This window comes from Mesorhizobium sp. AA23 (genome assembly GCF_001672435.1).
Taxonomy (GTDB): domain Bacteria; phylum Pseudomonadota; class Alphaproteobacteria; order Rhizobiales; family Rhizobiaceae; genus Mesorhizobium.
This window is the reverse complement of the sequence record NZ_LYTP01000008.1, coordinates 1-56,207: the sequence shown is the minus strand read 5'-3', so window position 1 is coordinate 56,207 and position 56,207 is coordinate 1. Positions and strand designations below refer to the sequence as shown.

Here is a 56,207-nt window from a genome sequence, read left to right as displayed (position 1 = left end):
TCCTGCCGGGCACCTGAAGCAAGGGTGGCCGCGTCGGGATCTTCCGGGGCACGGAAGGACCACGCGGCCACCACCACTCCACCGCATCTTGCGAGGAATTCGCGCCCATGGCCGTGCCATCCGTTGCCGTTCAGCGGCGTCCGTCGATGCTTTCGCGACTTGCCGAGAGCCGGAACACTCTTGGTCTCGGCTTCATGCTGCCGGCGGCGGCGCTGCTCCTGGTCTTTCTCACCTATCCGCTGGGACTCGGGGTCTGGCTTGGCTTCACCGACACACGCATCGGCCGGCCCGGCATCTATATCGGTGTCGAGAACTATGAATATCTCTGGAGCGACAGCGTGTTCTGGCTGTCGGTCTTCAACACCGTGCTCTACACGGTCAGCGCTTCGATCCTGAAATTCGTGCTCGGCCTCTGGCTGGCTCTCATCCTCAACGAGAAGCTGCCCTTCAAGTCGTTCTTCCGCGCGGTGGTGCTGCTGCCCTGGGTGGTGCCGACGGTGCTGTCGGCCATCGCCTTCTGGTGGATCTACGATTCGCAGTTCTCGATCCTGTCCTGGGCGCTGCAGCAGATGGGCCTGATCGACCACCGCATCAACTTCCTCGGCGATCCGACCAACGCGCGCGCTTCCGTCATCGCGGCCAATGTCTGGCGCGGCATCCCGTTCGTCGCCATCACGCTGCTTGCCGGCCTGCAGACCATCCCACAGTCGCTCTATGAAGCCGCCACGCTGGACGGCGCCAGCCGCTGGCAGTTGTTTCGCCATGTGACGCTGCCGCTTTTGACGCCCATCATCGCCATCACCATGACCTTCTCGGTGCTCTTCACCTTCACCGATTTCCAGCTGATCTATGTGCTGACCCGCGGCGGGCCGGTGAACGCCACCCACCTGATGGCGACCTTGTCCTTCCAGCGCGGCATTGCCGGCGGCCAGCTCGGCGAAGGCGCGGCAATCGCGGTCGCCATGATCCCCTTCCTGCTGGCGGCGATCCTGTTCAGCTATTTCGGCCTGCAACGGCGCAGGTGGCAGCAAGGCGGCGGAGACTGATATGGCCGCGATCAGAGAAGTCGAGCGCCTGGACACCGACGAAGGCGGCATGGGCTACCTGCAGAGCCTGCCGCGCCGGGTGGTCACGGTCTATCTGCCGCTGCTGGTGTTTCTCATCGTGCTGCTGTTTCCATTCTATTGGATGACGATCACGGCGGTTAAGCCCAATGTCGAGATGACCGATTATGTGAACTACAATCCGTTCTGGGTCGTGCATCCGACGCTGGAGCACATACGCTATTTGCTCCTGGAGACCTCCTACCCCGGCTGGCTGCTCAACACGGTGATCATATCGACGGCGGCCACCTTCCTGTCGCTGGCGGCTGCGGTGCTCGCCGCCTACGCGATCGAGCGGCTGCGGTTTTCCGGCGCCCGGCAGGTCGGCCTTGCCGTCTTCCTCGCCTATCTGGTGCCGCCCTCGATCCTGTTCATCCCGCTGTCGGTGATGGTGTTCAACCTCGGTCTCTACGACACGCCCTTCGCGCTGATCCTCACCTACCCGACCTTCCTGATCCCGTTCTGCACCTGGCTGTTGATGGGCTACTTCCGTTCGATCCCCTTCGAATTGGAGGAATGCGCGCTGATCGACGGCGCCACCCGCTGGCAGATCCTGACCAAGATCGTGCTGCCGCTTTCGGTGCCCGGTCTGATCTCGGCCGGCATATTCGCCTTCACGCTGTCCTGGAACGAATTCATCTACGCGCTGACCTTCATCCAGTCGTCGGAGAAGAAGACGGTTCCGGTCGGCGTGCTCACCGAGCTCGTCCGCTCGGACGTCTATGAATGGGGAGCGCTGATGGCAGGCGCGCTGATCGGCTCGCTGCCGGTGGTGGTGCTTTATTCGTTCTTCGTCGAGCACTACGTCTCCTCGATGACGGGCGCGGTGAAGGAATAGCTTCCGCTTGGTGGCCATTGCACGAGGCACCCGCCAAGCGATGGATTTTAGCGGATCGGCACCAGCATGGCAGCCTCGCGGATGACGCGGATGGCGTCCGGATTGGTGACGGGATAGCACCGGCCGCGATCGACAGCGGCGCCAAGCGGCATTTCGAGAAAACGAAGCTGCAACTCATCGCCGCCGGTTTCGAACTCATGCCCGTCGATGCCCAGCCCCGATGCTCCGACGGGGTGGCGAGCAAGTAGCCTAGGGGGTGGTGCGTCGCGCTTTCTCCCCCGCCAGCTAGGGGCCGCTAGGGGGGAGATAACGGCGCCCGCCGCCGCGCTAAAAACTCACCTCCACCGCACTACGCTTCGCCTCGCCATGAAACACCGCCTCGATGTTGCTGCCGTCGGGGTCGAGCAGGAAGGCGGCGTAGTAGCCGGGGTGGTAGGGACGCTCGCCCGGCGCGCCGTTGTCCTTGCCGCCGGCGGCGAGGCCCGCTTGGTAGAAGGCGTCGACCATGGCGCGGTCCTTGGCCTGGAAGGCGAGATGGTGACGGCCGGTCAGCACGCCCTGGGCCGCACGGCTATCGGCGCTGGAAACGAACAGTTCGTCCGCCCAGAAGTAATCCTCGGCCTCGCCGCCGATCGGGACGCCCAGCACCTCGAGCACCGCGCCGTAGAAACGCCGGCTCGCCTTGACGTCGCGCACCACCAGATGAAGGTGGTCGATGAGCCGGCCGCGATAGAGTTGCATGGCGTGTTGCCTTCTCCCGATTGCTGCGGCTCAATCTAGAAGGGCCTGGTACATGGTCAATGTGGGTGCGGAAGACTGCTGACAGTTAAAGAGGGTCGGCGCGAGGCACCCCCCTCTGTCCTGTCGGACAGTCCCGCAGGACAGAGGGGGTGTGAAGGAACGCCAGCATAAGGCGATCGGCCAACATCCCCAAAAATCCGGATAAAAAATGCAACCAGATTGTAGGATCGGTGTCCGCAGCGGCGTCCTTCGGACGCAAGCGGCGCGATGGACCTGGAAAAACCGTGCCGCATCAAACAGGATGCCTTAGGGCACGGGAGAAAATCATGAATCCTTCCTATCGTTGGGTCATCGTCGCGGCCGGCGCGCTGATGACCTGTGTGGCGCTCGGCGCGATGTTCTCGCTGGCGATCTTTCTCGAGCCGATGTCGATCGACACCGGCTGGTCGCGCGCCGGCATTTCCAGCGCCATGACGCTGAATTTTCTGGTGATGGGCGTCGGCGGCTTCGCCTGGGGCGCGATCTATGACCGCGTCGGTGCCCGCCCCGTCGTGCTTGCCGGCGCGGTGCTGCTCGGGCTGGCGCTGGTGGTGGCGAGCCGCGCCAATTCGCTGCTGATCTTCCAGCTCAGCTACGGCGTGATCGTCGGGCTGGCGGCCAGCGCGTTCTTCGCGCCTATGATCGCGCTCACCACCGCCTGGTTCGACACCAACCGAAGCCTTGCCGTGTCGCTGGTTTCGGCCGGCATGGGAGTGGCGCCGATGACCATCTCGCCCTTCGCCCGCTGGCTGATCTCGGCCTATGACTGGCGGACCGCCATGTTCGACATCGGCGTCATGGCCTGGGTGCTCCTGCTGCCCGCCGTCTTCCTGGTACGCCAGCCGCCGGCGGCCGGCGCGGCGGCCGACGGCGGCATGCCGGCGCGTGCCGCCGACGACCCCGGCATGAGCGTCGGCCAGGCGCTGCGCTCGCCGCAGTTCCTGGTTCTGGGCATGACCTTCTTCGCCTGCTGCGCGGCGCATTCGGGGCCGATCTTCCACATGGTCAGCTATGCGATGGCCTGCGGCGTTGCGCCGATGGCTGCCGTCTCGATCTATAGCGTCGAGGGCCTTGCCGGCCTTGGCGGACGCCTGCTCTACGGCGTGCTCGGCGACCGGCTGGGGGTCAAGCCGGTGCTGATCACCGGCCTTGCCATCCAGGCCGCCGTGATCGCCGCCTATCTCGCGGTCGGCCGGCTCGAGCAGTTCTACGTGCTGGCTGTCATCTTCGGCGCCACCTACGGCGGCGTCATGCCGCTCTATGCGGTGCTGGCACGTGAATATTTCGGGCCGCGCATCATCGGCACGGTGTTCGGCGCCGCCACCATGCTCTCCAGCCTCGGCATGTCGTTCGGCCCGCTCGCCGGCGGCATGATCTACGACGCCTATGCCAGCTATTCCTGGCTGTTCATCGGCTCGGCGCTGGTCGGCCTGGGCGCCGCCGGCATCGCGATCGCCTTCCCGCCGCAGCCGAGCCGGCAGCGGCTGCAGATGGCATAGCGAGATGAATCTCCCTCCTCGAGGGGGAGATGTCGCCGAAGGCGACAGAGGGGGTCGCGGCGCGTCAAGCGCCGACGCCCCTCTCCGTCGCATGGGGCGCCGGCGATCCACGCTCGGACCTGCCCTGCCGGCATCTCCCCGCGAGTTGCCGCACCGCCGACGCGAAATCCATTGCCCGACGACGGCGAGTGTGAAACTCTCCGCGCGAGAAGACGCTGCATCTGAATGCCGGCCGGGCCGGCGCCATCCGCGGTCGGGGATATTGCAGTGGACACAGGTCTGGAAGCCGCAGAAGCAAGGAATTGGTCCCGCCTGCTGGTCGCGGCCGAGAGCGGCGATGCCGAAGCCTCGCGCGCGGAGCTCGCGGCGGGCGCGGATATCAACCAGACCGATGAAGACGGCTGGTCAAGCCTGCACCTTGCCGCGCATAACGGCCGCACCGCCGTGCTCGAAACCTTGATCGGCCACCCGGCGGTCGACGTGAACTCCAGAAACAAATGGAAGAGCACGCCATTGAGCCTGGCCGCGGCCAGGGGTCACCTCGCCTGCATCCAGTCGCTGCTGAAGCATCCACAGATCGATATCGACGCCCGCGCCGACTATTACGGCAGGACGCCGCTCATCGAAGCCGCAAGGAACGGGCATCTCGATATCGTCAAGCTGCTGGTCGAGCATGGCGCCGACGTCAATCTCGCCGACAAGACGGGACGCAACAGCGCGCTCATCGAGGCGATCAAGGGACGCCACTTCGAAGTCGCGCAATATCTGCTGGAATCCCGCAAGGTGAACTTCCTCAACAAGGACATGCGGCTCAATGCGCTGATCTGGGCCGGCAGCACGCGCAACGCCGAGCTCATCGGCAAGCTGGACGCCGCGATCCATCGCTTTTTCGAAGGCAAGTGAAGTGCGGCCGTCAGCCATTGGAACCGTCAGGCCGAAGCTGCCCTCAGCCCGTGCCCGTACCTGACCTCAGCGCCTCCCTGCCCTCGTCGTCGCGGCGCAGCCGCGCGTCGGAGATCAGCATCACCGGGCATGGGCAGCGCTGCAGCACGCCGCTCGTCGTCTCGCCGAAGATGAGTTCCTCGCCCGGCCGCCGCGCCACGCCCATGACGATCAGCGCCACGTTCCTGCCCGCCTGACGGGCAATGGCATCGGCGGCGGCGGCCCTCGAGCGGATGGCAGTCTCGATCTCGACGCCATAACGGTCGGCAAGCGCGACAATGTCCTTCAGCACAGCCTCCCTGCGGCGATGCGAGACGGTGTCGCGCGGTTCGTCGCGACCCGGACGCGCGACATAGAGGACCTTGACCGGCGCGCCGGTGACGGAGGCGACGGCAAGCGCGAGTTCCGCGCCGCGGCGCGCATTCGCCGTGCCGTTGACCGGCACCAGGATCCTGCCGGATCCCGGCCCAAGACGCGGCATCTGCCGGCCGACGCCGGCCGGCTTAAGCACTAGGCAGAGCGGGCCCTCGAAGGCGCCCGCGACCTCGTTGAGCCGGCGCGAGAAGCCGCCCTTCGCGGTCATCGCCCGGCCGAGGCCGATGAGCAGCATGCCGTAGCCCTTGCGCGCCTCCTTGGCGACCGCCTCGGCGGAGAGCGGAGCGTCATGCGTGCGACGCGTGAGGGGGGCTTCATGCGCGGGCTCCTCGTCGGCTTCCTTCGCCGCCTCGCGGCCCTGCTCAGCGCCTTTCTCGATCTCGTCCAGATGCGCCGCCTCGACGGGGTCGGCTTCGCTTTCGCCGCTTGTATGGAGCACGGTCGTCGGCTTGCCGGCGCTGATGACACCGGCGAGGTAGGCGGCGAAGCGGCCGACGACGCCCTCGTCGACCACCACCAGCAGCCGCTCCAGATTGGTGATGAAGCCGCGCTGGTCGACCTCCTCGCGCTCCAGCCTTTTCTTCTCCGCCTCGCCCATCGGCAGCCGTCCCAGCGCCCAGCGCAATGTCGGCGGCATGGCCAAGGTGGTGATGACGGCCATGGTGACGATCATGGTGAAAAGCGTATGCGAGATCACGCCGATCGACAGACCGATCGAGGCGACGATGACCTCGGTTGAGCCCCGCGCATTCATGCCGCAGCCGACGGCGATGCCCTCGCTGCGGCTCATGCCCGCGGCCTCCGCGCCGATGAAGGCGCCGCCGAACTTGCCGAGGCTGGCGATCGCCACCAGCGCCACGGTGAGCAGTGCAAGCTCGGGATCGACGAGCACTGTCAGGTCGGCCGAGAGACCGGCGACGCCGAAGAAGACCGGCATGAAGAGTGCCGTGATCACGCCGCGCAATTGCCCCTCGATGTGACGCGACAGGATCGGCGACTCGCCGACCAATATGCCGGCGACGAAGGCGCCAAGCACCGTATGCACGCCGATCAAGTCGGTAACCAGCGCCATACCGCCCATGATGGCGAGGATGACGGTGACCACCGCGTATTCCGAGCGGAAGGTGTCGTTGGTCCAGCGGATGGCGTCGAAGACGATGCGGCGGCCGAGCGTGAAGGAAAAGGCCATGAAGGCGGCGACCCCTGCGAGCGTGAAGGCGAGGCTGGCGAGCTCGATTCGACCATGCGTGGCGATGCCGATGGTGATGGCGATGATCACCCAGCCGATCGTGTCTTCGATGATGGCCGAGGAGACGATGATTTGGCCGAGGTCGCGGCGCATGAAGTTCATCTCGCGCACCACCATGGCGACGATCTTGACCGAAGAGATCGAAAGCGCGGTGCCCAGAAACAGGCCGGAGACGATGCGCTCGCTGCCGGCGGCAAGCAGCGAGGCCGGCATGAACTGCGCGGCCACGAAGCCGAGCGCGAAAGGCACGGCGACGCCGGTGGCGGAGATGGAAAAGCAGGCGCGGCCGACGCGGCGCACCAGCCTCAGGTCCGTCTCCATGCCGGTCAGCAGCAGAAGCATCAGCACGCCGAACTGGGCGATGGCGTTGATCATCGACTTCTGTGCGGCATCGCCGGCAAAGACCAGCCGCTCGGCCGCGGGCCATAGCCAGCCGAGCAGCGAGGGCCCGAGCAGGATGCCGCCGATCAGCTGTCCCATCACCGCCGGCTGGCCGAGGCGCTCCAGCAATTCGCCGATGCCTCGGCCGACGACGAGCAGCAAAATGACTTCGAGAACGAAGATGCCTTCGCTCGACATGCCGGTTTTTTCGGCGGCGAAGGCGGCGGCCGGCATCGATGCAAGCGCCGCCGCCGCAAGCGCGAGAGAAACCGGCCGGCGCCGGTTGGGCATGAAGGACAATTGCCGCACCCCTCGATTATCCTCGCCATAACGGTTTCGCACATGCATCGGTTGCACGGCGGTGGAACTGCCACTCTCTCCCGTTGTGGGGGCGATGTCCGGCAGGACGGGGGGGGCGCCGTGGAGGACCAACGTCGATTCAACCTATCTCCAAAGCAGGCCACTTTTAACCGTGATGGAGGTGCCTGCAAGGGCTGGGATGCCGGCGGGACCGCGCCTCCTCTACCCTGCCGGACAACTTCCTCACAGGCGCGGAGGGATCGGGCAGTTCCGGCTCCGCCCGCCTCTCTCAAGCAGCTTCGACGTCGCGTACAATTCGATTCAAATGCCGCCGCCCATCTTTGCTTGTCGGTAAAGCGACTCACGCATGGTCGCGGCACGGCGGGGCAATAAGGAGAAGCTAATGAAAAGCGACTTTGCCGCCGCCCACCTGCACCTCGACAGGGCCTGCCATTATCTGCGCGGCGACGACGAGACAAGCCGCACGGCGCTTGCGGCGCTCGACCTTGTGATCGAGGCGGTCGCGACCGCCCTCTATGCCCGGCCCGAGGCCGAAGTGGTGCCGTTTCCGATATCAGCCGCTCAGCGATAGGAAGCATCCATGACCGGCGGCCGGCAATGCTGATTAACGGCCGATCAGATCGGTCATCGCCTCGATGACCTTGCCGGCCGCCGCCCCCGTCGCCGACCGATCATTGACAATGATCGAGATGCGAAACGGAATGTCGAACTGGATTGGCCTGAGTGCCAGTCCGAACTCGGAATAGAAGCCCGCAGTGAACGGATCGACCACAGCCAGCGAGCGGCCGCCCCTGACCAGCGCGCAAGCCAAGAATGACTGGAAAATGTCGGCGACGGTGTTGGCCGCGGTCACTTCGAGCAGCCTCGCGCCGTCGCGGCTGCGGCGGAAATAGAGCTCGCCCAGCGATACGAAAGGATAACGCGAAAAATCTTCCAGCCGGACCCGCTCGCTCTCGGCAAGCGGATGCGTCTGGTCCATGACACAGACGCTATTGCGCTCGAAAGTGGCGACGCATTTGGCATCCAGGAAGGAAACGCCCGCGTCCACCAGGCCGACGTCGGTCAGGCGCGAGGCGACGGAGGAGACGATCTCCGTCGAGCTGCGCACCGCGATGGTGGTCCTGGCCTCCGGAAAGCGCGTCCGAAGCTGCTGGATCGCTTCCGGCACGATGTTGAAGGACATCGCCGCCAGCGTGCCGATGCGCACGACGCCGCGCTTCAGTTCCCTGATCTCCTGCGCCGCCATGATCAGATTGCGTGCGCCATGAAACGTCTTGCCGACCTCGCCGTAGAACAGCAGGCCCTGCTCGGTCGGAACCAGCCGACCGTGCGATCGATCGAACAGGCTGAGGCCGGTGTCGATCTCCAGCTCCTGCAACAGCCGGCTGACGCTCGGCTGCGAGACGTTGAGCGCGATCGCAGCGCCCGACACGGAGCCGGCCACCATCGTTGCCTCGAAGGCCTCCAGTTGACGAACGCTGAGCCCGGAAAAACGCATCTCTTCCTCCCGGTATAGGATTAGCACATACCGGACCAAAATCTTGATCTTTGATTTCGCTGCGTTTCGGGCCCTAGCTGCAAGCTTGGCAGAAACGGACGGAGCCGTCGTGAAGCGAGCCAATGTCATCTTCATCTGTGCCGACCAGATGCGCTACGACGCGCTCTCGGTCACCGGCAACCGCGTCGCCCATACCGCAAACATCGACCGCATCGCCGCGCGCGGCGCAACCTTCCATCGGCACTTCACGCCTAACCAGATTTGCTCGCCAAGCCGAGCGACCATGGCAACAGGGCTCTATCCACGCCATCACGGATTGTGGCGCAACGGCGTGGCGCTCGACGATCGGCTCCCTAATCTGTGGCAGGCGCTCTCGCTTGCCGGATACGCCACGAAAGGCGTCGGAAAGCTGCACTTTCAGCCACTGCTCGCGCCCGTCGAACGCGGCATGCCGGAATCGCTTGCCTATTGGGAAAAGCCGGGCTGCGAGGACTGGCACGGTCCCTATTTCGGCTTCGATGCCGTCGACCTCGTGATGGGCGAAGCCAACGAAGCCACTCGCGCCGGCCACTACGCCGCCTGGCTCAAGCGCAACCACCCCGAAGTGGTGGACCTCTACGAGCCCGACGCCAACCCCGACAGCCGGGCACAGGATCTGAACGAAGTCTGGAAAAGCGCGGTGCCGCCCGAGTTGCACTACACCAGTTGGATCGCGGATCGGGCGATCGACTTCATCGAGCGCCAGGGCAAGCAGGCAGAGCCGTTCGGCTTGTTCGTCTCGTTTCCGGACCCGCACCACCCCTTCGCCCCGCCCCGGCCCTATTGCGACCTGTTCCGACCGGAGCAAATGCCCACGCCGACCATCCGGGCGGGCGAACTGGAGCGGATGCCGGCCTATCTCGGCGAAGGCGACGATCCGACCAAAGTGCCCTACATCGCCTCCGGCGAGCAGCCGCGCGAGCAGGGCTTCCTCCTGCGCACCGACGATATCTCCGACGAAACGCTGGCCACCGCAATCGCCCACACGCATGGCATGATCCAGATGATCGACGATGCCGTCGGGCGGCTGCTCGTCGCACTGGACGACGTTGGCGTGCTCGACGACAGCTTCGTGCTGTTTACCGCCGATCATGGCGAGTTGCTCGGCGACCACGGGCTGCTGCGGAAGGGGCCACCGCCCTACCGACAACTGCTGCAGGTCCCGCTGGTTCTTAGCGGTCCAGGCATCCGCGCCGGAACAAGCCTCGATGCGCTGACCAGCCACCTCGACCTGTTCGCGACCATCGCATCGCTGCTCGGCCTGCCGGCGCCCGCGACCGACGGCACCGATCTCAAGCCGCTGATCGACGGCCGGGTCGCCGAGGTCCGCGACTTCCTGTTCGGTGAATATCATCCGCGACGTGACCCCTGCCTCTACAACCAGTCGATCATCTCCAAGGAGTGGCGGTTCACCCGCTATCCCAACCAGCCGGCCTGGGGGGAGCTGTTCGATCTTCGCGAAGACCCCTGGGAGCACTGGAACCTGTTTCCCGAGCGAGCACTCGGCGCGCAGGCGCGCGCGCTGAGCGCGGTTCTCGACCGGCGCCTGCCGCCACAGCCGCTGATGGTCAACGAAGTCCTTGGCGCCTATTGAACCAATGGGAGAATGACATGAACGACAGAAGCGTCTTCTCTAGCCTGGACAGCATGAACCGCCGCAGCTTCATCAAGACGGCCGCTGCGGCTGCCTTCGCCACGGCGGCGTTTCCACATAGCGGCCTTGCCGAGGCGCCGCGCAAGGGCGGCGCGCTGCGCCTTGGCCTCAACGGCGGCAGCTCCGCCGACACGCTGGACCCGACGCAGCTGATCGGCACTTTTTCCATCAACGTGTCGCGCCAGGTCTACAACACGCTGGTGGAGATCGGCGATGACGGCAAGCCGGCGCCGGAGCTCGCGGCAAGCTGGGAAGCCAGCGACGGCAACAAGCGCTGGATCCTCAATCTCAGGCCGGGCGTGCAGTTTCACAACGGCAAGACCTTCGACGCCGACGACGTCAAATACTCGCTTGGCCTGCATATCGGCGACAAGACCAAGTCGAAGGCCAAAGGGCTGGTCGCCGACGTCGCGGAAGTGCGGGCCATCTCGCCGACGCAAGTCGAGATCCTGCTCAAATCACCAAATCCCGACATGGATTATGTGCTGTCGGATCTGCATTTTGCCATGGTGCCGGCGAGCTTCGCCGACTGGTCGAAAGCGATCGGCACCGGTCCGTTCAAGCTCACCGCCTTCCAGCCCGGCGTGCACGCCACGGCCGCCCGCAACGAGACCTACTGGCGCAGCGATCGCGGCCATGTCGATACGGTCGAGTCGGTGGTGATCAACGACGCCGCGGCGCGCGTCTCGGCTCTTCAAGGCGGCTCGGTGCACATCGTCAACGGCATCGACTACAAGATCGCACCGCTGCTCAAGAAGGACCCGCGCGCCTATCTGCTGGTCACCGAAGGCAAGCAGCATTTCTCGCTGCCGATGGACGCCACGAAGGAGCCGTTCAACAGCCCCGATGTCGTGCTGGCGCTGAAGCACGCGCTCGACCGTGAGCAGATGGTGAAGCTGCTGATGGCCGGCTTCGGACGGGTCGGCAACGACCATCCGATCGCTGCCAGCGATCCGAGCTTCAATCCTAACATCGCGCAGCGCGCCTACGATCCGGACAAGGCCCGTTTTCACCTCAAGAAAGCCGGCAAGAGCGATCTTACCCTCAAGCTGCACGCCGCCCCCGTGGCGTTCGAGCAGGCGGTCAACACGGCCGAGCTTTTCGCGCAATCGGCCAAGCCCGCCGGCATCACCATCAATGTCAAGCGCGAGCCCGATGACGGCTACTGGAGCGACGTGTGGCTGAAGAAGCCATGGGTGGCTTCCTTCTGGGCCGGGCGGCCATCGGCGAGCATGATGTTTTCCTCCGTCTACGCCTCGGGCGCGCCGTGGAACGAAACGCATTGGAAGAACGACAGCTTCGACAGACGGCTGACGGAGTCGCGCTCATTGGCCGATCCGGCGAAACGCCGCGACGTCTATTTCGAGCTGCAGCAGATGATCCATGACGAGTGCCCGACCATCGTCCCGGCCTTCGCCAGCTGGATCGACGCGGCGCGCAAGGAGGTAAGGGGTTTCGTTCCCAACCCCAACTTCCTGCTCAGCGATCATCGCGCGGCCGAACGGGTCTGGCTGAGCGCATAAAAGCTTCCGTCGGAGAGCGTCAGCAGGAACATTTCTGCCGGCCCCACATTGTGCTATAGGGGGTGTGGCCGGCTCAACGGCCGGCCACGGCGGGAGGCACGTGGCAAGGGGATGTCGCAGGTCCAGACCGTAAAGCCAGCCGAAGCAGCGGCGCCGCCTAGAGGCTCCGATGCGTTCGCGCTGAAGCTCACTTCCTCCGAATTCGCAACCACCATGTCGCATTTCCACCGCGCGGAGATCGGGCGCATGGCGGGCTGGCGCGACCGGCTCGACCGCACCAGCAATTGGGCGATCACCGTGGTGGCGGCGATGCTGTCCGTATCGCTGTCGACGCCCTCGGCGCATCACGGCGTGCTGCTCTTCGCCATGCTGCTCATCACGCTGCTTCTATGGATCGAAGCGCGGCGCTACCGGTTCTTCGACGTCTATCGGGCGCGGGTGCGTCAGTTCGAGCGCTATTACTTCGCGCAGATTTTTTCGCCGCAGCCGGACTTCGCCTCCAACTGGCTGGCCATCCTCGGCGAAGGCCTGCGCTCGCCGCGCTTCCTCATCTCGCAGCGCGCGGCACTGGTCCGGAGGCTGCGCCGAAACTACGTCTTCATGTATACGATCTTGATGCTTGCCTGGGTCTTGAAGATCACCACGCCCAGCCTGCAGCGCGAAGGCTCGCCGATCGGCTTCAGCGCCTCGCTGCTCGACACCTTTCGCGTGGCGACGCTCGGTCCCATCCCCGGCGTCGTGGTGGTCTGCGGCGTCATCGTGTTCTATCTCGCGATGCTTGCCGCCGCCTTCCTGATACGCGCAGACGACGGCGAACTGTCGTTCGGCGATGTGCATGTTTGACCCTGGGCCGGCGGCCCTTGGTCTTTCAGGCAGCCCGCCGTTTCCACGCGCTCACAATCCCGGTGGCCTGACGAAACCGTCGGTGAGACGCGCCAGCGCTTTCGCCACAGCCAGCAGCTTCATGTCCGAATGGCGGCGGCCGACCAGTTGGGCGCCGATCGGCAGGCCCTCCCGGTCGACACCGATCGGAATGACGGCGGCCGGATGCCCGGTCAGGTTGAAGCGGCAGGCGTGGCTGAGCCCGCTCCAGTAGGGCGTCTCGACGCCGTCGACGGGGATCGGCGCCCCCATCTCGCGGTGGCGGAAGGCCGTGCACATCATCGCCGGGCAGACCAGCACGTCCCACCCGTCGAAGAAGCGCTCCCAGGCAGCGATGAATTCGTCGCGCCGGTTGAGCGCCTCGAGATAGGCGGCCAGCGAGGGCGAGGTTTCGCGCGGCTGCCGGAAGACCTGCGAATACCAGGTGATGAGATCGGAAAACAGCGCCCGCTCCGCCGCGAAATCGTGCTGCGGCAATGCCTGCCCTACCCGCGCGCCGCCGACCTCGATGGCGCCCGCGAAGCCTGCGATCGCGTCGGCGATGTCGAGCGCGGTCGGCACTCCGGGAAATTCGGGCGCGAAGGCAACCCTGAGCGTCCCCAGCGGCGGCTCCGGCGCCTCGTCCGTCGCCACCGGCGGCACTTCGGTGTCGAGACCGTCGGCTCCGGCGATGATGCGGTGGGCCAGGATGAGATCGTCGACATCGCGGGCCAGAGGCCCGATGTCGAACAGCAGGCGGAAGCTGCGCGGCAGGTCGGGCGGATCGGCGTAGCTGCCGGTGATCGGCACCGTCGCCTGCGTCGGCTTGAAGCCATAGACGCCGCACAGATGCGCCGGCATCCGGATCGAGCCGCCGGCATCGCTGCCGATCTCGAGCGGCACCAGCCCGGCGGCGACCGCGGCCGCCGCGCCGCCGCTGGAGCCGCCGGATGTGCGGGTAACGTCCCACGGATTGACGGTGCGGCCGAAGATCGGATTGTCGGTCTGCAGGTCGCGCAGCCGGGGCGGCACGTTGGTCTTGCCGATGATGATAGCGCCGGCCTTGCGCAGCCGCGCGGCAATCGTGCTGTCCATCGGCGGGACATGATCGGCAAAGGCTTCCAAACCGACGGTGGTGCGCATGCCGGCTGTGGCATGGCCGTCCTTCAGCGTGACCGGCACACCGTTGAGCGGACCGACGGCCTCGCCGCGCGCGACCGCCATATCCGCGGCCTTCGCTCCGGCGCGGGCCGCCTCCTCGTCGAGGGTGACGATGGCGTTGAGCAGCGGGTTGACGACAGCGATGCGGGCAAGCTGCGCCTCCATCGCCTCGACAGCGCCGACCTTCTCCTCGCGGATCGCCGCCGCCAGTTGCGAGGCGGTCAGGAAGGTGGTGTCCAAATGGCTCGTCATGGTGGTGTTCCTTCCTGCGGAACGGAAATAGGGGAGTAGGGGAGTAGGGAAGATCAGACTTCGTGAACTCCGCACATCGGATGCCAATACCTTTTTCCCCTATTCCCCTCCCTTCCCTTCAATTCAACGAAAGCGCCGTCCGGAACTCCTTCGTGGTGTTGCGGTTGGGATAGGGCTCGTCCGGCACCGGAACGCCGAGATGGGCGCAGAGCGGCGCCCAGCCGTCGCCCAGCTTGTGAACCAGCAGGCGCTCGGCCGGCACCGTCTTCAGCACCGCTTCGATATTGGCCTCATAGACGGCAATCGCATGCGTGCGGTCCTGCGGACGGCCGCCGAAAACCTGCTTCGTGACAAGGGCGACGCCCAACGACTCCTGATCCTGGCTGTCAATGACGGCCGGCAGGATGGTTTTTGCGAAACTCTCCCACCAGCTTTCCGGCGAGCGCCAGGTGAGGATGACGCGCGCCTCGGGGTAGGCCTCGATCAGCTCGCGCCAGTAATGCACCGAGGGCCAGTCGACGCAGGATTTATAACCGGCAAACAGCCGATCCCAATCCGGCGCGGCGCCTTGGGCGAGCGCTCGCCAGAGCCGCTTCTGCTCCGCATGCGCCATGACCTCCGACATGTGATGGCACGGGCCGAAGCCGAGCATGGTCAGCGCCTCGCGCATCGAATCCGTGCCGGTGCGGCCGAAGCCGGTTCCTATCACCCTGATGGTCATTCTCCCCTCCTCCCACTTGTCTTCCCCAATCGTCCGCTGCGGCGCGATCAACCTTCCCGAAGCACGAACCGCAAGCGATTGCCTTCCGGGTCCGCGGTCTCCACGGCACCGCCGATCTTTTTCGGCGGCAGGTTGGCGGCATCGAGCCTGCGTTCCAGCGCAGCCAGCTCCTCGACCGATGCAAGCTCAACCGTGAAATGGTCGAGGCCGGCGGCACCCGGCGGCGGCTCGCGCAGCTCGTCACGCGCCCAGATGTTGAAGGCGACCATATGCGGCCGGCTCCCGGTGCCGCAGTCGAACATGCCGAAACTTCTCGACTGGATGTGCGGGCGGAAGCCGAGCACACCGACATAGAATTCCATCAGTTCTTCCGGCGCGCGGGCGCGCATATGGATGTGGCCGATGAAGGCGTTCTTCGCCATCCTCTGCTCGACATGGCCGGAATTGCCGAGGTCGCGCAAAAGGCCCGGGAGATGGAGCGGCTCGAGCCCGGAATGCGCGCTGCCGTCGGTGCCGATCAGCGCCACGCGGCCATCGGCCGACACCTCGCGGCGCAGACAGCGTTCCGGCGTGTCGAAGCAGATCTCGATGCCGTTGCCGGACGGGTCGGAAACGTAGAGCGATTCCGAAACCAGGTGGTCCTGGGCGCTGTAGCGCAAGCCGGACGCCTTAAGCCGGGCGGCGGTGTGGGCGAGGTCGCGGCGGCTCGTCACGTGGATGGCGACATGGAAGAGATCGCGCGATTTCTGCGGCAAGGCGATCCGCGCTCCGGCGTGAAGCACGATAAGCTTCCGCCCACCGGCGCCGAGCTCCGCCGTGGCGGCATCCTCGCCGAGGACCGCCAATCCGAGCGTGTCGCGCCAGACGATCAAGGCAGCCGGGATGTCGGTCACCCTGAGATGGACCGGCCCGAGACGGGTGGCTTGAGGCAACCCTTCGTCCATGGTCGTCCGTCCGATTGCGGTCGGCGAACATATTAGCCGTGAACGATATTTCTGTCTCGCGCCAAGTTCGGGTTGACCCCTCCCCGGCGGGCGGCGACTATTGCCACGAAGCTTCTTGGGAGGAGACCACATGGACGAGACCGACCACTGGCGCAACATGGCGAGCGCGCCGCGGGACGGCAGTCGCATCCTGGTGACGGTGCGCTCGTCCGAACAGGGACCGGCCGAGGTCGACATGGCCTACTGGTCGCGCGCCGACCAGTTCGGCGAGGAAGGCTGGCGGGCGTCGGATTCATCGCCCGGACGCGTCGTCGAGTATGCCGAGCCGGAGCTCAGATGCTGGATGCCGCTGCCCACGGCGGGGCGAGGTTCGTTGCCGAGCCCCTGGGAAGGCGAGGACGTGCCGCTGGTGGATGGCGAGGGGATTTAGCGCCTCTTTCCTTCTCCCCTTGTGGGAGAAGGTGTCGCCGAAGGCGACGGATGAGGGGTGCTGGACGGAGTGAGGCGCTGGGGAATGTCGCTGCGCTGTCGTCGTGGCCGCCAAGCTGGAACACCCCTCATCCGTCTCGGCGCTGCGCGCCGATCCACCTTCTCCCACAAGGGGAGAAGGGGGAGCTTTTCAGCCCACCGCCACCATCACCGCTCCCGCCTCGACCTTCGCCGGATAGGTCCTGAGATTGATGCATGGCGGCAGGCGCTTGGCGGCTCCGGTGCGGTAGTCGAAGGCGCCGGCGTGCTTTGGGCATTCGACCTCGTAGTCCATGACCAGCCCGTCGGCGATGTGCACCGCCTCATGCGTGCAAAGCCCGTCGGTGCAGAAGACCTCGTCGTCGGGCGAGCGAAAGACGGCATAGGTCTTGCCGCCATGGTCGAAGCGGCGGGCGCCTTCCTGTTCGATGTCGTCGAGCCCGCAGGCCCTGATCCAACCGGTCATTTTTCTTCCCTTCAGATCTGTCTTGCCTTCAGATCGAGGCGAACCCATCGGGGCTGCGAAGCCGGCCGCCCCGATGATCCGGGTCTAGTTCTTGTTCAGGTATTCCGCCGCGTTGGCGGGCGTCACCAGTTCGAACGGCACATAGACGACGCGGTCGACCTTCTCGCCTTTGGCAAGCGCGAGCGCCGCATCGACACCGCCGCCGCCCTGGCCCTTGGCGTTCTGGAACACCGTGACCGAGAGCTCGCCGGCCTTCATCGCCTGGAGCCCGTCCTGCGTGGCATCGATGCCGCCGACCACGACATTCTTCAGGTCGACGCCGTTGGCCTTGAGCGCCAGGATGGCGCCGATGGCGGATTCGTCGTTGTTGGCGATGACGGCGTCGGGCGCCGGGCCGGCGGTCAGCCAGTTGGTCATCAGGTTCTGCGCATTGTCGCGCGACCATTCGGACGACTGCTTGTCGGTGACCTTGATGAAATTGCACATGTCGGTCGAAAAGATCTGCTCGACATCCTTGGTGCGCTGGAGCGCCGCCTGATGCACCAAGCTGCCCATGATGATGTAGGCGGTAGCGCCGGCCGACTTGCCCTTGGCGCGCAGCATCTTGCAGACCTCGAAGGCTTCCAGCGTGCCGGACTCGACCTCGTTCGAGCCGACATAGACCTGTTTCTCCGGCAGGTTCTTCATGTCCGATGGCTCGAGGTTGACGAAGACCAGCGGAATGCCGGCCTTGGCGGCTTCCTCGCTGATGGTCTTCGAGGCATTGGTGTCGACCAGCGTGACGATGATGGCGTCGACGCCGCTGGCGATGAAATTCTTGACCTGGTCCAGCTGTTTGGCGACGTCGTTCTGGGCGTCCTCGACCTGGATCTCGGCGCCCTTCTCTTTGGCGCGCGCCTGCATGCCATGCATCAGCAGCGTCTGGAAATTGTTGTCGAAGTTGACGATCGAGACGCCGAGCTTGGCGGCGAAGGCGCCGGTCGAGACAGTCGCGAACGCGGTCGCCATGAAAGCGGCGAGCGCCGTCGAGATGAGAAGTTTCTGCACGGGTTTCCTCCCTCTGGATTTGGAGTGCCGGCTCACTCCTGTCTTGTTCGCCGGCCCTTTCGGGATCGTTGAAGCGGGCGGCTCAGGCCGGCCACGTGGCTTTCTCTGCAGCTGTCATTTCGCGGCAGCGTTGGCGCGCGCCTTCTTCTTCTCGTAGCGGGCCTGCATGCGCGCCTCGCCGTCCTTGCTGCCGTCGTGGAAAGTGCCGAACCAGCGGTCGAACGGGATCAGGCCGTCGCCGTAGTTCACCTCGAAATATTTGTGGTGCAGGTAGTGGATATAGGCGTGGCTATCGACCGATCTGTCCTCGGTCAGTTCCACCTTGTCGAAGCCGACATGGCCCGGGATCGCGCCGAAGCCGGCATAGTGGAGCTGGTAGAGCGCCAGCAGCGGGTTGGACGGAATGATCAGGTGCCAGAAGGCGACGCCGAGATAGCCGAGCTGCTCCACCGGATGCATCGACAGCGACGACCAGGGCGACGGGTTGACCGAATTGTGGTGCACCGAATGCACCCATTTGTAGAGCGGCCCCAAATGGATCGTCCGGTGCAGCAGGAAGAAATGCGTCTCGTGGATGATCGGCACCACCAGCGCCAGGCAGAACAGGTAGACGGGATTCTCCGCGAAGGTCAGCCACGGCACGTAGCCGTTGGCGTAGGCGTAGAGGATTGCCACCTCGATCGCCGTCCAGATCGGCATGCCGGTGCCGAAGGTGCGCAGCATGTTGTCGATGTTCTGGTTCTCGAAGAAGAAGGCTTTGCTCTTCTGCTCCGAGGGCCATTTGCCGTTGTATTTGAAGCGGTTGCCCTGGGCTCTCAAAATGTAGAGTCGAAGCTCGAAAGCGCCGAAGAAGACAAGCAGCGCCGCGCAGTTGACGATGAAAAGGCGCAGGATCCAGCCGATGGCGAGCGTCTTCATCGTCTCGACGTCCGGCAGCACGTAGCGCCACCACACCACTGCCGAGAGGGCGAAGAGCAGGTTGTAAGGCAGGAAATAATGCGGCAGCCACTTCAGCAACGCCAGCGGTCGCGGCGGAAACGCAAAGAGCGGCGCGGTGCCGGCCGGTTCGTTCGGGGCCCAATCGCCCCTCTTGTTGCGCGTGCCGTATTGCAGGTCGTCCATGGCTGGTCTCACAGCGATTGAGAGAGCGTGAGGAAGCGGTCGTAGGCGGCATCGTCCATGTCCACCTGGTGCTTCGCTTCCGGGTAGCTGCCTTCGGCGACGTCGCGGCCGAAGGCGCGGAAGGCACTGATGCGCTTTTCCTGCAGCTCGGCCTCCAGCGTGACGAAGTCGGCATAGCGCTTGGCATGGCGCGGATAGTGGCCGGTGTGGGTGCCCAGCACGTCGCAGGAGAACAGATACTGCGTGTCGCAGGCAGTGCCGCAGCCCATGCCCATGGTGATCAGCGGCGTCGAGCGGGTGATGTGGTCGGCGAGCCTGACCGGCACCACCTCGACCTCGATGCAGGCCGCACCCGCATTCTCCAGGTCCTTGGCCGCGCGCAGCACCTTGAAGGCCTCTTCCGCCGTGCGGCCGACGGCTCGGAAATTCGTCCAGGTGGCGCGGTTCGGCACCAGGCCGACATGGCCGGTGACGGGAATGCCTTCCGCGGCCATCGCCTCGATGAAGCGCGGCGAGTGCGATGAATAGACCGCGTCGGCGCCGCGCTTCATCATGGCGAAGCCCAGCCGCACCGCTTCCTCGGGCGACGCGACCGCGCCATGCGGCATGCCGACGGAGAGGAACGCGTGAGGCGCCGCTTGGCGGATCGATTCCAGATTGTGGTCGGGCTCGCAGGAGAGGATGACGATGTCGCAGGCGACCGCGGCCGCCGCCTCGGCCGGCGTGTCGACATGCAGCTGCAGCCATTTCCTGCTGCCCTTGGCGCTTTGCAGGTCGTAGGCCGTCAAGCGTCTTGCCACCGATGATCCTCCCGTTCGCGGGCGGACGATCAGGCTTGTGAAAGGTCCCCCTCACCCGGATTGGCAGCCGACTTGCGAAGCGCAATTCGGGGCCATCCGACCTCTCCCCAGGGAGAGAGGAGCCAGGCTGCGTCGGTGCCGGCCCTCTTCTTCGCTCGGGAGAAGGTGGCCGCGCAGCGGCCGGATGAGGGGGAGAATTCGCACATGCTCGTCTCCCGTTCGCGGTCGAGTTAGCACCGCGATGCCGGCCAAGGCTCGCGCAACCTTGATCAAATCAGATCAAAGGTTCTCGGCAGTGAAGGTGATGAAGCGGATCGGCGGGTTGTCGACCGGCAGGTCGTGCAGGTTGAGCGCCGCCAGCACCAGGTCGATGGCGCGGCGCGCCTGCGCCTCCGGCGCCTGGTCGAGCACGACGTCCATCGTGCCGTCATGCAGGCCGCGCGTGCTGCGCTCGGTTAGTTCATGGCCGACGAAGAAGACGTCGCGACCGCGTGGGTGCCGGCGCAGCACTTCGTTCAGCGCCGTGTTGGCGCCACCGGCATTGTACAGGCCGGCAAGGTCGGACCAGCGCACAAACGCCTCATGCAACTGCTCGGCATTGCGGTCGCCGTTGTCGAAACCGAACAGGGTGGCGATGGGTTCGAAATCCCGCCCCTCGTCGATCAGATAGTCGAAGAAGCCCCGTACGCGGTCGCGGTGGACGCGATAGATCTGGCTGTGACAGATCGCGACCACCTTGCCCGGCCGCCGCTGCATCTTCGCCATCAGCAGCCCCGCCATGCGGCCGGCGGCGTAATTGTCGATGCCGACATAGGTGCTCTTGGTGCCGGAGATCTGGGTGACGATCTGCACCGTCGGGATGTTTTCCGCCTCCAGCTTCGCCACCGCCGCGCTCACCAGCGGATGGTCGGGCACGGCGAGGATCAGCGCGGCGCGCCGCATCTCCGGTTCGAGCATGCGCTTGGCGATCGCCGCCGGATTGGCCTCGTCGAGAAAGGTGCGGTGGACGGCGATCGAGCGGTCGAGCGTCGCCGCGATGCGTTCGAAGGCGCGGGAGAGGCGCGCGAAGAAGGTGGCGTCGGGCCTGACCAGGATCACCTCGATGCGGATGACGCCGCGATGCGCTTCGGGCAGTCGGCGCGGATAGTCGAGCGAGCGCGCCGCCGCCACCACCTTCTCCACCGTCTCGGGGCGCACCCCGCCCCTGCCGTTCAAAACGCGCTCCACCGTCGCCGTGCCGACCCCGGCGCGGCGGGCAATTTCGAGGAAGGTGGGCTTTGGAATGGGCGGGCTCCTGGGGGTGCTTTGGCGCGAAGCCTAGCCGTTCTCCGGCAACAGGAGAAGGCGAGACGCCGAAGCCGCTAATCTCCCCCCTTGCGGGGGGAGATGGCCGGCAGGCCAGAGGGGGGTGCGAAGGAACGCTACCGTTGGCCGGATCGGTTCACCGACAGGATGAATGTGGGACTGCCAAGAATTGACAGGCTGGCGGGACAGCACCCCCCTCTGCCCTGCCGGGCATCTCCCCCGCAAGGGGGGAGATTGGCAGTTCCAACGCCTCAAAACATAAACGCCGCCGTCGCCGGGTTTGGCCCCGTACGGCCGTCGGCAACGCCGCCCAGGCCGCGCTATCCTGCGAACGTCTCGACGATGATGCGGGCCATATCGGCGTGGACTGCCTCGCGCGACGCCCGCGGCGCAGTGGATCCGGTGTAGTAGACGGCCACGAGAATGGGCGCGCCATCGGGCGGCCATAGGATTGCGACGATGTTGGTCGTTCCGTTGTCGCCGCTGCCGGTCTTGTCGCCGATGCCCCACGTTGCGGGCAGCCCGGCACGGATTCGCGCCGCGCCGACCTTGTCTTCGAACAGCCAGGCCTCGAGCCGTTTGCGCGATGCCGGCGACAGCGCGTCCCCCAGCAGGATGCGCCTGGCGTCGCCAAGCGCCGCTCTCGGGCTGGTCGTATCGCGCTTGTCGCCGGGGATGGCCGTGTTCAGCGTCGGCTCGGTGCGATCGAGCCGGGTGACATCGTCGCCGAGCGTGCGCGCGAAGCGCGTAAGGCCCTGCGGCCCGCCGAGCAGCCTGAGCAGCAGGTTGCCGGCGGTGTTGTCGCTCCACACGACCGCCGCGGCGCAGACGTCCTCGAGCTTCATGCCGTCGCCGGCGTGGTCCTTCGTGATCGGCGAATAGCCCTGCTCGACATCGGATGCGGCATAGACGATGCGGTCGTCGAGCTTGGCCTTGGCGTCATCGACCGCCTTGAGCACGCCCGCGGCGGCGAGGAACTTGAAGGTGCTGGTCATCGGAAACAGCTCGTCCGCCCGGTACTCGATCGCGGCGTTGGTCCCGATATCGAGAACCATGACGCCCAGGCGCCCGCCATTCCTGGCTTCGAGCGCTTCGACCGCCTTGGTCGCGGCCACCACATCGGGCTTGCCCGGCCGCGTCGCCGCCTGGATACGGACGATCGGCAAGGATGCGAATGCGCCGGCAAGCGCTGAACGCCGGGTGATCGAGGTCATCTGTTTCTCCATTTTGGGCAGGTTTTTTGGGGCGCAGGCGCAGCGCCGGTGAAAAGTGCATTGGCCAAGGAGCGCCGAAGCGATCGGACGCGCGGCTAGTCGGTGAGCCGCGACAGCACCTGGTAGGCCGCCCGGACTCGCGCCTCATTCGGGTAAGCCTTGTTCGCCAGCATGACGATGCCGATCTTCCTCGACGGGACATAGGCGACATAGGCGCCGAAGCCGTTTGTCGAGCCGGTCTTGTTGAGCACCACATCGGCGCGTGGCGCCATCGGCGGCTCGATCGCAGTTGCAGGGATCGGCTGCAGCATACCGGGCGCATTCCCGGCGACGATCTTCGCCAGGTCGATCGGATAGGGATACTGCTCCCAGATCAGATCCTGGATGAGTTCGCCAGCACGGAAATAGCCGGTGTGGGTGGCTTCGAGCGCGCGTGCGACATCGTCCGGCACCTTGCCGACGCCCATGTTGGCCTCGATGAAGCGGATCATATCGACTGCGTTCGACTTGATCCCGTAGGCCTCTTCGGCGAGCAATGCCGGGGTGACGCGGACAGGCTTGTCGTTGCGGTTGTAGCCCCAGGCGTAGGATTTCATCTGTGCGGCCGGGACGTTGACGTAGGTTCGCCGCAAGCCGAGTTCCGGCAGCAGCCGTTTTTCCATCAGCGCCGGGAAGCTCGCGCCCATCGCCTTGGCGGTGGCCATCCCGAGCAGGCCGATGCTCGGGTTGGCGTAGGTGCGGGTGGTGGCGGCCGCGAATTGCGGCTTCCATTGGCGATAATAGGCGATGAGCTGTTTTTGCGTCTTCACCGTATCGGGCAGCTGCAGCGGGAAACCGCCGGCCGTGTGCGTGGCGAGGTCGAGCAGCCTGACATCGCCCAGCGCGCTGCCTTGAAGCTCGGGCATGTGCTTGCCGACCTTGTCGCCAAGCGCCAGCTTGCCCTCGACCTCGGCATAGGCCGCGAGCGTCGCGGTGAAGGTTTTGCTGATCGAGCCGAGCTCGAACAATGTATCGCGGGTGACGGCGGCCCTGGTGTCCTTTTCGGCCACGCCATAGTCGATGAAGAAACGCTCGCCGTTCACGGACACGGCGACGGCCATCCCCGGAATGTCGTACTGGGCGATCACCGGCTTCACCGCCTCATCGACGAGGTGCCTTATCTTGGCGTCCTGATCGGCGGCGCGAGCGCCCGACAGGCTGCCCGGCGCGCAGGCGAGGACGACGGCAGCGATGGTGAAGCGAAGCCGGCTGCACATGATCTGCTCCCTCTGGATCGGACGATTGCGGGTTTATGACCCCTTCGAACCGGCTACAAACGATGATAAATCGCAACAGCTATAAGATAATCTTGGGCATCGATGGTTCGACCTTACCTGCCGCTCAATGCATTGCGGGCCTTCGAGGCGTCGGCCAGGCATCTCAGCTTCACACGCGCCGGCATCGAGTTGGCGGTGACGCAGGCCGCCGTTAGCCAGCAGGTTCGATCGCTCGAACAGCGGCTCGGCGTGCAGCTGTTTCGCAGGTTGCCTCGCGGCCTCAAGATCACGGCGGAAGGCGAGGCTCTGCTGCCGATCGTCGGCGACGCCTTCGACCGCCTGGGGCGATCGCTGGAGCGGGTCGGATCTGGAAAACTGCGCGAACCGCTCGTCGTCGGCGCCGTCGGAACCTTCGCCGTCGGCTGGCTGCTTCCGAGACTGGAAGACTTCCGGCGCACCCATCCGTTCGTCGAGCTGCGGCTGTCCACCAACAACAACCGCGTCGACCTGGCGGCCGAGGGATTGGATTTTTCGATCCGCTTCGGCAACGGCGCCTGGCATGGACTTGATGCGACGGAACTTTTCGAAGCACCTCTGACGCCGCTTTGCACGCCGGAACTGGCGGCGAAGCTTCACGCGCCGCAGGACCTCGGCGCGCTTACCTTGCTGCGCAGCTACCGTCAGGACGAATGGAGCCGCTGGTTCGAGGCCGCCGGCATGGAAGCGCCTGCGAACTTCGCGAGCGCGATCGTCTTCGATTCGTCACTGGCGATGATGGAAGCCGCCGAACAAGGAGCAGGCGTTGCCCTGGCTCCGGCGTTGATGTTTTCGCGACAACTGAGCAAGGGGTCGATAAGGCGCCCTTTCCAGGCCTCCATATCGCTCGGCAGCTACTGGCTGACCAAGCTGAAGTCCAGGGAACCGACCGCCGCGATGTCGGCCTTTGCGGACTGGATCACCAGCTAGGAACCGGACAGACGAAGCGCCGGCTAGCTAGGCGTGCTTCGGCCGGCTTTCGCCGCCTCCGATGCCCCGAACCTCAGCCCATCCATCAAGAGCTTCACCAGCCGCCCCGAGCGGTCCCGCCAGTCGGGCGTGTTGGGGGCGGAGTAGATGCCGCCCAGCGCATGCAGCACGTCCGACGCATCGACGTCGGCGCGGATCTTCCCCGCAGCTGCGGCCTGTTCGACCAGCCCCTTCAGCGCGCCGGATACGCGGCCTGAGGTATCGGAGAACAGCGTCGAGTTGGTGGTGAGCAGCAGCCGCAGGCTTGTCGCCAGACCGCGTTTGGTGGCGATATAGTCGACGAAGCGCTGCATCCAGAGTTCCAGCGCGACATCGGCCGGATGAGCGCCGGCGAGTTCCTCGGCCGCATGGCAGAGCCCTTCCACCTCGCGGCGGTAGACCACCTCGACCAGATGCTCGCGCGTCGGGAAATGCCGGTAGAGCGTGCCGATGCCGACTCCTGCCCGCTTGGCGATCTCCTCCAGCGAGGCATCGACACCCTCGGCCGCAAACGCCTGCGCCGCCGCCTCGACAAGCTGGTCGCGGTTTCGCCGCGCGTCGGCGCGCAGCGGCTTTGGCGCCGGCGTTTCAGGCTTTTCGGCAGGCTCCGGGGGTTGTTCAGTCAGCTTTTTTCTCCACTCTCGCAATATGGGGCTTGAACCCATGCGGGTCAGCCCCCACGTAAATAAACGGAGGCGCCTCCGTTTTAGTGGAGTTGTCTTATCATATAATCAGGGGAAGCGATATGTCACGGGGTAAGCGCCTAATCTTCCCCCTCGAGGGGGAGATGTCGCCGAAGGCGACAGAAGGGGTCGCCGCGCGTGAAACGCCTTGCTGGCGCGCGACGCGCGAGGACGTTGGCGCTCTACGTGAGACGACCCCCTCTGCCCTGCCGGGCATCTCCCCCGCAAGGGGGAGATTAGCTGCTTCGACGCCTTGCCCCTCTCCTCCCAAGCCCGATTTCCCTCCCCCTAGCGTCCAGCAATCGGAGCCTGACGCCTCATGACCAGCCAGACAATCATCGACCCTCCCGAAGACGGCCATTTCAGGAACGGCCAGGCCAGCAACGGCGCAAGCCCCACCACCTTGTCCGTCCACCTCACCATCAACGGCCGTGACCACGCGCTCGATGTAGAGCCGCGGGTTACCCTGCTCGACGCGCTGCGCGAGCGGCTCCACCTCACCGGCACCAAGAAGGGCTGCGACCAGGGCCAGTGCGGCGCCTGCACCGTTCATGTCGACGGTGAGCGGGTGCTGGCCTGCCTGACGCTCGCCGCCCAGGTCGAGGGACGCTCGATCACGACAATAGAAGGGATCGCCGACGAAGACGGCACGCTGCACGCCGTGCAGGCCGCCTTCCTCGAACAGGATGCATTCCAGTGCGGCTACTGCACGCCGGGACAGATCATGTCGGCGGTGGCCTGCATCCGCGAGGGCCATGCCGGCTCCGACGAGGAGATCCGCGAATACATGGCCGGCAATCTGTGCCGCTGCGGCGCCTATCCGCACATCGTCGCCGCCGTCCGCCAGGCAGCTAGGGAGCTCCGCTCATGAGAGACTTTTCCTATCTTCGCGCCGACAGCGTCGAGGCCGCGCGCAACGCGGCCGCCCTTCCCGGCGCCATGCTGCTTGCCGGCGGCACGACGCTCATCGATCTCGCCAAATGCGGCGTCGCCGAACCGGCCACCGTCATCGACATCAGCCATATCGAGGGGCTCAACGCCATTGATGTAACCGCCGACCGCGCCGTCATCGGCGCGCTGGCCAAGATGAGCCATGTCGCCGACAACGCCGAGGTGAAAAGCCACTTCCCAGCGGTTTCGGAAGCGTTGTGGCAGGCGGCCTCGGCGCAGCTGCGCAACATGGCGACCATCGGCGGCAACCTGATGCAGCGCACGCGCTGTCCCTATTTCCGCGATCCGCAGAACTTCCCGGCCTGCAACAAGCGCGAGCCGGGCAGCGGCTGCTCGGCGATCGGCGGCGTCACGCGCGGCCATGCGGTGCTCGGCACCAGCGAAGCCTGCATCGCCACCTATCCGGGCGATCTTGCCATCGCGCTGGTCGCCTTCGACGCCGAGGTCGATCTCGGCGAGCGGAAGCTGAAGGTCGAGGACTTCTTCCTCGCCCCTGGCGCCACGGCCGAACGCGAGCACGACATCCGCCCCGGCGAAATGATCACGGCCATCGAGATCCCGGGCTCCGCCGCGGCCCGGCGCTCGACCTATCTGAAGGTCCGCGACCGCCAGTCCTATGAGTTCGCGGCGGCGAGCGCTGCCGTCGGACTGGAGCTCGAGGGCGACGGCCGCACCATACGCGACATCCGCGTCGCGGTCGGCGGCGTCGCGACGAAACCGTGGCGGGCGCGCGAAGTCGAAGCGGCGCTGAAGGGCAAGCCGCTCGACGAAGCGTCCGTTCGCAAGGCGAGCGATCTCGCCATGGAGGGCGCCGTCGACCACGGCGCCAACCACTACAAGATTGCATTGGCGCCCCGCGTGATCGCGCGCGCCATCCTGAAATTGGGAGAAACGGCATGACCGTTCATGACATGAAACACGCAGGCTCCGACAGCGCGGGCCTCGAAGCGGTGGGCGGGCGCCTGTCGCGCGTCGACGGCCCGGCCAAGATCACCGGCGCCGCGCGTTACGCGTTCGAACAGCACCTCGAAGGCCTGACCCATGCGGTACTGGTCGGCGCGACGATTGCCGCCGGCAAGGTCACCGGCATCGACACGCGCGCGGCGGAAACCGCGCCAGGCGTGCTCGCGGTGCTGACGCCCGACACCATCATGGACTTGAATTCGGCATCGGACTGGTTCGGCAGACAGCCGTCCGAAGAAACCTATTGCCCGCTCGTCCGCGAGGTCACCTTTTCCGGCCAGCACATTGCTGCCGTCGTGGCCGAGACCTTCGAGCAGGCCGTCGCCGCCGCGGCGCTGGTCAAGGTCAGCTATGACGAGACGCCGGCAGTCGTCGACCTGAGCGACGGCAGCGACGGTATTCCGGTCGACGCCATGACCAAGGAATGGGGCGACGCCGAAGCCGCCTTCGCCGAGGCACCGGTGCGCGTCTGCGCCGCCTACAACACGCCGCGCGAGTTCCAGGCGGCGATGGAGCCGCACGGGCTGATCGCGCGCTGGGAGGGCGACCAGCTCACCATCTGGGAACCGAGCCAGTGGCTCGACGGCATGGCGCGCACCTATGCCGAATGGTTCGGCGTGCCGTTCCAGAACGTGCGGCTGGTCTCGCCCTATATCGGCGGCGGCTTCGGCTCCAAGGCGCTGGCGCTCGCGCACAGCGCGGTGGCGGCGGCAGCGGCAAAGATGCTCGGACGCCCGGTGAAGCTGGTGCTCAACCGGCCGCAGAATTTCACCTCCTATGGCGGCCGCGCCGCGACGCGCCAGACGGTTGCGATCGGCGCCGACAAGGCGGGCCGCATACAGTCGATCGTGCATCGCGGCGTCAACGAGACGGCGGTCGACGGCATGTGGGTCGAGCCGCTCGGCTCCGTCACCTCGATTATGTATGCGACGCCTAATTTCTCCTCGAAACAGAATGTGGTCAGGGTGAACACGGTGGTGCCGGGGGCGAAGCGCGCGCCGGGCGAGAACCCGAGCGCCTTCGGTATCGAATGCGCCATCGACGAGCTCGCCCATGAGCTCGGTATCGACCCGCTGGAGATGCGGCTGATCAATTATGCCGAGCAGGATCCCCACGCGAAGAAGGCGTGGTCGACAAGGCAGTTGCGGGAGGCCTTTGCCGCCGGCGCGGAAGCCTTCGGCTGGGCTAAGCGTTCGCGCGAGCCGCGCTCGATGCGTGACGGCCACCAGCTCATCGGCTGGGGCGTCGCGGCCGGCACCTATCCGGTTCGGCGCGCCTATGGCGAGGCCGTGGTGAAGCTCCTGGCCGACGGCTCGGTCGAGGTCGAGAGCTCCTCCATCGACATGGGCCAGGGCACCTACACGATCCTGGCGCAGACCGCGGCCGAGACGCTTGGCGTGCCGGTGGAGAAGGTGTCGGTGAGGCTGGGGGATTCCCATTTCGCCCGCGCCGGCGTCACCGGCGGCTCGCGGCTTGCCGGGGTCATGACCGGCGCCGTCTACAAGGCGGCGGGCCAGGCGCTGGACGAGCTGATCGGGCTGGCGCTCTCCGATCCGCGCTCGCCCTTCCATGGGCTGCAAGCGAACACGCTGCAAGTGAAGGGTGGCCGCATCGCCTCGCCGCGCGGTGACGGCCCGGAGTTCTCGATCGCCGAGCTGATGCGCGCCCTCGGTCGCGAAAAGATCGAGGCCAAGGGCGACACTGTCCCGGCCAGCTTCACGCCGGAGCAGCGCTACAACAACTACACTACCATCGCCATGGCGCTGCCACACACCGAGGGCGATTATTCCCGCCACTCCTGGTGCGCGCATTTCGTCGAGGTGCGCGTCGACGAGGATTTTGGAACGGTGCGCGTGTCGCGCGTCGTGTCGGCGCTCGATTCCGGCCGGCTCTACAACCCCAAGCTGGCGGAGAGCCAGTGGAAGGGCGGCATCATCATGGGTATCGGCCAGGCGCTGCTGGAAGAAGGCATCGTCGACCGCCGCCATGGCCGGATCGTCAACGGCAATCTCGCCGACTACATGCTGCCGACCAATGCCGACATCCCGGATATCCAGACGATCTCGGTCGGCATCCCCGACCCGCATTCCTCGGCGCTGGGCGGCAAGGGCGTCGGCGAGCTCGGCATCGTCGGCGTCGCTCCGGCGATTGCCAACGCGGTGTTCCACGCGACGGGGAAGCGGGTGCGGGACCTGCCGATTACGCTGGAGAAGTTGATTTAGCGCCGGCCTTGTCTCCCCCCTCGAGGGGGAGATGTCGCCGAAGGCGACAGAGGGGGTCGCCGCGCGTGGGGCGCCAACCTACAACCGTCGCAATAGGCTGAGTCCAGTCGGACCGACCCCCTCTGCCCTGCCGGGCATCTCCCCCTCGAGGGGGGAGATCACTTGCCCTGGCTGTGGCCCTTCAAAAACTGGCTGAGCAGATCCATCGGCAGCGGGAAGACCACGGTCGATGAGCGCTCGCCGGCGATGTCGTGCAGGGCCTCGAAATAGCGCAGCTGCATGGCCTGCGGTTCGGCCGCCAGCATGCGGCCGGCCTCGACCAGCTTGGCCGCCGCCTGCTGCTCGCCGTCGGCGTTGATGACCTTGGCGCGCCGCAGCCGCTCGGCCTCTGCCTGCTTGGCGATGGCCCGGACCATGCTCTCATTCAGGTCGACATGCTTGATCTCGACATTGGAGACCTTGATGCCCCAGGCGTCGGTGCGCTGGTCGAGGATGTCCTGGATGTCGCTGTTGAGCTTGTCGCGCTCGGCCAGCATCTCGTCCAGCTCGTGCTTGCCGAGCACCGAACGCAGCGTGGTCTGCGCCAGCTGGTTGGTGGCGGTCATGAAATCCTCGACCTGGATGATCGCCCGCTCGGCGTCGACGATGCGGAAATAGAGCACCGCGTTGACCTTGACCGAGACATTGTCGCGCGAGATGACGTCCTGCGGCGGCACGTCCTGCACCACAACGCGCAGGTCCACGCGCACCATCTGCTGGATGAAGGGAACGAGCAGGATGAGGCCGGGCCCCTTGACCCCCGTGAAGCGGCCGAGCGTGAAGACCACGCCGCGCTCATATTCCCTCAGGATGCGGATCGCCGCCGACAGGAACATGATCACCAGCAGCGCGAGGATCAGATAGGCGACATAGCCGAGCGTCATCGTTTTGCTCCGTCGTTTCCCGCTCCGTTGTGACCTGCACCACGCCGCCGCACCGTCAGCACGAGATCGCTGACGGCGGTCACCTCAGCACGATCTCCGGGCGCGATCGGCTCCTCGGCCTTGGCGCGCCAGCGCTCGCCGAGCGCCAGCACATGACCTTCTCCGCCTTCCCAGTCGAGAACGTCCACGGAAAGACCGTGCATGGCCCCGCCGCCGACGCGCGGCGGATTGCGGCGCGCCGCCCAAAGATAGCTGCCGGCCAGCAGCGCGAGGCCCAGCGTCAGCGCCGCGGCGGGGCCGATGACCGCCCAGGATATGGCGAAGCCCGGCCCCTCGACCTTGAGCAGCATGGCCGCGCCGAGCAGGAAGGCTGCCGCGCCGCCGACACCCAGCACCACTGTCGGGCTGAAAGCCTCAACGATGAGGAAGGCGACGCCGAGCAGCATCAGGGCGAGACCGGTATAGTTGATCGGCAAGAGATCGAGCGCGTAGAGGCCGAGCACGAGGCAGATGGCGCCAATGACGCCAGGCGCCACCGCACCTGGGCTCGTGACCTCGAAGACGATGCCGTAGAAGCCGATCAGCATCAGGAGGACGGCAACGTTCGGATCGGTGATGACCGCGAGAAGCCGGATGAACCAGCCGGGATCCAGGACCTCGACGGCCAGGCCCTTCGTCGCCAGCACCTCTTTCTTGCCGGCCACGTCGACGGTGCGGCCGTCGGCGAGCTGCAGCAGCTCCGCCGTGTCACGGGCGACGAAGTCGATGACATGTTGCTGCAGCGCCGCGCTTGCCGAGAGGCTCGCCGCCTCGCGAACCGCCTTCTCGCCCCAGTCGCCATTGCGCCCGCGCAGTTCGGCGAGGGAGCGGATCAGCGCCACCGCGTCGTTGGTCGCCTTGGCCGTCATCGGGTCCCCGGCTGGCTTGCCGGTGTCCTTGTCGTCCTTCTCACCGCCGGGAAGCGAGGGCAGCCCGCCGATCTCGACCGGAGTCGCGGCGCCCAGATTGGTGCCGGGCGCCATCGCCGCGACATGGGTCGAGTAAAGGATATAGGTTCCGGCGCTCGCCGCATGACCGCCGGCGGGCGCGACATAGCCGATGACGGGAACGGGGGACGCCAGGATATCGGCGATCATCTCGCGCATCGAGGTGACGAGGCCGCCGGGCGTGTCGAGCTGAAGGATGAGAGCCCCGGCGTTGCGCTCGGCCGCGGTCTTGAGCGCTTCCTTGAGCTGGCGCGAACTCGCCGGACCGATGGCGCCGTCAATCGCGATGCTCAAGGCCATCCTCTCCCCCGCCGTTTCGGCCGAGGAGAAGGGGAAAACCGCCGCGGCGGCCATGAAAGCCGCTGCCAGAAGGGCCACCCGCGCGAGTTTCACGCCTCAAAGCTCCTTGGGATTCAATATGGGGTTGTGCCGGGGCAAGTCCAATGAGGGCAGCGGAGCGGGTAATCTCCCTCCTCACGATTCCACGGCAATTTCGACGTCGCCTCCAACGCTGGCTCCCTCGCCCGTACGTCATTGTCCCCATCGACGGCGCGAATGAACGCGCTCGCAACAATGGAGACGACAATGACGACGATGGATCGTTTGCAGTACGAAACCGACCGCACGGGCTTCAACCTGTTCGGCTCTGCCCGCCGCGGATTGCGGCTGGCCTATCACGCCATGCGGATGCGCAGCGATCGCGCCGCGCTGCGCGCCATGCCGGACTATTTGCTCAAAGACATGGGCATCAGCCGCTCGCAGATTGAGCACTACACGTCCACGCGCGCCGCGCTCGCCGCAGCCGGCAGGACGGATGCCTGAAGCGGATGAACGACTGCATCGGCGGCCGGCCAGAAGGCTGGTGAAAACCCCGGCTCGCCGGGGTTTTCGCGTTCCGGCGCGAAGCACTGCCGGCATTGGAACCGGTCGCGGGCTGCCCGCCCAAATGAAACGGGCGATGCAATTTCCACGGTGGGCGTATCAGAAATTCCACGCTGCCATCCACTCTCGTTCAAACGCATCGGCGTCAGAAAGGAAGCCGTCACGGCAACCAAGCCGCAAAGCAACCTTCGGAGTAGTGACATGCAACCTAACACCAAACCTGCCCGCGTTCCGCTCAATGGCGTCGACACACCGAACCTCCTGGCGACCATCAATTTCGTCGCCGGTCAGCCGGAGCTGGCGAAGTTCCAGTTCCGCGCCCACAACGAATGGGTCGAAGGCACCCACAGCAAGAGCGTCATGCATGGCTTCCACGGTGCCGGCCAGGAGCAGAAGCACGAGAAGCCCTTCTATGCCGACAGCGACCATCCGGCGATCCTGTGCGGCGCCGACAACGCCCCGACCCCTGTCGAGTGGCTGCTGCATGGGCTTGCGAGCTGCCTGATGGCGGGGCTCGCCAACATCGCCGCCGCGCGCGGCATCAAGCTCACCAGCGTGAAGTGCTCGGTCGACGGCGACATCGACCTGCGCGGCATCCTCGGCATCTCGGACGAGGTACGCAACGGCTTCCAGAACATCCAGGTGTCGTTCGAGGTCGAGGGCGACGCACCGGCCGAGAAGCTTGAGCAGCTGGTCGAGCAGGCCCGCGCACGCTCGGCCGTGTTCGACGTGCTGACCAACGGCGTGCCGGTCACGGTCGGCATCAAGACCATCCAGTGACCTAAAGCGCGTCGTCCTGAAAACGGTTCAGGCGACGCGCCTTAGTTCTTTGTTTTGACGCATGTCGTTGTCCCAGAACCGCTGCACACTTCTGGGCGAAATGCGTTAGCTGAAGCGACGGTTCGGAGAAATCCGGACCGTCTCTCCCAGGGCCTCGGAACAGAGCCATGAAACATGCTGACGTCGTCATCATCGGCGGCGGGCAGGCCGGGCTTGCGCTCAGCCATTGCCTTGGCCGCGCCCGCATCGACCATGTCGTGCTGGAGCGCGGCCGCATCGGCGAGCGCTGGCGCACGCAGAGCTGGCGATCGCTGAGGCTGTTGACGCCGAACTGGCTGAACGGCCTGCCCGGCTCGCCCTATGACGGCCGGAACCCCGACGGCTTCAGGACAAAGGACGTGTTCGTCCATGATCTCGAAACCTATGCAAGCCGCTGGCAGGTGCCGGTGGAATGCGGCGTCGAGGTCACCTCCTGCAGGCGGACCGGCGGCGGCTTCGCGCTCGCCACCGGCGCCGGCGACTGGTCGGCCAAGGCTGTGGTGGTGGCGACCGGCCATTGCGACCGGCCGATGGTCCCCTTTGTGTCCGAGACCAGAGGCGGACCGCTGAATATCCACGCTTCGCAGTATCGCTCTCCCGGCGAGTTGCCGCCCGGCGGGGTGCTGATCGTCGGTGCCTCATCTTCCGGCGTGCAGATCGCCGACGAGCTCGCGCGCGCCGGCCGGCATGTGATGCTGTCCGTCGGCAAGCATACGCGCCTGCCGAGACTGTGGCGCGGCAAGGACATCTTCTTCTGGCTCTGTCAGATGGGCGTGATGGCCCAGCCGCTCGACGGACTTGCCAATCCGGAGAGCGCCAGGCGGCAGCCCTCGCTGCAACTCGTCGGGCGACCGGACAAGGCCGATGTCGACCTTGCCACGCTGCAGGCGCTCGGCGTCGAGCTCACCGGCCGCGTGCGCGGCATAGCCAACCGCGAGATCGCCTTTGCCGACGATCTTACCGCGCAGATCGCGGCGGCGGACGCGAAGCAGGGGCGGCTGCTTGCCGAGATCGACCGCTTCGCCGGCGCCGCGCGGCCCGGCCGGCGCGAGCCGGTGGCGACGCCCTCTGCGCGCCGCCAGCGGCTTTCGCTGTCGGAGGGGGCGACCGGCACGGTGATCTGGGCGACGGGCTATGCCCGCTCGTTCGACTGGCTGGAGCCGTCGGCGGTTGGGCCGGATGGCGAGCTGGCGCACCGCGGCGGGATCACCAGCGTTCCCGGACTCTACGCGCTCGGCTTCCGCTTTCTGCGCAAGCGCGATTCCAACTTCATCGGCGGCGCCGGCGTCGACGCGCAAGCGATCGCCGCCGAGGTCTCCATCTATCTCGACCGCAAAGGTCGCCAAGCCGCCTGAGAGGCCGCCGTGAGGACACCGGAGATGCCAACGACCGCGATTTCCCTTCCGCCAACGCCCAAGCGCGCCCATTATGACGCCATCATCGTCGGCGCGCGCTGCGCCGGGGCCTCGACGGCGCTGCTGCTTGCCCGCGCCGGCCTGACGGTGCTGACGATCGAGCGCCGGCCCTACGGCTCAGACACGCTGTCGACGCACGCGCTGATGCGGCCCGCCGTGCTGCAGCTGTCGCGCTGGGGCCTGCTCAAACCGCTGCTCAGGGCCGGCACGCCGCTGATCGAGACAACGACGTTCCACTATGGCGAGGAGGAGATCACCATTCCGCTCAATGCCGGGCCCGATCTTCCCGGGCTGATCGCGCCCAGGCGCACCGTGCTCGACCGCATGCTCGTCGATGCCGCGCGCAAGGCCGGCGCCGAGTTCCTGCACGACGTGGCGGTCGGCGACCTCTTTGCCGACACGCGCGGACGCGTGCGCGGCGTCGAGATCCGCGGCGCCGGCCGCGCGGCCTTACGTTTAAGCGCCGACATCGTGATCGGCGCCGACGGCATCGGCTCCACGGTGGCGAAATGCTGCGACGCGCAAGTGCTCAGAAGAGGCACGGTCTCGGCTGCCCATGTTTATGGCTACGCGCCGGTCGAACCCGGCGCCGGCTATCACTGGTATTTCCGCGACGGCATCGCCGGCTCCCTCATTCCGACCAATGCCGGGCTGGCCTGCATCGTCGCTTCGGTGCCGACCAAACTGTTCGACGAGCGCTTCCGCCTTGATCATTTCCGCGCCCGCATGGAGGTGCTCGAGGCGCTTTCGCCGGCACTGGCCGAACAGGCGAGCCGGGCGCCCGACGATGCCCGCCTGCAGGCTTTCCGCGGCGTGCCGGGCTACATCCGCCACGCTCACGGACCAGGCTGGGCGCTGGTCGGCGATGCCGGCTTCTTCCGCGACCCGCTCACCTCGCACGGCATTGCCGACGCGCTGCGCGATGCCGAGGGCTTGGCGCGGGCGATCCTGGACGGATCGGAGGCAGCCTTCGCGACCTGGCAGCAGGAGCGCGATCTCTTCGCCCATCAGATCCTCGACACCACTGACGCCATTGCCGGCTTCGACTGGTCGCTGGCCGATATCGGCGAGCGGCATCGCCGCTTCAGCGCGGTGATGAAGGCCGAGGTTCGGGCGCTCGCCGCACACGCGATCCCGGTCCGCCGCGCCGTGCCCGCCATGAGCGGGCTGGCGACTTATCGAGAGCCGGCAAACGAGGACGAACCGCAGGCAATGGCGGGCTCGAGCCTCTATCGCAACCGAACGGGAGTAAGACCATGACCGTACATTTGATGAAGGACGGGTGGATAGGCGTCATCAAGGGGCGGCCGCAGGTCGGCGCCGTCGCCGAGCGTTCGCGGCGCACGCAACCGCAGGATATCGACGCCTTCGCGGAGATGACCGGCGACCGCAATCCGCTGCATTACGACAAGGCGTTGGCCGAGGCCTCGGTGTTCGGCAAGCTCATCGTGCAGGGCGGCGTCACCTCCGGCATCCTGAACGCGGTGGTCGCGGAGGACCTTCCCGGGCCCGGCTCGGTGTTCCTCGAAGTCTCCTGGAAATTCGTCAAGGCGGTCGGTGTCGGCGAACTGATCACCGGCCGCGTCGAGGTCAAGGACGTGCGCGCCGACAAGCCGATCACGAAATTGGAGACCTCGGTGCGCAACGAGGCCGGCGAGCTTTGTCTCACCGGCACCGCGACGGTGTTCACCGTGCCGCTCGCCGGGGGCGAGGCGGACAAATGATCGCCGGCAACGGGTTCGGCCCGGCTTTCGGTTCCCGAGCCGGGCCGATAGCCGTCAATAGTCGGTGTCGCTTTCGACGGTGACCGGACGACGGTGGTAGCGGTGATGACGCTCGACTGAGCTCGTGACGACGACGGCGTCGGAGCGGTGATGGCGATGCCAGGCGCGGCGGCCGTTGTCATAGAATGCGACGGTGCCGTGATGGCGGTGATGAAGGCGGTGGCCTTCCTCATTGATGACGATGGCGGGACGGTGATGGTAATGGTGCCTGTGATGCGTCGTGATGACCACATCGGCCTCGGCGGCGGATGCGACGGCGGGTGCCGCGACGCAAAGCGCCAACGCTGCGAGAAGCACTGTTTTCATTGCAATATTCCTGGTTGGTGGAGCGTCCCTTCGCCGGATAAACCCCTGCCGGGCTGTTTGGTTCCGGCCTGGATCGGGCTGCCCGGCAGCAACGCAGCGAAGGTCATTTCGGGCGTTCGCGCCGCAGCGCAACATATCTGAGGTAAGTGCCCGCCGCGGCGTCGCAGGCGCGTCGCGACGGTCCGTTCGCGATCAACATGGCCTTGGCAAGCTTGTCGGAGAGCCCGTATTTGCTGGCGAAGGACGCTGTTTCATAGGGCTGGTCTTCCAGATCGTCCGCGAGTCCGTCGGTCATATATCGCCTCCCGATGCAATGGCGCGTCAGAAATGCGGAAGCATGACTTAGGTTGCGGCGGTCGATCCTCTTCTTTGCTTTCCGGACTTCAGTCCGACGGCGCTTCGGACGGTTGGCCGATGAGTGGAACGAACGCTCTTGGTCGCCGTTTGCCGGCAAGCAATTCGCCGATGGGAGGATAAATATGGAAGACCCGACCAACAGTGTCCTGGAGGCTCGCTGGCTGCTTGCCGTGCCGGCTTCGATGGTCCTCACCGTGCTGATAGCCGGGTTCCTGCTTTCATAGCGTCGCCCATGAATCGGCTCCTCTTCATCGTCGCCGATTTTCTGTCTAGGCCGCCCGGCTTCTATGCGATGGTTATCGCGATGGTTGCGTGCACCTTGCTCGTACCCTTCGGACTTACCAACACGGTGACCTATGCCCTGTCGGCAGCGGCCATCATCATCACGGGGATCGTGCTTATCCAGGGGTACCGGGACACGGCGGCCATCCACGCCAAACTCGACGAGATCGTGATCGCGCTGCGGCAGACACGCAATGACGTGGTTGGGCTCGAGCATGCGGACACGCAAGAGATCAAGTCGAAGCTGGTCGAGCTGGAGCGCGAAGCGGAAGCCGGCTCGGCCGAGGCGGCATCGCAGAACGAGACGAATGAGGCCGGTGCCGCAGCGGGCGGGGGGCGTTGGGGTAGCTGAAGCACCGGCCGAAGGGGGCGGAATGGGCACCGCCGCCACCCAAAGATAGGCGTCCCACGCCAAGATTAAATTACGCGATCGCGGTAGGAGATTTCCTAGGAACCTGCTGTACCGGCGACGAAGGCCCGGACGTGGGCGACGAACTCGTCGAAGGCCGGCTCGCCCTCAAGCAGGATGTGGTTTTGGCTTTCCAGCTCGAGGAAGCTGGCGCCGGGAATGCCTGCCGCCATGGTGCGGCCGGACTCGACCGGGGCAACATTGTCTTCCCGCGCGTGCAGCACCAGGGTCGGCACCCGCACTTTTTCGAGCAGCTCGCTGACATCGATCACGGAAAAGGCGGTCTGCAGGCGCCAGGCGTCGTCCGGCAAAACCGTGCGCCGCATCAGATCGTCCATCCAGGCGAAATGTTCGTGCGTGGCGCCGGGGATGAACATGGAGCAGAAGGCTTGGCGGAACATCGGGTTCGACTTGCCCCAGCTCTCGCGCATCAGCGTCGATACGGCCTCGCGCGTGGCGATCTCGCCGGGGTCGCCGCGCGCCCGCCAGCCTTTGACGTAGCCGCCGTAGAGGATCATGCCCGAGACTTTCTCGGGGTGGCGTATGGCATAGGCGATCGAAACCGCGCAGCTCTGCGACAGACCAAGAAGCGTGAAGCGATCGAGCCCCGCGGCCTCGACGACGCATTCGAGATCCGACACCATCGTGTCGAACGAGACGTCGGCCACGTGGCGTTGCGACAGGCCATTGCAGCGCTCGTCGTAGCGCACCAACTGGTTCCGGCGTGACAGTTCCCTCATCCAGTGCCGCCAGATCGGGCTGTCCCAGTCGAAGGTCAGATGCGACATCCAATGCGCGGCGCGCAGGATGGGCGGGCCGCTGCCGGTCTTGGCAAAAGCAAGCCTTGTGCCGTCGCGAGCCCGGCAGAAATGGACGGCGCGGCCGGGATCCTGCGCGGGCGTCGGGCTGTTGGCAAGCTGAGTGGAAGGTGATTGCATCTGGGCCACGTCCGTGGCGCCGCGTTGCGCGGAGCGTCCCGTCGGCTGGGCGGCTGCCGCCCTCACCTTCTCCTCCAGCGCTTCGATCTCTTCCGCCAGGCCGATATCCTCCGGCAGCAGCCGGCGCAGGCGCCTGGCAAGCGGCAGCGCACGCCTCGGCTCGCCGGCCAGGCGCTCGATCAGCTCGCGCAACATGCCGAGCTCGGCGATCTCGACCTCGCTGGCGACGCCCGCGCGCCAGGCCTCGTATTCGAAGCAGCGTTCAAGCGAAAGATCGGCAAGGAAATCGCCGCGGATCGAACCGGCCGCGGCCTCCAGCTCTTCCGTGGACGCCATGGAAAGATCGGCCTTCACCAGCGGCAGCAGCCGGGCATAGTCCGTGCCAAGTTTCAGCGAGACAGTGTTGCGGTCGGCGACCAGAGCGGATTCGTCGTCGCCGAGCACCTGGCGGATCTTGGACAGGCTCCAGCGCAAGGCGCCGCGCGGATCGTCGGGAATGTCCCAGAAGATTTCGCAGAGCCGCTCGCGCTGATGCGCCTTGCCGGTGACGGCGAGATAGGCAAGCAAGGCTCTCGTCTTGCGCGACGGAGGCAGGTCGAGCAGCGCGCCGTCGCGGACCACCTGGAAGTCGCCGAGCACGCACAGGTCCAGCAGCCCCTTATGCGGAGCGTCGGTCATCCGGCCGGGCACCCTTCCACTGCCATCTGGCTCCTCGTCGATGCGGCGGGAGAAGACCGCACCGGAATATCAAAATCGGCTAATTTACGGAAGCCGATACGGCAAGAAGGACATTGGGAATGTGCGATGGGTTACATTGGCGGCGATGCGTACTCTCCCTTCGAGGGGAGCTGTCGCCGAAGGTGACAGAGGGGGCGCTTCGCGTGAAGCGCCAGCGCTCTCCCCGACATCAGACGGCGTTGGCAATCCAAGTGAGACGCCCCCCCTCTGTCCTGCCGGACATCTCCCCCGCAAGGGGAAGATTGGATGTTACCGACGCTTTCGCAAACCTCCAACCACCGCAATTGCCACCGCCAGGGCGACCAAACCCGCCGCCACTGCGAACGTAAACGCCATCCCGCCGGCGACTGCTTCCGGTGCCGCGGCGCCGACCTCGCCAGTGCCCACCGTGAACGCAAACACCGCGCCCATCACCGCCGTGCCGGTGATCAGGCCGAGATTGCGCGACAGGCTGAGCATGCCCGAGACAACGCTGCGCTCGTTCTTATCGACATTGGCCATGACGGCGGTGTTGTTCGCCGCCTGGAAGAGCTGATAGCCGGGCGTCAGCAGCATGATCGCCGCCGCGTAGCCGGCGACGCCGAACAGCCCCGGCAGCAGAGCAAGTGCGAGGCAGCCGATGGTCATCAGCACCAGCCCGGCAACGACCATGGCGGACGCGCCCAGGCGATCGACGAAGCGGCCGGCAGTCACGCCGCACAGCGCCGAGACGACCGGGCCGATCGACAGCACGGCGCCGACCTGCGCCTCGTCCAGGCCCAGCGCGCGCGACAGGAAGAAGGGCCCGACGACAAGCGTCGCCATCATCACGGTGGAGACCAGCCCATTCATGGCAAGGCTCGGCGCCAGCACCGGATCGCTGAACAGCGCTGGTTTGACCAGAGGCGACGCCACTCTCCGCTGCGCATAAAGGAACAGGCCGGCGCCGAGAACGGCCATGCCGAGCAGCGCGATGTTCGTGCCGCCGAAATGGCCGCGTCCTGCCGTCATTGCCAGCGCATAGGCGGCGAGCGTCAAGGCAAGCAGCAGCGTGCCCAGAATATCGAAGCGCGGGCCAACGCCCTGCGCCTCACTGCGGAGGATCGTCGCGGTTTGATCGCCCGGCAGGAAGCGCCGGGCGAGGATCATCGCCACGACGCCCAGCCCTGCAGTGACGAGGAAGATCGCGCGCCAACCGAGGGAAGCGATCAGCACGCCGCCAAGCGACGGCCCGAGCGCCGTGCCGATCGCCGACATGGTGCCGAGCAGGCCCATGCCGCTGCCGGTGCGCTCTTTCGGCATCGTCGTGCCAACCAAGGCAATGGTCAGCGCCATCATCACCGCGGCCCCGAGGCCTTGAGCGGCGCGGGCGGCGACCAGCAGCGGCAGCGACGGCGCAAGCGCGGCCGCCAGCGACGCGGCGCTGAACAGGCCAAGACCGGCGACCAGCAGCAGCCGGCGGCCGACCAGATCGCCAAGCCGTCCGACGCTGACGATGAGCGCAGTGATGGCAAGCAGATAGCCTAGCACCACCCATTGCACCGCCTGGAAGGATGCAGCGAAGGCGGTGCTCAGCGTCGGCAGCGCGACATTGGCGATGCTGGTGCTGAGCGAGGACAAAAGCATCGCCAGCGACAGGCTGGCCAGCGCGCCGCTTGCCGAGTGGCTTGCGGGAGCGGTGCGTGGATCTGCGATATCGGCCATGGTTCTTCTCCGGCTCGGGTGGAACTTGCCGGGAGAATAGGTGCCTGGCCGATGCGGCGGAACGCGCAGCATTTGCACTCGAATAGTGCATGAAACGCCATATCACTGCATCGAGGACGTGCTAAGATCGCGCCATGTCCCGACCCGATCTCAACCTGCTCGTCACGCTGGACGTGCTCATCGCCGAAGGCAGTGTCGCGAAAGCCGCGCGGCGGCTGAAGCTCAGCCCGTCGGCAATGAGCCGCGCGCTCGCAAGACTGCGCGAGGTGACCGGCGATCCGCTTCTGGTCCGCGCCGGGCGCGGCCTGGTGCCGACGCCGCGCGCCATCGAGCTCGGGACGGATGTCGGCCGGCTGGTGAAGGAGGCGGAGGCTGTGCTGCGCCCCGCCGAACGCCTTGATCTGAAGCGGCTTACGCGCAGTTTCACGCTGCGCAACAGCGATGGTTTTGTGGAAAATTTCGGCCCTTCCCTTCTCGCGCGCGTCGCGGAGGAAGCGCCGGGCGTGCAGCTGCGCTTCGTGCCGAAGCCCGACAAGGACAGCGCGCCGATGCGCGAAGGCAGTGTCGATCTCGAGACCGGCGTTATCGGCGGCTCGACCGGCCCGGAGGTGCGGGCGCAGGCGCTGTTCCGCGACCGTTTCGTCGGCGTGGTGCGCAGCGGCCATCCGCTGTGCGACGGCAAGATCACCGCCGCCCGCTTCGCCGCCGGCCGGCATATATTGATCTCGCGCCGCGGGCTGGATCGCGGGCCTATCGACGACGCGCTGGAACTCGCCGGGCTGACGCGGACAATCGCCACCGTGGTCGGCGGCTTCGCGGAAGCGCTGGCGCTGGCGCGCGGCTCCGATCTCATCGCCACGGTGCCCGAGCGCTATACCGGCAAGCTGCGCGAAGGCCTGCTCACCTTCGCATTGCCGGTGAAGCTCGCCGGGCTCACAATCTCGCTGCTATGGCACCCGCGCCTCGACGCCGACCCCGCGCATCGGTGGCTGCGGGGCCTTGTGAGGGAGGTGTGCGGCGGGCGGTGAGACAGCCGATCTCCTTTCGCGGCGACCGGCACGCAGGCAGGCGAGGCGCGAAGGAACGCCGCGCCGACAGACCGACACGCCGGGACGGAGCGGAGGGACGCCCAACAAGAACCCCCGCTCCGTCGCTGCGCGAGCACCTCTGCCCGATCTGCCGGCCAGGACCTGCGCCGGGACACTTCGAGCAACCGATCGCCCACCCTCATCGGATGGCGAATTTTAGCATCCCTGCATGTGCGCATCATGAAGCGGTTCACAGAGCGGCAGCGTTCCTCTCCCCAGCCTTTGAGGGGCGACGAAACCGCTAGCGCGACGGGTAATTCACTGCCCTTTGCCCGCCAATGCTGCGTTGCCGAAATGCGCCCAAAAAAAGTCAGGTTGAGAACCGGACCTCAAAACGCCTCAACCAGTGAGAAACCAGCCTATTCAAACGTGTAGGCGGCAACATTCGTGTCGCTTGCCGCAACGGCCGAAAAGCCCGGAAATCCGCCATTTCGGAGCCTGCCGGCGCGGCAACCGCGGAAATGCGGCAGCCCGATTTCGGCATTGCACAACGGAAAAAAACGCTGTTCCGGAGGCGCCGCCGCCGACGTTGACAGCCAAGCCGGGCCAATGGCAATCCGCAGTGACTGGTCACGCCATGACCGTTGCTGTTGGGGACGGACGGGGTTTCAGCAGCTTGGCGGCGGCGCCGGACGGGCGGGCACTTGCGTAGTGTACCGCCCGCTCCTGGCCGGCAGCGGCGCGAGGTTTCGCGTACGAGGCTCAGAAAGGGTGCCCAGACCGCTACTGACGAACCGTTGCCAGCTTTTCAAGCGTCGGCTTGCTGTACGTCTTCTTGATCGCAATTCCCACCTGAAGACGCTTCGCGTGGGCGAGCGCCGCCGGGGAGCGACCATCAAGCTTGCGGCCGGAAGCGTTCACCAGGCGCTCCGTACGACGCAACAGGTCGTAAGAGCGGATCAGCGCCCTTCTGCTCTCCTCAATCAGTTGGTCCTGGAAATCTGCGGCCGCGTGCCCGCGCGGGCAAGTGGGGATTCTTGTTCTCGAGCATGCCGCTCTCCCTGTTCAGACGGGAGCGCGGATCAACGTCTCTCGTCGCCAATGGTGTCCGGTGGGTGGTTACCAGCGATACGGCAGGGTACGCCGATTGGTGCGCCGTGGCAAAGCCAATAGTTTCGACCGATCTCGGACCGCCGCAAAGGAGTGCCGCAGGGCGGCCTGGCTCGCCTCAGAAGGTAAAGCCGGACGACGGCGCGGCGGCGGTCGCGGCCGACAGCCTGCCGCGCTTTTGCAGCCGCGGCTTTTCGTAAGTCTTCTTCATCGTCCATTCCTGGGCGGGTCAACGACCTGCGCAGGTGAACGCGATGCGGCCGCCCTGTCAAGCTTAGCCCGGGAATGTTTGCCCTTTTGGCTGTTGCTTAGGTCAGCGCGGCGGGAGCGGGGCCGACGACCCGGCAACGACGCTCGACAGCTTCTGGCGCTTCACCAGCACCGGTTTCTCATAGATCTTCTTCATGGATATGCCCCTTGCCCAATTTGCCGCCTCAAGACGCAAGGGAAGTGCCGTTTTGTCAAAAAACGTTTTCGTGAGATGCGTGCAAAGCGAGCCGGCTGCAACCGAATGCGGGCAGGCTGTGGTGAGCCGGCAACATCGAGCCTGCTAAGGTTCGTTCCTAGCCCGCGTGCTGCAGCCAATGGCGGTCGAACACGTCGAGGATGGCGCGGTACTCGGACGGCGGGATTTGGTTGACGCCGCCGTCGCTGTCGGCACTGAGGAACTGGCCGAGCTGCCGGTCGACCGCTTCCGGGTGCTCCATGACGATGCCGAGGCTCGCGAGATCGGCGGCGATCGAGGTGCCCGGCGGCAGGTACCCGCCCCATTGCTCGGCGGCTGGCGCATCGCGCAGGCGCACCAGAAGGATTCTTGTCAGCGAGGGCTGCGCCTCCGGGCCGATGATGGCGGTGCCAACCATATAGCCGCCGAGCACGCTCACCGGTTGCGTCTGCGGGAACAGGCAAAGGAAGAACTGCGCTTCGCCGCCCACCTCCTTCAGATGCAGGTAGAGGCTGCGCTTTGCCGGCGTGACCGGCCCGCCGAGTTGCAACTGCCCGGTCGGCAATGTCTCGCGATATGTGGCGGTGAACGCATGCGCGCCGGGCCCCGCCTCGATCGACAGGCGGCCCCTGATGAGCTGGCCGCGATAGTAAGGCGACCAGGCGCGCGAATAGCAGGCATAGGTGCCGGCAAGCGCCAGTCCGGTGCCCTTGTCGTCATGTCCGGGCGAGGCCTCGGCCTGCGCGTGGGCGCGGCGTTCGAGCTCCGTCGCGTCAATGCCGTGCCGGGCCGCGATCGCGGCCGTGAAGCTCGGCAGATCGCTCTCGGCGATCCAGGCGCCGGGTCGCTCGAGGCGCAGCACTTTCGCCCAGTCTTCGTAGACGCTGTGCTCGCGAGGCTGGGCGCGGCCTTGCAGCCATTTGTCGGCGCGGCCGATATCGAAAGCCGTCTTCGGATTGACTGCTCGGAACGCCGCCGCCAGATCCTTGCGGCTGGCGGTTCCCAGCACGACCGAAGTCAGTCGTAACTTCTGCGCGATGTTCAGTGCCATCCGGCTGCACCTGTTCCGTCCCGACAGAATCGGGATTGGCCTCTTGTTCGAGCGAAGATCATGCTTTCACGGCCGCCGCAAGCTCACTGGGCAGTGCAACCAGGAGCAAGCAAGCCGTCCCGCCGGCTCCGCAGCAGCGCCGCAGGACGATCCAGGCCAAGCCATCCGCCTGCACTGGACCTGCATTTCTAGCGCGCTCCGAAGGATCCGGGCTTCTGCCCGGATCGGCGAGGCAGAACAGAAACGGCCGGACAAGGGCCGAACCAGACAGCCGCCCGGCCAGCCTGAGGGCTGGGGCGTGGCGCCGCCGGCGGGGCCGGCGCCTGCCCGCGCGGATCGCAAAGCCGCGCGGTTCGCGCGGGCCTTCGGGCCGGTCAATTGAGGGGGAAAGTCGCCTCCCTCATCCAGCCGCCTGCAGCTCCTTCTTGCGGGCCGGCCGGCGGCGTGGCCGGCGTTGCGGCGCAAGCTTCAGCATCACCGGCGGCTCGCTCGACAGGGCGCCCGTCACGGCGCTGACCATGCCATGGGCGACGAAATCGGCGTTAAGCCCGGCGGCAAGTTCGGCCGCGGCCTTGGCGTCGCTGTTGCCGATTTCCGACCAGGACACGATGCCGACCCTGAGACGCGGTTTCAGCCGCTTCAGCCGCCGCACCATGAAGCGCGCGTGCTTGGTGGAGTCGCGGTTGAGGAAACCGATCACCACCGTATCGACGCCGCTCAGGTCGAGGCGGCGGATCCCGGCAGGTTCGAGGTCAATGAAACTCGCTCTCGACACTTCGGCGCCCTGCACCTCCAGCACCTGCGCCAGCATCGCGGCGGCGGCGTCGTCGAGCTCGCCCCGCCCGCCGGCGCAAAGCACGGAGAAGCCCACGCCATCCGGAAGATCGACCTCCTCGGATAGAGGCTCCTTGCCGTCGCCGGCCTTCCGATCGTTCGCCTTGCCTTCAGCAGCCTTGCCCGCGGTGATCTTGGCTGAGGCTGCCTTGCCCGGCGAGGCCTCGGCCGAGGCAGTGGCTGCCTGCTGGTCCTCTTCCTCCTCGGCTTCCGCCTCCTCCGCTTCCTCCTGGGCGCTGGCGTCCAGATTGGCGACGAGCGTCAGCGCGCTCGCTGCGACCTGTTTGCGCTGTTCGTCATCCATGACGCCGCGCATGCGGTCCTGCTCGCCAAGCAGCAGCGCCGGAATCGCCACCTGGTCGTAGAACTCGAACAGGTATTTTTCTTCGAGCATCTCCTCGGCGTGGTCGGTCGCCTCGTCCGGATCGGCGGCGAGCAGCCGCTGATAGAGACGCGCGTGCGGCTCGAGCACCGGCTCGTTCCCGAACAGCACGTCGAGGAACTCGAACTGCGGCACGTGGCGGCCGAGGACGACGAGGCAGACGGTGAGCGGCGTCGACAGCACCAGGCCGATCGGCCCCCAGAGCCAGGTCCAGAAGATCGCCGCGACGATGATGGCGAGCGGCGAGAGGCCGGTGCGCGAGCCATAGAGCCATGGCTCGATGACGTTGCCGGTGATCAGCTCCATGGCGATGAACAGTGCCCCGGTCCACAGAAGTAGCGACCAGCCGGGCGCCACCGCCAGCGCCAGGAACAGCGGCAGCAGCGCGCCGATGATCGGCCCGATATAGGGAACGAAGCGCAGGGCGAGCGCCAGCATGCCCCAAAGCAGCGCATTGGGTATGCCCAGCACCCACAGGCCGATGGTGATCGGGATGGCGTAGATAACGTTGACCACCAGTTGCATCAACAGATACTGGCCGACCCGCTTGCCGGCGTCCTGCAGCGCCTGGGTGGTGCGGTGGAGATCGCCATAGCCGACGAGACGGATGAAGCGGTCGCGCAGATCCTCCCGCTCCATCAGCATGAAGATGACGACGACGACCACAAGGCCGGCCGAGCCGAGCGGGCTGAGCAGCGGCTCTATGACCTTTTGCAATACTTCGAGCGGCCTTTCCTGCGCGACGATCTCGACCGGGATCGGATCGCGCTTCGGCGTCTCGGCGGCGGACGGCAGCTGCGGCTCCTGGCGCTCGAACTCCTGGCCGACGCGCTCGATCACGCCGCTCAAGCGCGAGATGATGCCGTTGCCCAGCCCGTTTTCCTTCAGCGCGCGGATCTTTGTCAGGATGTTGATCTGATAGACGGGGATGTTCTGGGCGAGGTCGCTGACCTGCGTGGCCACCACGAAGGAGAACAGCGCAAGCGCGGCAAAGGCGCCCAAAACGCTGGCGATCACGGCAGGCAGGCGCGGAATGCCGACGCGTTTCAACGCCGACACGAGCGGCGCGATGGCGAAAGTCAACAGCAGCGCGACTGCGATCGGCAAAAACACCTCGCGCCCGAAATAGAGCGCCGCAACCGACGCGACGACGGTTGCGACCGTCGGCAGCGCCGTGCGCGGATGGCTGCGCGAGGCAGCAAGCAGGCCCGCCAGCCCCGGTTCCGACTCGCGCGTGCCGTTCTGACGATTATCCGCCACCGTGAGTCTCCACCCTGCCCGCCATGATTGGCTTTCGCCGGCGTGCAACGCGCGGATCGGAGGATGGTTGCGAGGCGCTATCAGTTGGAGCGAGGACGAAGCAGCTGATGCAAATCTCCCCTTGCGGACAAGGGGAGATTTGAAGCGCTCGCCGCCGCACCTGAAGGTCCGTGCCCGGCTATTTTACCGGGATCATGAGATGCGCGTAGGGCGTGCCCGGCCACATCACGTAAGGCTTGGACGTGTCGGGCTTGGCATCGGTCGGATAGCCTTTCATCATGTCCATCGCGTTGACGATCATCACATGCGGCCCCGTCTCGATCCAATTGTTGCCTGCCTCGGGCTTCGTCGCATAAGGATCGGTATTGCTGCCGTCGGTGCCGCCGGACAGCATATACATGAAGCCGACCTTGCCTTTGGGCGGTTCCTTCTTTTCCAGCCAGGCCATCGCCCATTCCATCGAGTTGGCATCGCCGCACATCGGATCCGGACCGGGCGAGGCCGGATTGTCCGGCATGCACCAGAAGCCGGTCTTGCCCTCGCGCAGGGTGCGCATGTTCCCCTTTTCATCCATGGCGTAGACCGCAGCGCCACTCGCCACTGCGGCGGGTGCGGCGGACTCGGCGCTTTTGATCAGCGCAGCATCGTCGGCAGCTGCGCCCTGGATCGCAATCAAACTGCCCGCTGCCAACAGCGCAGCGACCGTCAGAAGCCGTTTCATGGCCGTTCTCCGGTTCGAGTTGATGTCTTTGTGCATGATGTCGGACGTCACGGCGTCCCAGAGCCGTTCGTCGGTGCACTGATCCTACCAGATTACCTGCAGGCGGACAATTTGCCTTTAGCGCTCGCCAATGTCCTTCCATGCTCTCGAACACTGGGGAACGGCGGCTGAGCTCCTTCGTCGTCCTCAGCGAAACGACGCGCACAGACCCTAGGCTGCCGGAGCGTCGGCTGCCGCCGCCGTTGCTGCCGCCTCCCTTTATGTTGCACTGCGTTAGATTTGTTGCATTGCGGTATGAGCCCATAGGCGCGAGGCTTTACCCAAGGCGGGATACGAACGACCGTTGCGAGGTTCGCCTTCGTGTCAGCACCATCGCCGGACTTCCGGCCCGACATTGAGGGGTTGCGGGCGCTCGCCGTGGCGGGCGTTGTCGCCTTCCACTTCGGCTTCACCGCCCTGCCCGGCGGCTTTGCCGGCGTGGACATCTTTTTCGTCATCTCCGGCTACCTCATCATCCGCCATCTGGTCAGCGAGATTTCGCTCACCGGCCGGCTCGACCTCCTTCGCTTTTATGCCCGACGCGCGCGGCGCCTGCTGCCGGTGGCGCTGTTCGTCATCGCCGCCACGCTTGCCGTCGGCACGCTGATCCTGTCGCCGGAGGAGCAGCAGCTCTATTCCAAGGGCGCGATGTTCGCCTCCGCTTACATGATCAATCTGTGGCTGATCCGCTGGTCGTTCGACTATTTCGCCAACGACGCCGCCAACAACCCCTTCATCCATTACTGGTCGCTGTCGGTGGAGGAGCAGTTTTACCTCGCCTGGCCGGCGCTGCTGATGCTGGCGGCCTGGCTGAGGCCCGGCAAGCGGGCGATCATGCTTGCGATCGGCATTGCCGGCCTGGTCTCCTTCGCGGTCTGCGCCTGGCTGACCCCCATTTCGCAGCCCTGGGCCTTCTACTTCTCGCCGCTGCGCGCCTGGGAATTCGCCGCCGGCGGGCTGGCTTCGATGGCGCCGGCATGGCTGCTCCAGAACCGCCCGCGGCTCGGGACGGCGTTCAGCCTCTGCGGGCTGGTCCTCATTGCCTTCGCTTACCTCACCTTCAGCGAGGAGGCTCCCTTCCCCGGTTTCCTGGCGCTCGTGCCCGTGGCCGGTACTGTCCTTCTCTTGCTGGCGGGCGCGGCCGGCGTCGGGGACGGCATTCTTTCACGCAATTTCGAACGGAAAAACGCGGGGCTCTTTTCCTCGAATTGCGTGAATGCCGCCCTGGCGCTGCCGCCCTTGCAGTGGATCGGAAAGGTTTCCTACTCGCTCTATCTCTGGCACTGGCCGGTGATCGTCTATGCCGGCATGCTGGTCGAGGAGCTGACTTTTGCGCAACGCCTCGCCTGCCTCGGGCTGACGTTGGCGCTCTCTGCGCTGAGCTATCATTTCATCGAGAATCCAATCCGCCGCAATGGCTGGCTTATGGCCAATGCGGCGCGGGCGCTGGTGCCGGCCCTCCTCCTGACCGGCACCGGCGTCGCAGCCGCTTACGGCAACGCAGCGCTTGCCGTGCGCGCCGAGGACCCCGAGCAGCGCGCGATCGCGGCAAGTGCGGCCGAGCCGGCCACCGCGCGCGCCAAGGCCTGCGTCGAGGGCTACGACACGGTAACGCCGAAACCCTGCGTGTTCGGCAATGGCCAGCGCGTGATCGCGCTGTTCGGCGATTCGCACGCCGATCACTGGTCGACACCGCTGATCGAGGCGGGAAAGAAGAAGGGCTACCGCGTCGAGACCTGGCTGAAGAGCTCGTGCCGGCCCTCACGGTTTTCCTATTTTGTCACGAAGCTGAACCGCGACTACCGCGAATGCGACCAATGGCGCGAACAGGCGATCAAGGAGATCATCGCGGCCAGACCTTCGCTGGTGGTGATCTCCGAACTGGCGCTGACCTCCTCGCGCAAGATGGCGGCGGGCAAGGGCGAGCCGGACACGCCGGACGCCGTATGGCGGGCCGGCCTGCGCTCGACACTAACCAGCTTGAGCAAGGCCGGGCTGAAGATCGCCTTCATCCGCGACGTGCCGTTCAACGACGAGAACATCGACACCTGCGTGTCGCGCGCGCTGTGGCGCGACAAGGCGCCATCGCTCTGCGACCAGAGCCGCGCCTATGCCGCCAACGACCAGATGGCGGCGGTCGAGCGCGAGATCGTCACCAGCGTGCCCAATGCCACTTACGTCGACCTCACCGACCGCTTCTGCAACGCCACAACCTGCCACGTCTTCATCGACGGCCAGCTCGCCTTCCGCGACCAGCACCATCTGGCGACCCCATTCGCGGAATCGCTGGAACCGGAGGTGGAAAGGCGCGTGATCTCGAAGGTGGGAAGGTAGGGCGCCGCCCCTGTCGTTCGTGATCCTAGGGCGGAGCAAGGGAGCGAAGCGACGCGCGCAGACCCTAGGATCCATGCCGTGACGCTAAAGCGTTGCAGCAGTAGCAGAATTCTGCACCGTAGCGCTTCACGCCGAAGGTCACGGCATGGATCCTCGGGTCAAGCCCGAGGAAGACGACCGTGCGAGCGTCGGCGTTCCTTCACACCCCGTCTGTCCTGCCAGACATCACCCGCAAGGGGGGAGATCAGCAGCTTCTGCTCACTCCGCCACAACCACAAAATGCTTGGTCACCGGCTCGAGGATCTTCCAGGTGCCCTTGAAATCGGCTTCGACCACGAAGGCGTCGCCGGGGCCGACCTCGACCGGCTCGCCGCCATCGGGCGTGATGAGGATGCGGCCGGCGATCATGTGGACGAATTCATAGTCGGTGTAGGTGGCGTGATAGGTGCCGGGCGAAGCGCGCCAGGTGCCGGACATCACCTTGCCGTCCTCGCTGGTGTGCTGGACGGTCGTCTGCATGGTCGGCGATCCCTCGACCGCGATCCAGCCCGGCAGATCGCCGCCATCGCCATGCTCGACGGGGCCGAATTTCAGGATGGTGGGCTTGGTCATGGCAGGCTCCTGCGGTTGGGATTGGCTGGACGTGGCAATAGACGACGACGCCGCGCGCGCACGCGCTGCACGGCGACAGCAGGTGGCGATATGGCGACTCCGAACATCGAAGACGGCGGCGAAGAAATGCGTGATCTTCCCGCGCAAGGGCGAAGATCGACAGCTTCGGCGCCGCTTCGCTCCTCGCCGGGCCCAGGATCGCCGTCCAACTTTCTCGGAACACCACCCCTCCCGAAACCGTTTGTGCCTCGAAGGGGCACCCATCGAACCTCAGGGAGGCAGCGATGAAAAAGCTTCTGCTTGCTTCGATGATCGCCATCGCCTCGGCGTTTGCGATCGCCCCGGCGACTGCCGGTAGCGTTCAGTTCGGCATCGGCGTCGGCCCCAGCTACGGCGATTACTATGGTGACTACTATGGCGGGTATTACCCTCACCGCTATTACCGACACGTCTACGGTGACGACTACTACACTCCCTATCGCGAGCGTTATGTGGTGCGCTATCATAACCGGTATTATCGCGATCATTGCCGGATCAAGATCGTGAAGCACTGGCGCCACGGCCACCGCGTCATCGAAAAGATCCGCATCTGCCGGCGCTGACCGACCAGCGAGCGGACATCTCCCCTCGGGCGAGGGGAGATGTCCGGCTGCGGCTGCGCCGCCTTGCAAATTCCCGCCAAAATGCCATCTAGAAGCCGGCATTCATAAGGAAAGCAAAAAGTGACGCAGCGAAGCGGCAGCGCCGACCTGCCGCTGCATGGCGGGCGGGTCCCGAAATGGCTGGGCGATCGCATGACGAGGCTCGGCGCGGTGCTGTGCGAAGCCATCATCCATCATTACGGCCGCGACGAGCTTTTGCGGCGCCTCGCCCATCCCTTCTGGTTCCAGTCCTTCGGCGCCGTGATGGGCATGGACTGGCATTCTTCCGGCATCACCACTTCCGTCATCGGCGCGCTGAAGCGGGGCCTCAATCCGATGGCCGGCGAGCTTGGCATCCATGTCTGCGGCGGGCGCGGCGCACATTCGCGCAAGACGCCGGGCGAGTTGCTGGCGATCGGCGACCATGTCGGCCTCGACGGCCAAGCTCTTGCCACTGCCAGCCGGCTGGTCGCCAAGGTGGACAGCGCCGCCGTGCAGGACGGCTACGACCTCTACCTGCACGGCTTCATCGTCAGCGATGACGGGCGCTGGGTGGTGGTGCAGCAGGGCATGAACGGCGACGCCCGCCAGGCGCGCCGCTACCACTGGCTTTCGGAGGGGCTGACCAGCTTCGTCGACCAGCCGCATGCGGCGATCGAGGGCGAACGCCAAGGCGAGATCGTCAACCTCACCGACCACCGCGCGGAGAAAGCCCGCGGTGGGCAGATCGCGCTTCTGAAGACGATGAGCCCGGAAAAGATCCTGAGCGAGCTTGCCGTGCTGGAGCCGCGAGCCGAAGCGCCCGAGCCGGCCGCGCAGCCGCTGCTGCCCAACCTCGTCATGCCGGCGCATCACGACGTGCGCGAAAGCGACATCGTCATGCGCCGCCTGCACGGCAACATTGCCGCCGCGATCGAGAGCGGCCCGAAGGATTTTCCCGAACTGCTGCTGGTGCCCGGCGTCGGCCCGCGCACGGTGCGCGCGCTCGCCATGGTCTCCGAGGTGGTGCACGGCGCGCCCTGCCGCTTCTCCGACCCGGCGCGCTTCTCGCTCGCCCACGGCGGCAAGGACCGCCACCCCTTCCCCGTGCCGCTTAAGGTCTATGACGAGACGATCTCGGTGCTGAAATCGGCGGTGAGCAAGGCCAGGCTCGGGCGCGAGGAAGAGCTGCAGGCGCTCAAGCGGCTGGACGGGGAGTCACGCCGGATGGAGCGCTATGTGACGGGGCCGAGCCTGAAGGAGATCGTCGCGGGGGAAATGGACCAGTCGCATTTGCTCGGAGGGCGGAGCGTGTTTGGGTGGGAACCACCACCTGATAGCGACCCGAAGCCGCTGAAGAAAGGCGCTTGAGACACGGCTGAAACGGCGTCACGCAAAGCGCGCAGATAACCGCATCGATCGGCGCTGCCCCTCATTGCCCTGCCGGGCATTTCTCCCCGTATAGTGACGGGGAGAAAGATGCTGTCACCGCCGCTTTCGCCAACCGCCAACGTCGCGGAATAGCTGCCAGCGTCGCGGCCATCCCCTTCTCCCCGTCACTATACGGGGAGAAGGTGCCGGCAGGCGGATGAGGGGCAGCGCCGAGGCCAGAAGTTTTTGCGCGGTCGTCTTTCAATACGCTCTTCGCAGTGAATCGTCGGAATGAATAACAATGCGAATTTGTCCTTCGGCACGTGGTTTAATCAGTGCTGGGATTGGGAGAGAGCCGCAGCCGCCTCCTGCTTCCAGCTTCAGCGGCCAGTTTCAGCCACTTCAAACTTTCGCCGGCGTCGGCTCTCACCCCGTCTGCCCCAGTGGCATAGGCTTTGCAACCATAAGCTGGTAGGGTGTTGCTGGATCGGCGCCTTCCTCGACAACCAGCAGGCCCCACGAGCCAAGCCGACGGAACCAGTAAATCGCATCCGCCTCTTCTAGACTGGATGGTCACTGCGAAGCGAGGTGGTCGTGGTCGGCTGGCCGGGTCATCTTCAATCCGGAGATCAGTGGATTAACGGTCATCGCCAGCTCGATTTCAGGTGCCCCCAGGCCGCCTTAAGCACAAACAGCAGTGTCATCAACATTGCGGTGTTGAGAACAGGATGGCGTTAAACACGGTCGCAATTACTGCAGCGACGGCCGATCATGAACATCATTGAACCGGAAACAAGTCTAATGAAACGCATTCAGTCACTCCAGTTGCATAGTCACATAACCAGCTTTCGATCCGGCGCAAGTTTGGCACATCGCTTTCCCCTCACCCTACCTTCCTCCCCATCATCATCCCGTAATGCACCGCCAACAAATCCAGCCCGAGCTTCAGCAGCTTGACCACCACGTCGCGCCCGTCGCCGGTGCGTTCGGCGATGGCCTTCACCGACTGGCCTTCGAGGCAAATCTTGCGCACCACCTCCGCCACCTCCCAGTGGGCGAGCGCGGCCGCTGCGTGGGCGTGGGCGCGGCCGGCTGAGAGCACGCGGTCGGGCACGCCGCCGCCGAGGCGGCCGCCGTCGATGCGCTCGCTCCAGGATTGCGGCTGCAGGCCCTCGCGGGCGGAGCGCTCGAAATCGTCGCGAAAACGCTGGCCGGCTTCGCGCTGCTGACGGGTGAGCGAGGTGATGCCGGTGAGCGGATCGACATTGCGCAGGCGCACGATGCCGCCGGTTGAGGTGTAGCCACCGTTCGACACCTGGTAGACGCGGCGCGCCTCGGCCGTGCCGGGGGTGAGGCGCTGGCGGCCGAAGGCGTCGGGCTTCAGCGCGAAGTCATGGCCGATCTCGCGGCGGATGCGCACCTGCTCGGCCTCGCCCTTGGGGAGTTTCGGGGGTTGCGGTTTCTTGGCGGCTTTGCGGGGCATGGGCGGTGTCCTTTGTGGTGGGTGGTGTGAGTGGCCAACGGGAGAGGCTGCGTTCCTTCGCGCCCCCCTCTGCCCTGCCGGGCATCTCCCCCACTTGGGGGGAGATTGGCAGCTTGGGCGCCCCCGCTCAGACCTGCGAGGGTGGAGGTTGGCGAAAGCGGTGGCGAAGTCTGATCTCCCCCCTTGTGGGGGAGATGGAGATGTCCGGCAGGACAGAGGGGGGCGCTGTCCCGCCGGCATATCGATCATTGTCGGCTCCCCCTCCGTCGCGGCTGCGCCGCGCGACTAGCCGGGGCGAACCACGGGTCTCGCCCGTCCTTCGGACCCCCCACTTCGCGGCGGCGAAGAAATGAGCGCCCGCTTCGCCAACAGCTCCCGCATCAGCCGCCGTTCCCGCACCTCGATCGAAAGCTGGGCGCTGGACGGGCAGAACTGGGCGTTGTCGACCTTCGCCTCGCCGCGGATGAAGCGCTGGATCGCGGCTTGCACATCGGCAAGCTCGGCATCCTGCACGGCTGCGAGATAGCCGCGCAGCTGCATCTCGGGATCAGCGAGCGCGGATTGCGGGAAGCAACTGAACATCGCGGCCAGCGCTTTCGCCGCCTGCTGCAATTCGGCTGCGGTCATTGATCTCCTCGATGATGGCGTTGGCGGCATCGACATGTGTCTTGCGGCGATGCCAGTTCTGTCCGGCTGAACGGCCCGAAAATAATTTCTCGTTCTTTTGCCGCGGAGCGGCAGCCCGGGAAGAAAACGCCAGGGCGTTTTCTCCCGATGGATCTATGGCTATTGGATTGTTGGATTCTGGATTCTTGGATTCTGGACTCTGGGGCTTATCCTCCCCCTTATCCCCTGACTTAACCCGCCGCTTATCCAAGCGCGAAAACGCCCTTTCTTTCGAAAGGCTTGGGTTGCCGCCCTTGAGGCCGTTGCGGCGCACCACGCGCGCCTTACGCGCATCCGCGATCATGCGCCGGGAGTAGATGCGGCCATGCCGGTCTCGCGAGAAGACGCGGTTCTGCTCGAGCTCGGCAAGCAGGCATCCCAGCTCCATTTCTGTGCAGCCGGCAAGGCGCGCGAGCGCCGCCTCCTCCAGCCCCTTGCCGGCGATGGCGACATAGCCAACCGGCTCGTGCGCGGCGGCAATGCAGAGCATCCGCATCCACAGGCCTTGGGCCGCCAGCGAGCAGAGGCGCAGATTTGGATCGGACTCCCAATCCGACCAGAAAAACTTCGACCAGGTCGTACCGCTCATGGGATTGCCTGATGAGAGGCCGGGCAGCGGCAGGTGGCTAATCTCCCCCCTTGCGGGGGAGATGGCCGGCAGGCCAGAGGGGGGTGCTGTCCCGCCAGCCTATCCGCTCTGCTTGTCCTCCACTTTGCCCATTGTACTGCTGTCGTACCTTGAAAGGATTGGCGAGGCTGGCGTTCCTTCACACCCCCCTCTGTCCTGCCGGACATCTCCCCCGCAAGGGGGGAGATTGAGCACTCCGCCGCCGGCGCCTTCATTGTTGCCACTCTCACATCCCCCTCCCGCGATGGCCGTGAAACCGCGCATGATGATGCGCGCAGTAGGAGCGCGTGGCCGACGTCGGCAGGCCGCAGCAGAGCATGTCGGGACCGGGCCGCGCGCCGACGGGATCCTCGTCCGCCTCCTCGCGCAACGCGAGATCGACCGGCGCGCGGCAGCGCTTGAACAGGCAATCAAGGAAGCGCATCGCCGCGACATGCGGCTGGCGGCCGGGGTTTACC

Annotated in this window: 54 protein-coding genes and 1 pseudogene; 23 read left to right on the top strand and 32 right to left on the bottom strand. The window is 65.9% G+C overall.

Annotated features, from left to right (window positions below; genetic code table 11):
• Positions 1–107 precede the first annotated feature (107 nt).
• Together A9K66_RS08890 and A9K66_RS08885 are read left to right on the top strand one after the other, a co-directional pair.
• Positions 108–1,046, top strand: a complete 939-nt coding sequence (locus tag A9K66_RS08890) for a sugar ABC transporter permease (RefSeq protein WP_067001186.1) — start codon at positions 108–110, stop codon at positions 1,044–1,046.
• A 1-nt stretch (position 1,047) separates the two neighbouring features.
• Complete coding sequence (locus A9K66_RS08885) at positions 1,048–1,941, top strand: carbohydrate ABC transporter permease (protein WP_067001185.1); 894 nt, start codon at positions 1,048–1,050, stop codon at positions 1,939–1,941.
• Between the two features lie 47 nt (positions 1,942–1,988).
• Here A9K66_RS08885 and A9K66_RS31475 read toward each other — a convergent pair whose 3' ends face one another.
• Together A9K66_RS31475 and A9K66_RS08880 are read right to left on the bottom strand one after the other, a co-directional pair.
• On the bottom strand, positions 1,989–2,114 hold the full coding sequence (locus A9K66_RS31475; RefSeq protein ID WP_259979814.1) for a hypothetical protein: 126 nt from the start codon (positions 2,112–2,114) through the stop codon (positions 1,989–1,991).
• A 154-nt stretch (positions 2,115–2,268) separates the two neighbouring features.
• On the bottom strand, positions 2,269–2,682 hold the full coding sequence (locus A9K66_RS08880) for a VOC family protein (RefSeq protein WP_067322468.1): 414 nt from the start codon (positions 2,680–2,682) through the stop codon (positions 2,269–2,271).
• Positions 2,683–3,008: 326 nt separating this feature from the next.
• On the opposite strand from A9K66_RS08880, the gene A9K66_RS08875 reads away from it, so the two are divergent.
• Both A9K66_RS08875 and A9K66_RS08870 read left to right on the top strand, forming a co-directional pair.
• Positions 3,009–4,220 carry an MFS transporter gene (locus A9K66_RS08875; protein WP_067322465.1) on the top strand — a complete coding sequence of 404 codons (1,212 nt, stop codon included), beginning with the start codon at positions 3,009–3,011 and terminating at the stop codon, positions 4,218–4,220.
• A gap of 267 nt (positions 4,221–4,487) precedes the next feature.
• Positions 4,488–5,123 (top strand): ankyrin repeat domain-containing protein, encoded by a 636-nt coding sequence (locus A9K66_RS08870; RefSeq protein WP_127214322.1) that lies wholly within the window; start codon positions 4,488–4,490, stop codon positions 5,121–5,123.
• A gap of 43 nt (positions 5,124–5,166) precedes the next feature.
• Here the strand turns inward: A9K66_RS08870 and A9K66_RS08865 are convergent, their stop codons facing one another.
• Positions 5,167–7,476 carry a cation:proton antiporter gene (locus A9K66_RS08865; protein ID WP_245307467.1) on the bottom strand — a complete coding sequence of 770 codons (2,310 nt, stop codon included), beginning with the start codon at positions 7,474–7,476 and terminating at the stop codon, positions 5,167–5,169.
• Positions 7,477–7,870: 394 nt separating this feature from the next.
• Between A9K66_RS08865 and A9K66_RS08860 the strand changes: the two genes are divergently transcribed.
• Positions 7,871–8,059 (top strand): hypothetical protein, encoded by a 189-nt coding sequence (locus tag A9K66_RS08860; protein WP_067322650.1) that lies wholly within the window; start codon positions 7,871–7,873, stop codon positions 8,057–8,059.
• Positions 8,060–8,092: 33 nt separating this feature from the next.
• Here the strand turns inward: A9K66_RS08860 and A9K66_RS08855 are convergent, their stop codons facing one another.
• On the bottom strand, positions 8,093–8,986 hold the full coding sequence (locus A9K66_RS08855; protein WP_067322456.1) for a LysR substrate-binding domain-containing protein: 894 nt from the start codon (positions 8,984–8,986) through the stop codon (positions 8,093–8,095).
• Between the two features lie 109 nt (positions 8,987–9,095).
• On the opposite strand from A9K66_RS08855, the gene A9K66_RS08850 reads away from it, so the two are divergent.
• The 3 genes from A9K66_RS08850 (at position 9,096) to A9K66_RS08840 (ending at position 13,045) form a co-directional block, all read left to right on the top strand.
• Positions 9,096–10,619 carry a sulfatase-like hydrolase/transferase gene (locus A9K66_RS08850; RefSeq protein ID WP_156751042.1) on the top strand — a complete coding sequence of 508 codons (1,524 nt, stop codon included), beginning with the start codon at positions 9,096–9,098 and terminating at the stop codon, positions 10,617–10,619.
• Between the two features lie 17 nt (positions 10,620–10,636).
• Positions 10,637–12,202: an ABC transporter substrate-binding protein gene (locus tag A9K66_RS08845; RefSeq protein WP_067322450.1), complete on the top strand. Its 1,566-nt coding sequence runs from the start codon at positions 10,637–10,639 to the stop codon at positions 12,200–12,202.
• A 111-nt stretch (positions 12,203–12,313) separates the two neighbouring features.
• Positions 12,314–13,045, top strand: a complete 732-nt coding sequence (locus A9K66_RS08840) for a DUF2270 domain-containing protein (protein ID WP_082953790.1) — start codon at positions 12,314–12,316, stop codon at positions 13,043–13,045.
• A 51-nt stretch (positions 13,046–13,096) separates the two neighbouring features.
• Here A9K66_RS08840 and A9K66_RS08835 read toward each other — a convergent pair whose 3' ends face one another.
• The 3 genes from A9K66_RS08835 to A9K66_RS08825 all read right to left on the bottom strand — a co-directional run bounded on the left by A9K66_RS08835 (position 13,097) and on the right by A9K66_RS08825 (position 16,141).
• On the bottom strand, positions 13,097–14,476 hold the full coding sequence (locus A9K66_RS08835) for an amidase family protein (RefSeq protein ID WP_156751041.1): 1,380 nt from the start codon (positions 14,474–14,476) through the stop codon (positions 13,097–13,099).
• 118 nt (positions 14,477–14,594) lie between these two features.
• Positions 14,595–15,197, bottom strand: coding sequence for a sulfotransferase family protein (locus A9K66_RS08830; RefSeq protein ID WP_067322446.1), 603 nt, complete (start codon positions 15,195–15,197; stop codon positions 14,595–14,597).
• A 47-nt stretch (positions 15,198–15,244) separates the two neighbouring features.
• Positions 15,245–16,141 carry a VOC family protein gene (locus A9K66_RS08825; protein WP_067322442.1) on the bottom strand — a complete coding sequence of 299 codons (897 nt, stop codon included), beginning with the start codon at positions 16,139–16,141 and terminating at the stop codon, positions 15,245–15,247.
• 130 nt (positions 16,142–16,271) lie between these two features.
• On the opposite strand from A9K66_RS08825, the gene A9K66_RS08820 reads away from it, so the two are divergent.
• Entirely contained in the window at positions 16,272–16,571 is a 300-nt protein-coding gene (locus A9K66_RS08820; RefSeq protein WP_067322438.1) for a hypothetical protein, read from the top strand.
• A gap of 189 nt (positions 16,572–16,760) precedes the next feature.
• Here the strand turns inward: A9K66_RS08820 and A9K66_RS08815 are convergent, their stop codons facing one another.
• From A9K66_RS08815 to ampC, 7 genes are all read right to left on the bottom strand, one after another.
• Positions 16,761–17,075, bottom strand: coding sequence for a MocE family 2Fe-2S type ferredoxin (locus tag A9K66_RS08815; RefSeq protein WP_067322435.1), 315 nt, complete (start codon positions 17,073–17,075; stop codon positions 16,761–16,763).
• Positions 17,076–17,159: 84 nt separating this feature from the next.
• The gene (locus A9K66_RS08810; RefSeq protein WP_067322431.1) at positions 17,160–18,122 is read right to left on the bottom strand and encodes a substrate-binding domain-containing protein; all 963 of its coding nucleotides are present in this window, start codon (positions 18,120–18,122) and stop codon (positions 17,160–17,162) included.
• 114 nt (positions 18,123–18,236) lie between these two features.
• Complete coding sequence (locus A9K66_RS08805; protein ID WP_067322428.1) at positions 18,237–19,244, bottom strand: sterol desaturase family protein; 1,008 nt, start codon at positions 19,242–19,244, stop codon at positions 18,237–18,239.
• An 8-nt stretch (positions 19,245–19,252) separates the two neighbouring features.
• Positions 19,253–20,044 (bottom strand): 3-methyl-2-oxobutanoate hydroxymethyltransferase, encoded by a 792-nt coding sequence (locus A9K66_RS08800; RefSeq protein WP_067322425.1) that lies wholly within the window; start codon positions 20,042–20,044, stop codon positions 19,253–19,255.
• Positions 20,045–20,323: 279 nt separating this feature from the next.
• Entirely contained in the window at positions 20,324–21,328 is a 1,005-nt protein-coding gene (locus A9K66_RS08795) for a LacI family DNA-binding transcriptional regulator (RefSeq protein WP_067322421.1), read from the bottom strand.
• A 341-nt stretch (positions 21,329–21,669) separates the two neighbouring features.
• Positions 21,670–22,563 carry a class A beta-lactamase gene (gene bla, locus A9K66_RS08790; RefSeq protein WP_067322639.1) on the bottom strand — a complete coding sequence of 298 codons (894 nt, stop codon included), beginning with the start codon at positions 22,561–22,563 and terminating at the stop codon, positions 21,670–21,672.
• A gap of 95 nt (positions 22,564–22,658) precedes the next feature.
• Positions 22,659–23,819 (bottom strand): class C beta-lactamase, encoded by a 1,161-nt coding sequence (gene ampC / locus A9K66_RS08785; protein ID WP_067322418.1) that lies wholly within the window; start codon positions 23,817–23,819, stop codon positions 22,659–22,661.
• A 102-nt stretch (positions 23,820–23,921) separates the two neighbouring features.
• Here ampC and A9K66_RS08780 point away from each other — a divergent pair, with 102 nt between their 5' ends.
• A complete protein-coding gene (locus A9K66_RS08780; protein ID WP_067322415.1) occupies positions 23,922–24,785 on the top strand; it encodes a LysR family transcriptional regulator in 864 nt (287 codons plus the stop codon).
• 23 nt (positions 24,786–24,808) lie between these two features.
• Here the strand turns inward: A9K66_RS08780 and A9K66_RS08775 are convergent, their stop codons facing one another.
• A complete protein-coding gene (locus A9K66_RS08775) occupies positions 24,809–25,489 on the bottom strand; it encodes a TetR/AcrR family transcriptional regulator (RefSeq protein WP_067322412.1) in 681 nt (226 codons plus the stop codon).
• A gap of 421 nt (positions 25,490–25,910) precedes the next feature.
• On the opposite strand from A9K66_RS08775, the gene A9K66_RS08770 reads away from it, so the two are divergent.
• The 3 genes from A9K66_RS08770 to A9K66_RS08760 are packed head-to-tail and all read left to right on the top strand — an operon-like array spanning position 25,911 to position 29,643.
• Entirely contained in the window at positions 25,911–26,378 is a 468-nt protein-coding gene (locus A9K66_RS08770) for a (2Fe-2S)-binding protein (protein ID WP_348626430.1), read from the top strand.
• The gene (locus tag A9K66_RS08765; protein WP_067322409.1) at positions 26,375–27,358 is read left to right on the top strand and encodes a xanthine dehydrogenase family protein subunit M; all 984 of its coding nucleotides are present in this window, start codon (positions 26,375–26,377) and stop codon (positions 27,356–27,358) included. The genes A9K66_RS08770 and A9K66_RS08765 overlap by 4 nt, the downstream gene beginning before the upstream one ends.
• Positions 27,355–29,643: a xanthine dehydrogenase family protein molybdopterin-binding subunit gene (locus tag A9K66_RS08760; RefSeq protein ID WP_067322406.1), complete on the top strand. Its 2,289-nt coding sequence runs from the start codon at positions 27,355–27,357 to the stop codon at positions 29,641–29,643. The genes A9K66_RS08765 and A9K66_RS08760 overlap by 4 nt, the downstream gene beginning before the upstream one ends.
• Before the next feature lie 158 nt (positions 29,644–29,801).
• On the opposite strand, the gene A9K66_RS08755 is transcribed toward A9K66_RS08760, so the two are convergent.
• Positions 29,802–30,566, bottom strand: coding sequence for a slipin family protein (locus tag A9K66_RS08755; RefSeq protein WP_067322404.1), 765 nt, complete (start codon positions 30,564–30,566; stop codon positions 29,802–29,804).
• The gene (locus tag A9K66_RS08750; protein ID WP_156751040.1) at positions 30,563–31,945 is read right to left on the bottom strand and encodes a nodulation protein NfeD; all 1,383 of its coding nucleotides are present in this window, start codon (positions 31,943–31,945) and stop codon (positions 30,563–30,565) included. Before A9K66_RS08750 ends, A9K66_RS08755 begins: the two co-directional genes overlap by 4 nt.
• Before the next feature lie 192 nt (positions 31,946–32,137).
• On the opposite strand from A9K66_RS08750, the gene A9K66_RS08745 reads away from it, so the two are divergent.
• The 5 genes from A9K66_RS08745 to A9K66_RS08725 all read left to right on the top strand — a co-directional run bounded on the left by A9K66_RS08745 (position 32,138) and on the right by A9K66_RS08725 (position 36,392).
• A complete protein-coding gene (locus A9K66_RS08745) occupies positions 32,138–32,374 on the top strand; it encodes a DUF1127 domain-containing protein (RefSeq protein ID WP_164746786.1) in 237 nt (78 codons plus the stop codon).
• A 261-nt stretch (positions 32,375–32,635) separates the two neighbouring features.
• The gene (locus A9K66_RS08740) at positions 32,636–33,214 is read left to right on the top strand and encodes an OsmC family protein (RefSeq protein WP_067322397.1); all 579 of its coding nucleotides are present in this window, start codon (positions 32,636–32,638) and stop codon (positions 33,212–33,214) included.
• A gap of 167 nt (positions 33,215–33,381) precedes the next feature.
• A complete protein-coding gene (locus A9K66_RS08735; protein ID WP_067322394.1) occupies positions 33,382–34,608 on the top strand; it encodes an NAD(P)/FAD-dependent oxidoreductase in 1,227 nt (408 codons plus the stop codon).
• 24 nt (positions 34,609–34,632) lie between these two features.
• Complete coding sequence (locus tag A9K66_RS08730) at positions 34,633–35,928, top strand: NAD(P)/FAD-dependent oxidoreductase (protein WP_067322391.1); 1,296 nt, start codon at positions 34,633–34,635, stop codon at positions 35,926–35,928.
• Positions 35,925–36,392: a MaoC family dehydratase gene (locus A9K66_RS08725; RefSeq protein WP_082953788.1), complete on the top strand. Its 468-nt coding sequence runs from the start codon at positions 35,925–35,927 to the stop codon at positions 36,390–36,392. The genes A9K66_RS08730 and A9K66_RS08725 overlap by 4 nt, the downstream gene beginning before the upstream one ends.
• A 54-nt stretch (positions 36,393–36,446) precedes the next feature.
• On the opposite strand, the gene A9K66_RS08720 is transcribed toward A9K66_RS08725, so the two are convergent.
• Both A9K66_RS08720 and A9K66_RS08715 read right to left on the bottom strand, forming a co-directional pair.
• The gene (locus A9K66_RS08720; protein WP_067322386.1) at positions 36,447–36,758 is read right to left on the bottom strand and encodes a hypothetical protein; all 312 of its coding nucleotides are present in this window, start codon (positions 36,756–36,758) and stop codon (positions 36,447–36,449) included.
• A 103-nt stretch (positions 36,759–36,861) separates the two neighbouring features.
• Positions 36,862–37,053 (bottom strand): hypothetical protein, encoded by a 192-nt coding sequence (locus A9K66_RS08715; protein WP_067322383.1) that lies wholly within the window; start codon positions 37,051–37,053, stop codon positions 36,862–36,864.
• Between the two features lie 294 nt (positions 37,054–37,347).
• Here A9K66_RS08715 and A9K66_RS08710 point away from each other — a divergent pair, with 294 nt between their 5' ends.
• On the top strand, positions 37,348–37,749 hold the full coding sequence (locus A9K66_RS08710) for a low affinity iron permease family protein (RefSeq protein WP_082953787.1): 402 nt from the start codon (positions 37,348–37,350) through the stop codon (positions 37,747–37,749).
• 95 nt (positions 37,750–37,844) lie between these two features.
• On the opposite strand, the gene A9K66_RS31115 is transcribed toward A9K66_RS08710, so the two are convergent.
• Both A9K66_RS31115 and A9K66_RS08700 read right to left on the bottom strand, forming a co-directional pair.
• A complete protein-coding gene (locus A9K66_RS31115) occupies positions 37,845–39,422 on the bottom strand; it encodes an alpha/beta hydrolase (RefSeq protein WP_245307466.1) in 1,578 nt (525 codons plus the stop codon).
• A gap of 309 nt (positions 39,423–39,731) precedes the next feature.
• Entirely contained in the window at positions 39,732–41,165 is a 1,434-nt protein-coding gene (locus A9K66_RS08700; RefSeq protein WP_067322381.1) for an MFS transporter, read from the bottom strand.
• A 134-nt stretch (positions 41,166–41,299) separates the two neighbouring features.
• Between A9K66_RS08700 and A9K66_RS08695 the strand changes: the two genes are divergently transcribed.
• Positions 41,300–42,193, top strand: coding sequence for a LysR family transcriptional regulator (locus A9K66_RS08695; protein WP_067322378.1), 894 nt, complete (start codon positions 41,300–41,302; stop codon positions 42,191–42,193).
• Positions 42,194–42,976: 783 nt separating this feature from the next.
• Here A9K66_RS08695 and A9K66_RS30190 read toward each other — a convergent pair.
• The 6 genes from A9K66_RS30190 to A9K66_RS08680 all read right to left on the bottom strand — a co-directional run bounded on the left by A9K66_RS30190 (position 42,977) and on the right by A9K66_RS08680 (position 47,996).
• Positions 42,977–43,114, bottom strand: coding sequence for a hypothetical protein (locus tag A9K66_RS30190; RefSeq protein WP_156751039.1), 138 nt, complete (start codon positions 43,112–43,114; stop codon positions 42,977–42,979).
• Positions 43,115–43,421: 307 nt separating this feature from the next.
• Positions 43,422–43,514 carry a hypothetical protein gene (locus tag A9K66_RS29315; protein WP_082953785.1) on the bottom strand — a complete coding sequence of 31 codons (93 nt, stop codon included), beginning with the start codon at positions 43,512–43,514 and terminating at the stop codon, positions 43,422–43,424.
• 102 nt (positions 43,515–43,616) lie between these two features.
• Entirely contained in the window at positions 43,617–43,709 is a 93-nt protein-coding gene (locus A9K66_RS29310; protein ID WP_082953784.1) for a hypothetical protein, read from the bottom strand.
• A 157-nt stretch (positions 43,710–43,866) separates the two neighbouring features.
• Positions 43,867–44,799: a hypothetical protein gene (locus tag A9K66_RS08690; RefSeq protein WP_066999480.1), complete on the bottom strand. Its 933-nt coding sequence runs from the start codon at positions 44,797–44,799 to the stop codon at positions 43,867–43,869.
• Positions 44,800–45,199: 400 nt separating this feature from the next.
• A complete protein-coding gene (locus A9K66_RS08685) occupies positions 45,200–47,275 on the bottom strand; it encodes an AI-2E family transporter (protein WP_067322374.1) in 2,076 nt (691 codons plus the stop codon).
• A 178-nt stretch (positions 47,276–47,453) separates the two neighbouring features.
• A complete protein-coding gene (locus A9K66_RS08680) occupies positions 47,454–47,996 on the bottom strand; it encodes a hypothetical protein (RefSeq protein WP_067322371.1) in 543 nt (180 codons plus the stop codon).
• A gap of 360 nt (positions 47,997–48,356) precedes the next feature.
• Here A9K66_RS08680 and A9K66_RS08675 point away from each other — a divergent pair, with 360 nt between their 5' ends.
• Positions 48,357–50,369 (top strand): acyltransferase family protein, encoded by a 2,013-nt coding sequence (locus tag A9K66_RS08675; RefSeq protein ID WP_067322368.1) that lies wholly within the window; start codon positions 48,357–48,359, stop codon positions 50,367–50,369.
• A gap of 258 nt (positions 50,370–50,627) precedes the next feature.
• On the opposite strand, the gene A9K66_RS08670 is transcribed toward A9K66_RS08675, so the two are convergent.
• Entirely contained in the window at positions 50,628–50,981 is a 354-nt protein-coding gene (locus tag A9K66_RS08670; RefSeq protein ID WP_067322364.1) for a cupin domain-containing protein, read from the bottom strand.
• Positions 50,982–51,265: 284 nt separating this feature from the next.
• Here A9K66_RS08670 and A9K66_RS08665 point away from each other — a divergent pair, with 284 nt between their 5' ends.
• Both A9K66_RS08665 and A9K66_RS08660 read left to right on the top strand, forming a co-directional pair.
• Positions 51,266–51,583 carry a hypothetical protein gene (locus tag A9K66_RS08665; protein ID WP_067322361.1) on the top strand — a complete coding sequence of 106 codons (318 nt, stop codon included), beginning with the start codon at positions 51,266–51,268 and terminating at the stop codon, positions 51,581–51,583.
• Positions 51,584–51,703: 120 nt separating this feature from the next.
• The gene (locus A9K66_RS08660; protein ID WP_067322358.1) at positions 51,704–52,972 is read left to right on the top strand and encodes a DUF763 domain-containing protein; all 1,269 of its coding nucleotides are present in this window, start codon (positions 51,704–51,706) and stop codon (positions 52,970–52,972) included.
• 883 nt (positions 52,973–53,855) lie between these two features.
• Here the strand turns inward: A9K66_RS08660 and A9K66_RS08655 are convergent.
• The 4 genes and pseudogenes from A9K66_RS08655 to A9K66_RS30725 form a co-directional block, all read right to left on the bottom strand.
• Complete coding sequence (locus A9K66_RS08655; protein ID WP_067322355.1) at positions 53,856–54,455, bottom strand: DUF6456 domain-containing protein; 600 nt, start codon at positions 54,453–54,455, stop codon at positions 53,856–53,858.
• 285 nt (positions 54,456–54,740) lie between these two features.
• A complete protein-coding gene (locus A9K66_RS30185; RefSeq protein WP_127326152.1) occupies positions 54,741–55,082 on the bottom strand; it encodes a hypothetical protein in 342 nt (113 codons plus the stop codon).
• Positions 55,003–55,710, bottom strand: coding sequence for a hypothetical protein (locus tag A9K66_RS08645; RefSeq protein WP_067322350.1), 708 nt, complete (start codon positions 55,708–55,710; stop codon positions 55,003–55,005). Before A9K66_RS08645 ends, A9K66_RS30185 begins: the two co-directional genes overlap by 80 nt.
• Positions 55,711–55,975: 265 nt before the next feature.
• A pseudogene (locus A9K66_RS30725) lies at positions 55,976–56,207 on the bottom strand (GcrA cell cycle regulator); the annotation flags it as partial.

Bases quoted from the DNA above. Each gene is read 5' to 3' on its own strand.
- A9K66_RS08890 (WP_067001186.1), top strand. From the start codon at position 108: ATGGCCGTGCCATCCGTTGCCGTTCAGCGGCGTCCGTCGATGCTTTCG.
- A9K66_RS08885 (WP_067001185.1), top strand. From the start codon at position 1,048: ATGGCCGCGATCAGAGAAGTCGAGCGCCTGGACACCGACGAAGGCGGC.
- A9K66_RS08880 (WP_067322468.1), bottom strand. From the start codon at position 2,682: ATGCAACTCTATCGCGGCCGGCTCATCGACCACCTTCATCTGGTGGTG.
- A9K66_RS08875 (WP_067322465.1), top strand. From the start codon at position 3,009: ATGAATCCTTCCTATCGTTGGGTCATCGTCGCGGCCGGCGCGCTGATG.
- A9K66_RS08860 (WP_067322650.1), top strand. From the start codon at position 7,871: ATGAAAAGCGACTTTGCCGCCGCCCACCTGCACCTCGACAGGGCCTGC.
- A9K66_RS08855 (WP_067322456.1), bottom strand. From the start codon at position 8,986: ATGCGTTTTTCCGGGCTCAGCGTTCGTCAACTGGAGGCCTTCGAGGCA.
- A9K66_RS08845 (WP_067322450.1), top strand. From the start codon at position 10,637: ATGAACGACAGAAGCGTCTTCTCTAGCCTGGACAGCATGAACCGCCGC.
- A9K66_RS08840 (WP_082953790.1), top strand. From the start codon at position 12,314: ATGTCGCAGGTCCAGACCGTAAAGCCAGCCGAAGCAGCGGCGCCGCCT.
- A9K66_RS08835 (WP_156751041.1), bottom strand. From the start codon at position 14,476: ATGACGAGCCATTTGGACACCACCTTCCTGACCGCCTCGCAACTGGCG.
- A9K66_RS08830 (WP_067322446.1), bottom strand. From the start codon at position 15,197: ATGACCATCAGGGTGATAGGAACCGGCTTCGGCCGCACCGGCACGGAT.
- A9K66_RS08825 (WP_067322442.1), bottom strand. From the start codon at position 16,141: ATGGACGAAGGGTTGCCTCAAGCCACCCGTCTCGGGCCGGTCCATCTC.
- A9K66_RS08820 (WP_067322438.1), top strand. From the start codon at position 16,272: ATGGACGAGACCGACCACTGGCGCAACATGGCGAGCGCGCCGCGGGAC.
- A9K66_RS08815 (WP_067322435.1), bottom strand. From the start codon at position 17,075: ATGACCGGTTGGATCAGGGCCTGCGGGCTCGACGACATCGAACAGGAA.
- A9K66_RS08805 (WP_067322428.1), bottom strand. From the start codon at position 19,244: ATGGACGACCTGCAATACGGCACGCGCAACAAGAGGGGCGATTGGGCC.
- bla (WP_067322639.1), bottom strand. From the start codon at position 22,563: ATGACCTCGATCACCCGGCGTTCAGCGCTTGCCGGCGCATTCGCATCC.
- ampC (WP_067322418.1), bottom strand. From the start codon at position 23,819: ATGTGCAGCCGGCTTCGCTTCACCATCGCTGCCGTCGTCCTCGCCTGC.
- A9K66_RS08780 (WP_067322415.1), top strand. From the start codon at position 23,922: ATGGTTCGACCTTACCTGCCGCTCAATGCATTGCGGGCCTTCGAGGCG.
- A9K66_RS08775 (WP_067322412.1), bottom strand. From the start codon at position 25,489: ATGGGTTCAAGCCCCATATTGCGAGAGTGGAGAAAAAAGCTGACTGAA.
- A9K66_RS08765 (WP_067322409.1), top strand. From the start codon at position 26,375: ATGAGAGACTTTTCCTATCTTCGCGCCGACAGCGTCGAGGCCGCGCGC.
- A9K66_RS08760 (WP_067322406.1), top strand. From the start codon at position 27,355: ATGACCGTTCATGACATGAAACACGCAGGCTCCGACAGCGCGGGCCTC.
- A9K66_RS08755 (WP_067322404.1), bottom strand. From the start codon at position 30,566: ATGACGCTCGGCTATGTCGCCTATCTGATCCTCGCGCTGCTGGTGATC.
- A9K66_RS08745 (WP_164746786.1), top strand. From the start codon at position 32,138: ATGACGACGATGGATCGTTTGCAGTACGAAACCGACCGCACGGGCTTC.
- A9K66_RS08740 (WP_067322397.1), top strand. From the start codon at position 32,636: ATGCAACCTAACACCAAACCTGCCCGCGTTCCGCTCAATGGCGTCGAC.
- A9K66_RS08735 (WP_067322394.1), top strand. From the start codon at position 33,382: ATGAAACATGCTGACGTCGTCATCATCGGCGGCGGGCAGGCCGGGCTT.
- A9K66_RS08730 (WP_067322391.1), top strand. From the start codon at position 34,633: ATGCCAACGACCGCGATTTCCCTTCCGCCAACGCCCAAGCGCGCCCAT.
- A9K66_RS08725 (WP_082953788.1), top strand. From the start codon at position 35,925: ATGACCGTACATTTGATGAAGGACGGGTGGATAGGCGTCATCAAGGGG.
- A9K66_RS08720 (WP_067322386.1), bottom strand. From the start codon at position 36,758: ATGAAAACAGTGCTTCTCGCAGCGTTGGCGCTTTGCGTCGCGGCACCC.
- A9K66_RS08715 (WP_067322383.1), bottom strand. From the start codon at position 37,053: ATGACCGACGGACTCGCGGACGATCTGGAAGACCAGCCCTATGAAACA.
- A9K66_RS08710 (WP_082953787.1), top strand. From the start codon at position 37,348: ATGAATCGGCTCCTCTTCATCGTCGCCGATTTTCTGTCTAGGCCGCCC.
- A9K66_RS31115 (WP_245307466.1), bottom strand. From the start codon at position 39,422: ATGACCGACGCTCCGCATAAGGGGCTGCTGGACCTGTGCGTGCTCGGC.
- A9K66_RS08700 (WP_067322381.1), bottom strand. From the start codon at position 41,165: ATGGCCGATATCGCAGATCCACGCACCGCTCCCGCAAGCCACTCGGCA.
- A9K66_RS08695 (WP_067322378.1), top strand. From the start codon at position 41,300: ATGTCCCGACCCGATCTCAACCTGCTCGTCACGCTGGACGTGCTCATC.
- A9K66_RS29315 (WP_082953785.1), bottom strand. From the start codon at position 43,514: ATGAAGAAGACTTACGAAAAGCCGCGGCTGCAAAAGCGCGGCAGGCTG.
- A9K66_RS29310 (WP_082953784.1), bottom strand. From the start codon at position 43,709: ATGAAGAAGATCTATGAGAAACCGGTGCTGGTGAAGCGCCAGAAGCTG.
- A9K66_RS08690 (WP_066999480.1), bottom strand. From the start codon at position 44,799: ATGGCACTGAACATCGCGCAGAAGTTACGACTGACTTCGGTCGTGCTG.
- A9K66_RS08680 (WP_067322371.1), bottom strand. From the start codon at position 47,996: ATGAAACGGCTTCTGACGGTCGCTGCGCTGTTGGCAGCGGGCAGTTTG.
- A9K66_RS08670 (WP_067322364.1), bottom strand. From the start codon at position 50,981: ATGACCAAGCCCACCATCCTGAAATTCGGCCCCGTCGAGCATGGCGAT.
- A9K66_RS08665 (WP_067322361.1), top strand. From the start codon at position 51,266: ATGAAAAAGCTTCTGCTTGCTTCGATGATCGCCATCGCCTCGGCGTTT.
- A9K66_RS08655 (WP_067322355.1), bottom strand. From the start codon at position 54,455: ATGCCCCGCAAAGCCGCCAAGAAACCGCAACCCCCGAAACTCCCCAAG.
- A9K66_RS30185 (WP_127326152.1), bottom strand. From the start codon at position 55,082: ATGACCGCAGCCGAATTGCAGCAGGCGGCGAAAGCGCTGGCCGCGATG.
- A9K66_RS08645 (WP_067322350.1), bottom strand. From the start codon at position 55,710: ATGAGCGGTACGACCTGGTCGAAGTTTTTCTGGTCGGATTGGGAGTCC.